At 65.7% G+C, this 57,671-nt stretch carries 40 protein-coding genes (2 of these 40 only partly in view); 15 read left to right on the top strand and 25 right to left on the bottom strand.

The genetic code is table 11. The annotated features are described in order from the left end of the window. The 6 genes from repA to ACED18_RS17795 all read left to right on the top strand — a co-directional run. Positions 1–32, top strand: partial view of a plasmid partitioning protein RepA gene (gene repA / locus ACED18_RS17820; RefSeq protein WP_377294759.1) — the end only. Its footprint begins 1,177 nt before the window's first position; only the last 32 of its 1,209 coding nucleotides appear in the window; the start codon falls outside the window, past its left edge; its stop codon occupies positions 30–32. A 94-nt stretch (positions 33–126) separates the two neighbouring features. Continuing rightward, on the top strand, positions 127–1,134 hold the full coding sequence (gene repB, locus ACED18_RS17815; protein ID WP_377294756.1) for a plasmid partitioning protein RepB: 1,008 nt from the start codon (positions 127–129) through the stop codon (positions 1,132–1,134). Positions 1,135–1,301: 167 nt separating this feature from the next. Continuing rightward, complete coding sequence (repC, locus tag ACED18_RS17810; RefSeq protein ID WP_377294754.1) at positions 1,302–2,519, top strand: plasmid replication protein RepC; 1,218 nt, start codon at positions 1,302–1,304, stop codon at positions 2,517–2,519. Positions 2,520–2,856: 337 nt separating this feature from the next. Further along, positions 2,857–3,684, top strand: coding sequence for a phosphogluconate dehydrogenase C-terminal domain-containing protein (locus ACED18_RS17805; protein WP_377294752.1), 828 nt, complete (start codon positions 2,857–2,859; stop codon positions 3,682–3,684). A gap of 77 nt (positions 3,685–3,761) precedes the next feature. Next, the gene (locus tag ACED18_RS17800; protein WP_377294750.1) at positions 3,762–4,811 is read left to right on the top strand and encodes a Gfo/Idh/MocA family protein; all 1,050 of its coding nucleotides are present in this window, start codon (positions 3,762–3,764) and stop codon (positions 4,809–4,811) included. Further along, positions 4,808–6,676 carry a hypothetical protein gene (locus ACED18_RS17795; protein WP_377294747.1) on the top strand — a complete coding sequence of 623 codons (1,869 nt, stop codon included), beginning with the start codon at positions 4,808–4,810 and terminating at the stop codon, positions 6,674–6,676. Before ACED18_RS17800 ends, ACED18_RS17795 begins: the two co-directional genes overlap by 4 nt. A 5-nt stretch (positions 6,677–6,681) precedes the next feature. Here ACED18_RS17795 and ACED18_RS17790 read toward each other — a convergent pair whose 3' ends face one another. Beyond that, a complete protein-coding gene (locus tag ACED18_RS17790) occupies positions 6,682–7,398 on the bottom strand; it encodes a transcriptional regulator NanR (protein WP_377294745.1) in 717 nt (238 codons plus the stop codon). A gap of 134 nt (positions 7,399–7,532) precedes the next feature. Here ACED18_RS17790 and oiaX point away from each other — a divergent pair, with 134 nt between their 5' ends. From oiaX to ACED18_RS17775, 3 genes are all read left to right on the top strand, one after another. Further along, on the top strand, positions 7,533–8,789 hold the full coding sequence (gene oiaX, locus ACED18_RS17785) for a 3-oxo-isoapionate-4-phosphate decarboxylase OiaX (protein WP_377294879.1): 1,257 nt from the start codon (positions 7,533–7,535) through the stop codon (positions 8,787–8,789). A gap of 3 nt (positions 8,790–8,792) precedes the next feature. Then, entirely contained in the window at positions 8,793–10,109 is a 1,317-nt protein-coding gene (locus ACED18_RS17780; protein ID WP_377294743.1) for a four-carbon acid sugar kinase family protein, read from the top strand. Between the two features lie 265 nt (positions 10,110–10,374). Beyond that, complete coding sequence (locus tag ACED18_RS17775) at positions 10,375–12,159, top strand: methyl-accepting chemotaxis protein (RefSeq protein ID WP_377294741.1); 1,785 nt, start codon at positions 10,375–10,377, stop codon at positions 12,157–12,159. A 105-nt stretch (positions 12,160–12,264) separates the two neighbouring features. Here the strand turns inward: ACED18_RS17775 and ACED18_RS17770 are convergent, their stop codons facing one another. Then, positions 12,265–13,164, bottom strand: coding sequence for a LysR family transcriptional regulator ArgP (locus tag ACED18_RS17770; RefSeq protein WP_377294738.1), 900 nt, complete (start codon positions 13,162–13,164; stop codon positions 12,265–12,267). 90 nt (positions 13,165–13,254) lie between these two features. Here ACED18_RS17770 and ACED18_RS17765 point away from each other — a divergent pair, with 90 nt between their 5' ends. Continuing rightward, positions 13,255–13,863, top strand: a complete 609-nt coding sequence (locus tag ACED18_RS17765) for a LysE/ArgO family amino acid transporter (RefSeq protein WP_377294736.1) — start codon at positions 13,255–13,257, stop codon at positions 13,861–13,863. Positions 13,864–14,066: 203 nt separating this feature from the next. Here ACED18_RS17765 and ACED18_RS17760 read toward each other — a convergent pair whose 3' ends face one another. From ACED18_RS17760 to ACED18_RS17695, 14 genes are all read right to left on the bottom strand, one after another. Further along, entirely contained in the window at positions 14,067–14,312 is a 246-nt protein-coding gene (locus ACED18_RS17760) for a hypothetical protein (RefSeq protein ID WP_377294733.1), read from the bottom strand. 183 nt (positions 14,313–14,495) lie between these two features. Next, positions 14,496–15,215 carry a TfuA-like protein gene (locus ACED18_RS17755; RefSeq protein ID WP_377294731.1) on the bottom strand — a complete coding sequence of 240 codons (720 nt, stop codon included), beginning with the start codon at positions 15,213–15,215 and terminating at the stop codon, positions 14,496–14,498. Next, positions 15,212–16,378: a YcaO-like family protein gene (locus ACED18_RS17750; RefSeq protein ID WP_377294729.1), complete on the bottom strand. Its 1,167-nt coding sequence runs from the start codon at positions 16,376–16,378 to the stop codon at positions 15,212–15,214. Before ACED18_RS17750 ends, ACED18_RS17755 begins: the two co-directional genes overlap by 4 nt. A 4-nt stretch (positions 16,379–16,382) precedes the next feature. Next, complete coding sequence (locus ACED18_RS17745; RefSeq protein WP_377294727.1) at positions 16,383–16,601, bottom strand: hypothetical protein; 219 nt, start codon at positions 16,599–16,601, stop codon at positions 16,383–16,385. Positions 16,602–16,627: 26 nt separating this feature from the next. Then, positions 16,628–18,451, bottom strand: a complete 1,824-nt coding sequence (locus tag ACED18_RS17740; protein ID WP_377294725.1) for a hypothetical protein — start codon at positions 18,449–18,451, stop codon at positions 16,628–16,630. Further along, the gene (locus ACED18_RS17735; protein WP_377294723.1) at positions 18,448–18,900 is read right to left on the bottom strand and encodes a helix-turn-helix domain-containing protein; all 453 of its coding nucleotides are present in this window, start codon (positions 18,898–18,900) and stop codon (positions 18,448–18,450) included. Before ACED18_RS17735 ends, ACED18_RS17740 begins: the two co-directional genes overlap by 4 nt. Positions 18,901–19,150: 250 nt before the next feature. Beyond that, complete coding sequence (locus ACED18_RS17730) at positions 19,151–20,155, bottom strand: ABC transporter ATP-binding protein (protein WP_377294721.1); 1,005 nt, start codon at positions 20,153–20,155, stop codon at positions 19,151–19,153. Then, positions 20,152–21,171 (bottom strand): ABC transporter ATP-binding protein, encoded by a 1,020-nt coding sequence (locus ACED18_RS17725; protein WP_377294719.1) that lies wholly within the window; start codon positions 21,169–21,171, stop codon positions 20,152–20,154. The genes ACED18_RS17730 and ACED18_RS17725 overlap by 4 nt, the downstream gene beginning before the upstream one ends. A gap of 1 nt (position 21,172) precedes the next feature. Continuing rightward, entirely contained in the window at positions 21,173–22,144 is a 972-nt protein-coding gene (locus ACED18_RS17720; RefSeq protein WP_377294717.1) for an ABC transporter permease, read from the bottom strand. Positions 22,145–22,156: 12 nt separating this feature from the next. After that, positions 22,157–23,206, bottom strand: coding sequence for an ABC transporter permease (locus ACED18_RS17715; protein WP_377294715.1), 1,050 nt, complete (start codon positions 23,204–23,206; stop codon positions 22,157–22,159). A gap of 212 nt (positions 23,207–23,418) precedes the next feature. After that, positions 23,419–25,119, bottom strand: coding sequence for an ABC transporter substrate-binding protein (locus ACED18_RS17710; RefSeq protein ID WP_377294713.1), 1,701 nt, complete (start codon positions 25,117–25,119; stop codon positions 23,419–23,421). Between the two features lie 67 nt (positions 25,120–25,186). Then, positions 25,187–26,110: a proline iminopeptidase-family hydrolase gene (locus ACED18_RS17705; RefSeq protein WP_377294711.1), complete on the bottom strand. Its 924-nt coding sequence runs from the start codon at positions 26,108–26,110 to the stop codon at positions 25,187–25,189. Beyond that, entirely contained in the window at positions 26,097–26,696 is a 600-nt protein-coding gene (locus ACED18_RS17700) for an ANTAR domain-containing response regulator (RefSeq protein WP_377294709.1), read from the bottom strand. Before ACED18_RS17700 ends, ACED18_RS17705 begins: the two co-directional genes overlap by 14 nt. Continuing rightward, positions 26,693–27,844, bottom strand: coding sequence for a transporter substrate-binding protein (locus ACED18_RS17695; protein WP_377294707.1), 1,152 nt, complete (start codon positions 27,842–27,844; stop codon positions 26,693–26,695). Before ACED18_RS17695 ends, ACED18_RS17700 begins: the two co-directional genes overlap by 4 nt. A gap of 410 nt (positions 27,845–28,254) precedes the next feature. Here ACED18_RS17695 and ACED18_RS17690 point away from each other — a divergent pair, with 410 nt between their 5' ends. Genes ACED18_RS17690 through ACED18_RS17680 form a run of 3 tightly spaced genes read left to right on the top strand, consistent with a single transcriptional unit; the run spans position 28,255 to position 31,423 of the window. Further along, on the top strand, positions 28,255–29,379 hold the full coding sequence (locus ACED18_RS17690) for an ABC transporter permease (RefSeq protein ID WP_377294705.1): 1,125 nt from the start codon (positions 28,255–28,257) through the stop codon (positions 29,377–29,379). After that, complete coding sequence (locus ACED18_RS17685; protein WP_377294703.1) at positions 29,376–30,110, top strand: ABC transporter ATP-binding protein; 735 nt, start codon at positions 29,376–29,378, stop codon at positions 30,108–30,110. The genes ACED18_RS17690 and ACED18_RS17685 overlap by 4 nt, the downstream gene beginning before the upstream one ends. Further along, entirely contained in the window at positions 30,110–31,423 is a 1,314-nt protein-coding gene (locus ACED18_RS17680; protein WP_377294701.1) for an HlyD family secretion protein, read from the top strand. Before ACED18_RS17685 ends, ACED18_RS17680 begins: the two co-directional genes overlap by 1 nt. Positions 31,424–32,122: 699 nt before the next feature. Here ACED18_RS17680 and ACED18_RS17675 read toward each other — a convergent pair. The 7 genes from ACED18_RS17675 to ACED18_RS17645 form a co-directional block, all read right to left on the bottom strand. Then, positions 32,123–39,190 (bottom strand): amino acid adenylation domain-containing protein, encoded by a 7,068-nt coding sequence (locus tag ACED18_RS17675; protein ID WP_377294699.1) that lies wholly within the window; start codon positions 39,188–39,190, stop codon positions 32,123–32,125. Between the two features lie 5 nt (positions 39,191–39,195). After that, entirely contained in the window at positions 39,196–40,524 is a 1,329-nt protein-coding gene (locus tag ACED18_RS17670) for an MATE family efflux transporter (protein ID WP_377294697.1), read from the bottom strand. Between the two features lie 162 nt (positions 40,525–40,686). Next, the gene (locus tag ACED18_RS17665; protein ID WP_377294695.1) at positions 40,687–48,234 is read right to left on the bottom strand and encodes a type I polyketide synthase; all 7,548 of its coding nucleotides are present in this window, start codon (positions 48,232–48,234) and stop codon (positions 40,687–40,689) included. Between the two features lie 204 nt (positions 48,235–48,438). Beyond that, entirely contained in the window at positions 48,439–49,107 is a 669-nt protein-coding gene (locus ACED18_RS17660) for a protocatechuate 3,4-dioxygenase (protein WP_377294693.1), read from the bottom strand. 57 nt (positions 49,108–49,164) lie between these two features. Beyond that, the gene (locus tag ACED18_RS17655; protein WP_377294691.1) at positions 49,165–50,655 is read right to left on the bottom strand and encodes an efflux transporter outer membrane subunit; all 1,491 of its coding nucleotides are present in this window, start codon (positions 50,653–50,655) and stop codon (positions 49,165–49,167) included. A gap of 124 nt (positions 50,656–50,779) precedes the next feature. Next, entirely contained in the window at positions 50,780–51,463 is a 684-nt protein-coding gene (locus ACED18_RS17650) for a 4'-phosphopantetheinyl transferase family protein (protein ID WP_377294689.1), read from the bottom strand. After that, positions 51,460–52,641, bottom strand: a complete 1,182-nt coding sequence (locus ACED18_RS17645; protein ID WP_377294687.1) for a hypothetical protein — start codon at positions 52,639–52,641, stop codon at positions 51,460–51,462. Before ACED18_RS17645 ends, ACED18_RS17650 begins: the two co-directional genes overlap by 4 nt. Positions 52,642–53,064: 423 nt before the next feature. Here ACED18_RS17645 and ACED18_RS17640 point away from each other — a divergent pair, with 423 nt between their 5' ends. Then, positions 53,065–54,498: a sensor histidine kinase gene (locus ACED18_RS17640; protein WP_377294685.1), complete on the top strand. Its 1,434-nt coding sequence runs from the start codon at positions 53,065–53,067 to the stop codon at positions 54,496–54,498. A gap of 23 nt (positions 54,499–54,521) precedes the next feature. Next, positions 54,522–56,408, top strand: a complete 1,887-nt coding sequence (locus tag ACED18_RS17635; protein ID WP_377294683.1) for a putative bifunctional diguanylate cyclase/phosphodiesterase — start codon at positions 54,522–54,524, stop codon at positions 56,406–56,408. A gap of 110 nt (positions 56,409–56,518) precedes the next feature. On the opposite strand, the gene ACED18_RS17630 is transcribed toward ACED18_RS17635, so the two are convergent. Together ACED18_RS17630 and ACED18_RS17625 are read right to left on the bottom strand one after the other, a co-directional pair. Next, positions 56,519–57,172 carry an OmpW family protein gene (locus ACED18_RS17630; protein ID WP_377294681.1) on the bottom strand — a complete coding sequence of 218 codons (654 nt, stop codon included), beginning with the start codon at positions 57,170–57,172 and terminating at the stop codon, positions 56,519–56,521. 207 nt (positions 57,173–57,379) lie between these two features. Further along, positions 57,380–57,671 carry the 3' portion of an aminotransferase class I/II-fold pyridoxal phosphate-dependent enzyme gene (locus tag ACED18_RS17625; RefSeq protein WP_377294679.1) on the bottom strand. 1,049 nt of this gene lie beyond the right edge of the window, so only the last 292 of its 1,341 coding nucleotides appear in the window; the start codon falls outside the window, past its right edge; the stop codon is at positions 57,380–57,382.

Genomic DNA, 57,671 nt, shown 5'->3' with positions numbered 1-57,671 from the left:
TCGACCTCATGAACAAGGTTTGGGGGCGATGATAGCCAGTTGGTTCTCGATAAAACAAAGACTTAGCATGTTGTCAGCTGACGACGGCTCTGCTGCGGCCTGCCGGGATTGCCGCGAGGTGGCCCCATGAGCAAGCGCACGCAGTCGATCCGCTCCCTCTTTGCCGGCGGAGGCGAACAGCCGCCGACGGACGAGGCGCGCCAGCCGGTGCAACGGGTGGCATCTGGCGCCGTGCGTTCGCTGAAGGACACCTTCTCGGAGGTCGAGCGCGATTATGAGGAGCTGAAGCGGCAGGTTGCGAAGGGCGCCGTTCCCGTGGAGATCGATCCGGAGCTGATCGATCCCTCCCCCTTTGCTGACCGATTTGCCGATCAGGATGTCGAAGCCGTCGAGGCGCTGAAGACCTCCATGCGCGAGCACGGACAGGAAATTCCTGTGCTCCTGCGTCCGCATCCGTCTGCGCCCGCCCGGTACCAGATCGCCTATGGCCACCGTCGTGTCCGCGCTGCCGGCGCATTGGGCCTCAAGGTCAAGGCCTATATTCGCGACCTCGATGATGATCGGCTGGTCGTTGCTCAGGGTATCGAAAATTCGGCCCGCGAGGATCTGACCTTTATCGAGCGCGCGGTTTTTGCCTTGAGGCTCGAGGATGGCGGCTTTCAGCGCAGCCTGATCCAGACCGCGCTTTCAGTCGATCGGCAGGAGGCGCACAGGCTGGTCAGCGTGGCGCGTGCCGTACCTGCCTGGCTGGTCAACGCCATCGGTCGCGCACCGAAGGTCGGTCGGCCACGCTGGCAGGAACTGACCGACCTCTTGAAGACGGCCGGTGCCGAGCGACGGGCGCGGAAGATAACAGAGGATGTGGTGTTCGCGCACAAGGCGACGGATGACCGCTTCCTCGCTGTGCTGAAGGCACTGAAGGCGGGTGAGGATCGCCCCTCGGCAAAGCCGGCGGAGAAGCTGATTGCGCGCTCTCCGGCGGGCGAGGCCATCGCCACGATGTCTGTTGCCGGCCGGAACTGCAAGATCGAGATCAACCGGGACCGCGATGCCGATTTCGCGCGGTTCCTCATGGAGCGCCTGCCGTCGCTCTACGAAAGCTACAGGGCGGAAACGCCCCCGTCAGATCAATAGCGAGGATAGGAAGACAGCAAAAGAAAAAGGCCCCCCGACGTTGCCGTCATGGAAGCCTCTCTCATAGGTCTAGCAGCCCGAGAATCGCATTTCCATGAATCCCAGTCAAGCGTTTTTGGCGCCGTTTTGGTGAGCGGATTTCTTTTGCCCGTGAAAAGGTGAAAGAGATGCAGAATGGACATGTGACGACGCCTTTCGGGCGGCGGCCGGTGACACTTGCGCTGGTCGCATCGCAAATCCGGACAGCCGACATCCGTGAGGGCAAGACGGCTGACAAGTGGAAAGTCTATCGCGATGCCTGCGACGCCCGCACGTTGCTGGGGCTTCGCGATCGTGCGCTGGCGGTGCTGAATGCGCTGCTGACATTCTATCCGGACAACGAGCTTCGCGAGGGCGCCAATCTCATCGTCTTCCCTTCGAATGCCCAGTTGACGACGCGAGCCAACGGGATCGCGGGCACGACGCTGCGTGAAAACCTGGCACATCTGGTCGAGGCCGGCCTTATCCACCGTCATGACAGCCCGAATGGCAAACGCTACGCGCGCAAGGACAAGAGTGGCGCAATCGAGACGGCCTACGGCTTCAGCCTGGCCCCGCTTCTCGCGCGTGCCGAGGAGCTTGCGGCAATGGCCCAGGAGGTGGCACGGGAACAGCGCGCTCTGAAACTCGTCAAGGAGCGGATCACGCTTGCGCGGCGTGACGTGCGCAAACTGATCTCTGCTGCCATGGAAGAGGGACTTGCCGGCAACTGGACGACGATTGAGGCGCATTACATCGCGGCAGTCGCGCGCTTGCGGACAGCGCGGGATGCCGAGCTTCTGGGAAGCATTCTCGAAGACCTTGAACTTCTCCGCGATGAATGCGTGAACACCATGGAAATGCAGTTGAATTCCCAAAAATCCGGCGCCAATGATGTCGAAAGTCGTCAGCACAAACAGAATTCAAATACCGAATCCATCGATGAATTTGAACCTAGCTCTAGAAAAGAGCAGGGCGAGGGATCGAGTGGGATGAGCGCACGGCAGCGCGAACCGATGAAGGCATTTCCGCTGGCCTTGGTCTTGAGAGCCTGCCCGGAGGTAATGATCTACGGACCGGGTGGGCGGATCGATAACTGGCGCGATCTGATGAGTGCCGCGGTGACGGTTCGCTCGATGCTGGGTATCAGCCCGTCGGCCTATGAGGCGGCGTGCGCAGCACTCGGGCCTGAGAATGCGGCAACGACAGTGGCCGCGATCCTGGAGAGGGCAGGGCACATTTCCTCGCCCGGCGGCTATCTGCGCGATCTCACCCGCCGGGCCGAGCGCGGTGAGTTCTCCCTCGGCCCGATGTTGATGGCCTTGCTTCGCAGCCATGGCGCGGCTGTGGCGGAGGCCGCAGGATGAGCAAGGCAACGGCTTCTATCGGCTGCGCGGCGCGATGATCGTTTGGCCGCAACAGCTGGATCGATATCGCCCGTCGTCAGCTGGCAACGGACTAAGGCATTGATTCAGCGACCATTCGCTTAGGCTCTGGCGTCATGTGAGAGATGCAGGGCCTGACTTTGCCTGGAAGTTGGCGGCGAAAGGTGAGGGCAGAGGCGAAAAAGACGTCTCGACCAAAGGAGGTCCGATACGCACGGATATCATCTTGTTGACTTGTCATACCAGGTGAAGGATAAGGTGAGCCGGAACGGAGTTGCGATCACGCGCCTCCTTGATAGACGTGTCTGGAGGATGTCTGATGGTTTCGATCGCGCTTTTCGGCGCCGGCGGCAAGATGGGCTGCCGTCTGTCGAAGAACCTGCTTGGCTCACGCTTTGCCGTTCGCCATGTGGAGGTGAGTGATGCCGGCAAGGCGCGTCTGAAAGACGAGCTCGGCCTTTCCACGATGTCGGCGGATGAAGCGCTTGATGGTGCGGACGTCGTCATTCTCGCTGTCCCGGATACCGCGATCGGCAAGGTCGCAGCCACGCTTGAGCCGAAGCTGAAGGCCGGGACGATGGTGATCGTCCTGGATGCTGCCGCTCCCTTTGCCGGTCATCTGCCGGCACGGCCGGACCTGACCTATTTCGTCACACACCCGTGCCATCCGCCGATTTTCAACGACGAAACGGATCCGGCTGCAAAGCGTGATTTCTTTGGCGGTATTGCTGCCAAGCAGCATATCGTCTCCGCGCTGATGCAGGGGCCGGAGGAGGCCTACGCTCTCGGTGAGGAGATCGCCAAAGTCATCTGGGCGCCGGTGATGCGCTCGCACCGGGTCACCGTGGAGCAGATGGCGCTTCTGGAGCCCGGCCTTTCGGAAACCGTCTGTGCGTCGTTGCTGTCGGTCATGCGCGAGGCGATGGACGAATGCGTGCGCCGTGGCGTACCAAAAGAGGCGGCCCGCGACTTCCTGCTCGGTCACATGAACGTGCTGGGCGCCGTGATCTTCGAGGAAACGCCGGGTGTCTTTTCGGATGCCTGCAACAAGGCGATCGAATTCGGAAAGCCGGTACTGATGCGCGATGACTGGAAGCGCGTCTTCGAGCCGCAGGAAATTGCGGACAGTATCCGCCGCATTACGTAAGGCGGGACAGCCCGGCCTCGACGCTTGACGTCTTTGCGTCGGAGTGGATTTCCAACGGGGAGGGGAGGCCCTGTCGCATGGCACGGTTCACGGGTGCGCTGATCGGCTGCGGTTTCTTTGCCGTCAACCAGATGCATGGCTGGCGGGATATGGACGATGTCGAGATCGTCGCGATCTGCGACCGCGATCCGCAGCGCCTGCAGATCGTAGGCGACCAGTTCGGGGTGGTGCGGCGCTATGCGTCCGCCGATGAGATGTTCGCGGCCGGCGGCTTCGATTTCGTGGATATCGCCACGACCGTTGGAAGCCACCGCGCGCTGGTGGAACTGGCCGCGCGACACCGCGTGCCGGCCATCTGCCAGAAGCCGTTCGCGCCGACGCTGTCGGATGCCAAGGCCATGGTCGCGGCGGCAGATGACACCGGTATCTCGTTGATGGTTCACGAGAATTTCCGCTGGCAGACACCCATTCTCGCGGTTAAGTCCGTGCTGGACAGCGGCACGATCGGTGATCCGTTCTGGGGCCGCGTCTCCTTTCGCTCCGGCTTCGATGTCTTTTCCGGCCAGCCCTATCTTGCCGAGGGCACGCGTTTCATCATCGAGGATCTTGGCATCCACGCGCTGGATATTGCCCGCTTTCTCTTCGGTGATGCCACTCGCATGACGGCCCGTACACGACGCATCAATCCGGCGATCAAGGGCGAGGATGTCGCGACAATGTTGCTTGATCACATCGGTGGCCTGACCTCCATCATTGATGTCAGCTATGCGACGAAGCTGCCGGTCGAACCCTTTCCCGAGACGCTGGTGGAAATCGATGCGACGCGCGGCACGCTGCGCCTGTCGAAGGATTATCGGCTGACGGTGCATGGCCCCGGCGGCACCGCGGAGCGTGTGGTTGCGCCCAACCTTCTGCCCTGGGCCTCGCGGCCCTGGCATAATATCCAGGAAAGCGTGGCGTTGATCCAGAAGCACTGGATCGCCTGCCTTGTGAGCGGGCAGGAGCCCGCAACATCCGGGCGAGACAATCTGAAAACCTTCGCGCTGGTGGAGGCCGCCTATCTCAGCGCCGAGCGGGGTGAGACCGTTGCGCTCGCGGATCTCCTTGGCGCGGGTGTGGAGCGATGAGCAGTGCGGCCTTCCGCCTTTTCGGGACGCGGCAGACGGAGCCCGAGGGCCGGCTGCTGCGGGCCGGAGATCTGTCCGTTGTGCTGCGCAATGGCAATCTGGAGGGGGTCTGCTTTCGCGGCCACGAGGTGCTGCGCGGCATTGCCTTTCTGGTCCGCGATCGGGATTGGGGCACCTGCACGCCGCGCATCGGCCCCGTCGAGATCGAAGCGGATGATCAGCGCTTCAGCCTGCGTTACCGGGCCTGCTTCGAGGCGCCCGATGGTGCGGGCCTGACCTGCGACGTCACGATATCGGGGGAGCGCAACCGACTGGCCTTCGCTGCGACATTCGAGAGTTCGGCAGACTTCGAGACGGCGCGTGCCGGCTTTGTCGTGCTGCATCCGATCGTCGGGCTTGCGGGTCAGGCCGTGCGGGTGCGCCATGGTGATGGCAGCGTGGAGGAGGCGGTCTGGCCTGACCAGATCGAGCCCTGGCAACCCTTCATGGACATTGCGGCCATCACCCATCGGGTGGCATCCGGCATTGTCGCCACGACGGATTTTGAGGGCGATGTCTTCGAGATGGAAGACCAGCGCAACTGGACGGATGCGTCCTACAAGACCTACGTGCGGCCCTTGGCGCGGCCCTGGCCCTACAGGCTGCCGGCCGGCGAGATCTTCCGCCAGTCGGTGACCCTGACGATCGCGGCCGAGGATGGCGCGACTGCCCAGACGCGCGGCGAGGGGGTGATTGCGATCACGCTGCATCCGACGGCGATCGCCCTGCCGGAGATCGGCATCGGACTTCGCCCGGACTGTGGGGCGGCCGAGGCGGCGGCAATCGACCATCTCGTCACGATCGGCGCGCCGCACCTCATCTGCCATTTCGATCCGCTTGCCGGCGACGGCCTTGCAGCGCTCCGGGGCTTTGCGGGGATTGCCGCGTCGTCGGGTCTGAAGGTGACGCTGGAACTCGCCGTTCCCTGCCGCCAGCCCCTGTCGGAAGAGTTTGCAGGGGTCGCAGCGCTCGTGCGCGAGGCCGGCCTGTGCCTTGATACGCTCTTCGTCAGCCCCGCGGTCGATCGGCAATCGACGCCGCCCGGCAGCGCCTGGCCGGCCTGTCCGCCGCTCGAAGCGGTCTATGCCGCGGCGCGGGCAGCTTTCCCGGGCGTTCGGCTCGGCGGCGGGATGATGAGCTATTTTACGGAGCTCAATCGCAAACGCGTGCCGGCCGATGCCGTCGATTATATCGGGCACTGTACCAATCCGATCGTGCATGCCGCGGATGATCTTTCGGTGATGCAGAGCTTCGAGGCGCTGGCCTTCGTGGTCGCGTCCACGCGCGCGATCTATGGTGACAAGCCCTATCGCATCGGTCCATCGACCATCGCCATGCGGCAGAACCCCTATGGGAGCGTGACAAAGGACAATCCGGGGCTTGCCCGTATTCCCATGGCCAATGTCGATCCACGCCACAATGGCGCCTTCGGTGCGGCCTGGACGCTCGCCTATGCCGCGACCGTCGCGCCGGCGGGGCTCGAGGTGCTGACGCTGTCAACGCTCGCCGGCGCCTTCGGCCTCGTGGCAGGCGAGGGGGAGCCCCAGCCGGCCGGGGCCCTGCGGCCGCTCGCCCACGTCATCGCGCGCCTTGCGCGGTTCGGCGGCAAGCCGTGGCTGCGGGTTGAAAGTGCTGCTCCCCAGGCGGTCGTTGGCCTTGGCGCGGAGGGCGTGCTGCTTCTTGCCAACATCACTGGGCAGCCACAAATGGTCCGCCTGCCGCAGACGCCCCGCTCGGTGACTGGGATCGGTTTCGAAGACCACGCCGTGTCCGCAACGCAGACGCTCGCTCTGGAGCCCTATGCGTGCCTTGAGGTCGTGCTGTGACGCCGTCAGCTCCGGGCCTGGAGCGCGTAGAGCGCGCGCGAGCGTTCCAGATGCGCGATCATCGCACGTTCGGCGCCCTCGGCATCCCGCGCCGCAATGGCCTGAAGGATGCCCTCGTGCTCGGCGAGCGTCGTCGTCTCGCGGCCGGTCCAGATCAGCAGCTCGGTGTGATAGGACTTCAGCCACCCCAGCATGGCGCAGCTGACAGCGCCAAAGATCGGGTTGCCGGACATCAGCGCGATCTCGTGGTGAAACTCCATGTCGATGTGGATGAAGCTCTCGGCATCGCCAAGGCTGGCGCGCTGTCTGTCGAGAACGTCGCGAAGTGTCGCGACCGTCTCTTCCGTGGCGTGCGTGGCGGCCTCGCGCACCATGGCACGCTCGAAGAAGATCCGCGCGCTCTTCAGATGCTCCAGCATGTCGGAAGAGCCGGAGAGCATCAGCTTTGCCGGAAGGTCCATCTGGCGGATGAGGGATTCTGCGGTGATGCGCAGCACCCGGGCCCGTTCCCCTTGCGAAATCTCCACCAGACCCTTGCCGGCCAGCGCCTGCATGGCCTCGCGGATCGCCGGTCGGCCGACGCCGTAGCGCGCCATCAGCTCGCGCTCCGACGGCATTTCGTCGCCGGCCTTCAGTTCGCCGGAAACGATCATGTGTTTCAGCCGGGCAAAGACCTCGTCGGAGAGCTTTTTGCGAATGATCGGCTCGGCGGGAAGGATCATCACGTCTCTCGTTCTTCAAGGCCGGGATATTTCGACGTCATGATGCAAGCCCGACAACGTCGTGATGAAGTGATGATTAGACCAGTTCGACGGTACCGGCAAGCAAGAGCCACGGGAGCACATCCAGCATGGACATGATCCGCATCACCTACAGGATCGAGACACCCGGCTCTGTCGAGGCCATGGCGGCGAAGATTGCCAGCGATCAGTCTACCGGCACCTTTGTGGCGCTGCCGGGCGAGACGGAGGAGCTGAAGGCACGCGTGGCGGCGCGGGTTTGCGAAATCCGCCCGCTGCCTCCCGCCGATCGGCCTTCTTTCCCGGAGGAGGGGGGAGGGGCGAGCCTTTTTCACCGCGCCGATGTCGATATCGCCTTCCCGCTGGATGCCGTCGGCACGGACCTTTCGGCTCTGATGACGATCGCGATCGGCGGGGTCTTTTCCATCAAGGGCATGACGGGCATCCGTATCGTCGGCCTGCACTTGCCGGATGCCTATGCCGCCGCTCACCCCGGCCCGCAGTTCGGGGTCGCCGGCAGCTTCGCGCTGACAGGCGTCCAGGGTCGGCCAATCATCGGCACGATCGTCAAGCCGGCGCTCGGTCTCCTGCCGCATGAGACGGCGGAGATGGTGGGCGAACTCGTCGCCGCCGGTGTCGATTTCATCAAGGACGACGAGAAGCTGATGAGCCCCGCCTATTCCTCGCTCGAGGCGCGCATCACGGCCATCATGCCGAAGATCCTTGATCACGAGCAGAAGACGGGCAAGAAGGTCATGTATGCCTTCGGCATCAGCCATGCCGACCCGGACGAGATGATGCGCAACCATGATCGGGTGCTGGCCGCCGGCGGCAATTGCGCGGTGGTCAACATCAATTCCATCGGCTTTGGCGGCATGGCGTTCCTGCGCAAGCGCTCCGGGCTGGTGCTGCATGCCCACCGCAACGGCTGGGACATTCTCACGCGCCATGCCGGTCTCGGTTTCGACTTTTCCGTCTGGCAGCAGTTCTGGCGGTTGCTCGGCGTCGATCAGTTCCAGATCAACGGCATCCGCGTGAAATACTGGGAGCCGGACGAGAGCTTCGTCCGCTCGTACCAGGCCGTGACCACGCCGCTGTTTTCGGCCGCAGATGTGGCGCTGCCCGTCATCGGTTCCGGCCAGTGGGGCGGACAGGCGCCGGATACGATCGCCGCCACCGGCGGTTCGACCGACCTTCTCTATCTCTGCGGCGGCGGCATTGTCAGCCATCCCGGCGGCCCCGGGGCAGGGGTGAAGGCCGTCCAGCAGGCCTGGGCGGCGGCTGCGGCGGGCATTCCGCTCGATACCTATGCGAAGGACCATCCCGAACTCGCCCAGTCCATCGCCAAATTTGCCGATGGCAAGGGAGCCTGACCCATGACGGATACCCGGCAGCGTCCGCTGATCAGCTATTACGGCGACGATTTCACGGGCTCGACGGATGTGATGGAGGCGCTTGCGTCCAACGGCGTCGAGACCGTGCTGTTTCTCAAAATCCCCGATGACGCGCTCATCGCGCGTTTTGGGGATGCCCGCGCCGTCGGTCTTGCCGGCACCAGCCGCAGCCAGACGCCTGAATGGATGGAGGTGCATCTGAGCGCGGCTCTTGCCTGGCTGAAGGATCGGCATGCCGAACTCTGCCACTACAAGGTCTGCTCTACCTTCGATTCCGCTCCGCATGTCGGCAGTATCGGCCGGGCGATCGAGATCGGGCGCGCAGTCTTCGGCCCTGCGACGATCCCGCTCATCGTCGGCGCGCCGCAGATCCGCCGCTACACCGCCTTCGGCGAGCTTTTCGCCGCCTATCAGGGGCGCAACTACCGCATCGACCGCCACCCGGTGATGGCGCGCCATCCGGTGACGCCCATGGACGAGGCGAATGTGCTGACCCATCTCGCCCGACAGACAGCCTTGTCCTCTACGCTTCTCGATCTCGTTGCACTCGCTTCCGGCGCGGAGCCGGAGACAGCCGACATTCTGCTCGTCGATGTGCTGGATGCCGCGACGCAGGAGGCCGCCGGTGCCCTTCTGTGGGACAGGCTGAGGGGCAGGAGCCGCTTCGTTTGCGGCTCTTCCGGCGTCGAATATGCGCTGATCCCGACCTGGCGGCGCCTGGGTCTCATCGGGGAAAAGCCGCTCTTCGAGGCGGCGGGGCCGGCTGACCGGATCGCCGTCGTCTCGGGCAGTGTCTCGCCCACCACCGAACGGCAGATCCGCCACGCGCTCAACCACGGCTTCGGCGGGGTGGCCCTTGATGCCTTGGCGCTGGCAGGGGAGGGGGCCGAGACGGAAATTGCCGCAGCCGTGGAAAATGGCCTCGATCATCTCGGCCAGGGGCGGAGTGTCGTGCTCTATTCGGCGCTCGGACCCTCCGCCGATCGTGGTGGCGATCTCGATGCTGCAGCGGGCGCGCGCCACCGGCTCGGGCAGTCTCTTGGCCGTATCCAGGCTGCGCTCGTCGCGCGGGCCGGTCTTACCCGCGCCGTCATTGCGGGCGGGGACACATCGAGCCATGCGCTCGGCGAAATGGGTATTGCCGCCCTGACTTTGAAGATGCCCCTACCGCAGACACCCGGCTCGCCTCTCTGTGTGGCCCATGGCGGCGACTGTGACGGTTTGGAGATCGCGCTGAAAGGTGGTCAGGTCGGCGGAGATGATTATTTCTCTATGATCCAATCCGGCCGAATGACGTAAAAGCACCCCGATTTGCAAGGGTGAACAGTATTTCGCGCTAAACGCGAATCTTGCGTCTGTATTAGACGAAAGTTTTCTGATTTCTCGCGATAAGCAGCATCTCACCATTTTTGTGTCGTCTAAAATTAACTTTTCGCTATCGTTCCGGCGTTAACTTTCTCGTGAGCGACGACCCGATGCCGACACGTGGCGACCCGTCTTCGTGCATGTCCCATGCCGGGGGGCGGCGTCGGATAGTGTGTTCTTTCGGAGAAGGTTTCTACGCATGTTCGGTCAGTGGAAAGCAGACAAGGCGCAGTTGGCATCGCTTGAAATCATCACGGCAAACGTCATGATCGCGGACAAGGATCTTCAGATCCGCTACATGAATACGGCGGTGAAGGGACTGTTGCAGGAAGTGGAGGCCGACCTGCGCAAGGAACTGCCGCGCTTCGACATGCAGAAGCTGATCGGCAGCAACATCGACATCTTCCACAAGAACCCCGCCCATCAGCGCGGCATGCTGGCGGCTCTGCGCACCCAGCATCGTGCGACGATCCGCGTCGGCAAACACACCTTCGATCTCATCGTTACGCCGATCCGCGACGGCGAAAAGGTCACCGGCTACGTGGTCGAATGGGCCAATTCCCGTGACCGTCTTGCCAACCTCGATTTCCGCAACCAGATGGAAGCGATCTCGCGCGTTCAGGCCATCATCGAGTTCACGCCTGAAGGCCAGGTGGTGAGCGCCAATCAGAATTTCCTCGACGCGCTCGGCTACCGCATGGACGAGATCGCCGGCAAGAACCACAGCCTGTTCGTCGATCCGGCCTATGCGAGCACGCCCGACTACCGCACCTTCTGGGACGAACTGCGCGCCGGACGCTTCCAGGCTGCCGAGTTCATCCGCATCGGCAAGGGCGGCAAGCGCGTTGTCATCAACGCCTCCTACAATCCGATCCTCGACGAAAAGGGCAAGGTCGCCAAGGTCGTGAAGTTCGCGACAAATGTCACGGAGCGCGTTCACGCCGTCGAGACGATCGGGGACGGCCTGTCGAAGCTCGCCGGCGGCAATCTGACCCTGCGCATCGACCGTCCCTTCGTTGCGGAATTCGAACCGCTGCGCAACAATTTCAACGAAGCGGTGGCGCAACTTGGCGGCACGCTCTCGGCCGTCGCGCGCGCGATCGGGCAGATTGACTCCGGCACGCAGGAAATCAGCCACGGGGCCCAGGATCTTTCCAAGCGCACCGAGCAGCAGGCTGCCTCTCTGGAGGAAACAGCGGCGGCTCTCGACGAGATCACCGCCAACGTCAACAACGCCTCGCGCCGCGCCGAGGATGCCCGCGGCGCAACGGAAACCGCCAACAACGGTGCGATCCATTCCGGTCGGATCGTTGCCGATGCCGTCGGCGCCATGGCCCGCATCGAGCAGTCCTCCAACCAGATTTCCAACATCATCGGCGTCATCGACGAGATCGCCTTCCAGACGAACCTTCTGGCGCTGAACGCGGGTGTCGAGGCAGCGCGCGCCGGCGAGGCGGGCAAGGGCTTTGCGGTCGTCGCCCAGGAAGTTCGCGAACTTGCGCAGCGCTCCGCCCAGGCCGCCAAGGAGATCAAGGAACTGATCCGCAACTCGTCGGAAGAAGTGAAGACGGGTGTCAAGCTCGTTAGCGAGACGGGCGACGCGCTGAAGACGATCCAGACGAATATTTCTGCGGTGAATGAGCATATGCAGGCAATCGCCAGCTCCGCCCGCGAACAGTCTGTCGGACTGTCCGAGGTCAACAGTGCCGTCAACCAGATGGACCAGGTGACGCAGCAGAACGCAGCGATGGTCGAGGAGACCAATGCCGCTTCGGCAACCCTTGCCCAGGAGACCGAGACCCTGCGCCAGCTCATCGCGCGCTTCGAGCTGTCGGGCACCGTTGCATCGGCCGCGCCGCGCACCGCGCCAGCACCTGCCCGCAGCCACACGGAAGCCCGGCCTGCCGCCGCGCCGCGCCGCGCCAGCATTCCCGCTACACGCGGCAATACGGCACTGAAGTCCGATGACTGGCAGGAATTCTGAGCCGGCCTGAATGCCGCGTGCCGCACGGCTGACGTCGGTATCGATATAGAACGGCGCTTTTCGTGACCGCACAGTCACGAGAAGCGCCGTTTCGATTCCGGGCCTTCAGGTCAGGAGCGCCTCACGCGCGACGGACAGGACAGCGCGCGTCAGCGTCTCCAGCCGGTCTGCGGTCAGCCGGTTGATCTGCCAGAAGAGCGGAATATCGAGTGGCATTTGCGGATGAAGCTCCACCAGCCGTCCATCGGCGAGGTGCGCGGCAACCAGCATTTCGGGGTTCATCCCCCAGCCCATCCCGGCGAGGCAGGCATCCACGAATCCCTGCGTTGATGGCAGGCAGTGGGTTGGTCCGGGGATGTCCTCGCCCACCGCCAACTGCATCCAGCGCGTCTGCAGCCGATCCTTCTGGCTGAAGACCAGGGAAGGGGTCCGGGCCAGTGCCTCGCGCGTCACCCCTTCGGGAAAATGGCGCTCCACGAAGGCGGGGCTTGCGGTGGCGCGATAGCGCAGCTTGCCGAGCGCCAGCCGGCGGCATCCAATGACGGGCTGTTCGAGGCTCGTCACGGCGGCCAGCACCGCGCCGCGCTGCAGCCACTCGGCCGTGTGCTCCTCATCATCGACGGCGAGATGGACGAGATGACCGGTTGCCTGTGTGAAGTCGGCAATTGCGGTCAGGAACCATGTGGCGAGACTGTCGGCATTGGCTGCGATCGATACGGTTGCCCGCGCGCCTTCCGGCCCCGCCTGTGCAAGCGCGGGCAGGCGCTCGAAAAGATCGGCTTCCAGCAAGCCCACCGTTTCCATATGCCGGCAGAGCCTGTCCCCGGCCTCCGTTGCCTGACAGGGGGAGCCGCGTACCACGAGCGCAGTCCCAAGCCGCTCTTCGATCTGGCGGACCCGCTGCGACACCGCCGAAGGCGTCACGTTCAGGCGCCGTGCCGCCTTTTCGAAACTGCCGGTCTCAACGACTGCGGCCACGGCCCGCAAGGCCGCATAATCCAGCATTGATTAGTTTTCCTTCATCACTCTTAGAAAAGTTAACTATCTTAATGGTGACGGAGGCGCTAGGGAGGCGGCGCAACGGAGTGGATGGGGATGACGGCTGCAGTTTTCGGAACGGGTCTGACGATGGGGCTCAGCCTGATCGTGGCGATCGGTGCGCAGAATGCCTTCGTCTTGCGGCAGGGGCTGCGCAACCACCACGTCCTTGCGGTCTGTCTGACCTGTGCGCTGTCGGACGCTGCGTTGATCCTCGTGGGCGTCACGGCTTTCCGCCAGATTGCGGCCGTTCTTCCCTGGCTCGATCCGGTGATGCGGTATGGTGGCGCCGTCTTCCTTCTGGTCTACGGCTTTCGCAGCGCGCGTGCGGCCATAGCGGGTTCAGGCGCTCTTGCGGCGGGGGAGGGGGAGGATGCGGGCCTGGCGAGGACGCTTGCGACGTGCCTTGCCTTCACCTTTCTCAATCCGCATGTCTATCTCGACACGGTCGTGCTGCTCGGCACGATCTCGACCCGGTTTCCCGGTCAGGAGGCGTCGTTCGCCGCCGGCGCGATGACAGCCTCTTGCCTGTTCTTCTTCGCTCTCGGCTTTGGGGCACGCCGGTTGCGTCACGTCTTCGCCAACCCGGTCGCCTGGCGGGTTCTGGACGGCGTGATTGCCGTCGTGATGGTGCTAATTGCCATGAAGCTTCTCGTCGGCTCGTGAGAAGCAGTGGTCGTGGCGAGAAGCGCACGCCAGCGAAGCATCCGGCTGCCGAAACTGTCATGCATGTTGCAGCACCCTGCAGCGTTCCGGCCGGGTTTCAGCCCGGCCTTCGTGGCGCCGAGAAGCATCGATATGCGACTGGTCACGGCCAGCCTGTGCAGCAAGGGCCATGCCGCACCGCGCTGGACGGCTGACTCCAGATGTTATTGATGCACGACGGGCGTATCGATGAAGTGCGCCATCTCCGGCCAGTGGGTCGTGCGCTCGCGAATGTCCTTTGCCAGATGCTGCAAGGCGAGATCGAGGCAGTAGACCACTTCCTCTGACTGGATGGCTGCTGCGCTGGCACGCGCGAAGAACACAAGCCGCGTGATGGCCTGGAGTTCTTCAGTCTCTGTATCACCTGAATCAAGTTCGCCCATGAGAATGGGGTCGGGCGGCTGCTGCATGCTGGGTCTCCGTCTACCGTCGGTACCCATTCTAGGGGGAGACAACCTTCCTGTGGCGTGACATCGGCGTGACACGCCTTTAAGTGGAAATGCATATACGCTTGGGGACCGGCTGGACGGAAGCCTGGCAGAGAGAAAATCCTTCCGTGAAAACGGTGGGTTGCATTTCACGTGACGGCGAGGTCAATCGCGCCGCTGGGCAAGCATCTCGTCCCAGAGGACCGTGCGGACGAACTGCCATCCGCGCGCCGTGTCCCTGCGACTGTCAGGCATGCTCGCCATGGCGTCCAAAAGCTGCAACGCGTCGGTTCGCTTGCGATCAACCCGCCGTGCGGCAAGAAGAGGGCCGAGCCGGGCCCGTGTTTCATCGTCAAGTCCTGCGGCGGCGGCCAGGATGGCCGGCCATGTTCGCTCCTTGAAGAACAGCCTGTCTGCTGCCCTTTGCAGCGCATCGGCAAGTGTCGGGTCGAGCGTTTCGTCGGCGACAAGTGCCTCAAGCGTGGCCGTGACGTTGACGAGGGGTTCCGTGAGGGCGAGCCAGCCGAGCGCGGCCGGTCCGTGCAACTGTGCCACATCCCCGTCATCGACGCGGCGGCCGCTGCGATAATCCTCGAAGATCTGGCCGATGCCCTCCATGCCGAAGGCTTCGCACTCCGCCGCCCGCAAGGCGCCCATGCTGGCGGCGCCGATGACCCTGACGCCCGCTTCCAGCGCAAACAGGATTTCCTTGTGCCAGACCGGAGCGGTGAATTCGAAGCCGCCGTCGATGATGCCGATCGCGTTCGCCCCGTCCTGAACAGCGCGATAGACATCCCCCTGGACGACCGGGCCGTGACAGAGGATTGCCGGCGGCGCGATGCGGGACGCGTCTGGAAGGGTTGGTCCGACGAAGAGGATTTTCATGCGCTGAGCGCCTTTGCGAGCGCGCGGACACCGAAGCGCGTGGCGCGCCGGCCCTCCGGATTTTCCAGGGCCGGTACGAGCACCTTTGCCACGGCAAAGGGAAGGTGGCGCGCGCCAAGCTCGATCGCAACCACCGGGCCAAGACCGAGGGCGTCCAGACGGGCAAGCAACGCGCCCAGTCCGCCCAGAAAGATGGCGCGCCGCGCGTTCCCCTGCGGCGCATCGTCCATCATCAGGCGGCGTGTCCACTCGGGCAGCGGGCGGCGATAGACAGCGGGGAAAGCGTCGTCCCGCGCCCCTCCGATGAAGGTGATGCGCGATTGCACCGCCTCCGTGAGCGCACGCAGCACGGCGCGTTCGGGCGCAGGATGGCAGCCCGCCCCATAGGTGACATCGACGAAGCGTGCCGTGCCCGTGGTCAGAAGATCATCCTCGGCGAGGAAGGCCGTGAAGCAGGGAACGCCGATATCGCTCGTCATGTCGAAAAGGCGCAGGCGCATGCCTGCGGCATCCAGTTGCCCGAGAAGCGCGGCAATGTCGGGATGGTGGGCATAGGTCTCACGGGCAACCCCTGTCTTGGCCCGGCCGGCATGGTCGCCGATCTGCCAGAGGACTTGGGCATCCCGCTCGATGCGCTCGTAGAGGGCGTGTACAATGGCTTCGTCGGCCGTGTTACCCGAGGCAAGCCCGTCCGAAGACTGCCAGTAGCGGGCCGACAGGCGGCTGCGATCAAGCACGACGGCATCTTCCGGGACAAAGACCCGCCCGCCCGTCAGCAGATCACGGCCCGAAAACCAGGCGATCCGTTCATCCTGGCGGGGCAATTCCGCGTGCAGAGCGAGATGGGATTGCAGCAGAAGGAAAGGCTGGCCGCGCGCTGCCAGATCGTCGCTCGTCGCATAATGGACGGGCGTGGCCGGGGCGCCCGCGACGGCCCGTTCGAGGGCCTCCATGACGGCGGAGGTGCGGGCGTCCGCATCCGTGAGGCCCTTGCCTTGCGCGACCACGATGGAGCGCGCGTTGGGTGTCAGGGCGAGCCAGACGGGAATGCCGATCCGGTCGAGCCCGGTCTGGCGGGCGACGCGGGTAATGCCAAAGGCGGGAAGAAGGCCTTCCACCCGCGAGAATGTTTCCTCCGGGCGTAAGGCTCTCTCCCCGTGCATGGTGTCAGTGCGCGTCGAACAGGCCTGCGGCGGCCGAATCGGCGGCATTGACGGCGACGGCGAAATCGACGCCCTTCACGACGATGCCGTCATGGCTGCCGGCACGGTTGGCGGCGGCAAGGGCACTGCTGGCGCTGTCGGCCGGCTTGACGGTTCCTGCCTCGAGGTCGGCGACGTAAAGCGTGTTGTTGCCCGGTACGCCGATCATGATCACGTTTGCCATGGGAAAGTCTCCTGTCACGGGTTGGGTCAATCTTCATATCCGGCCTTGAGAAGGCCTTCACGGTAGAGTTCCCTTTGCCAATGCTCCCGGATAGGAAGCACAGCGAGCCACTGCTTCAAGGAAAACTGCGGATTCTCCTTGAGATCCTTTCGGCGGTAGTGCTGCGCCTTTTTGCGATCTCCAGCCATCGCAAGAGAAGCCGCAAGAAGACGATAGGCAACGGCGGGATTTGCCATGCGATTGAGGTAGTCGATGGATTTCAGATACTCTCCGACAAAATAACTCGCGCCGGCTGCACTCCAGAAATACTCATCAGGCCCAAGCGGATTGAGCGAAATCGCCTGCTCGATCTTCTCAAGCCCTTCCCGCGGGCGCGATGCATGCACCAGCGAGTCAGCATAAGTATAGATTGCATCAGCATAATGTGGGCTCAACTTCTCGGCGTTGTCAAGAGCTTCCAGGCTTTCATCCAGCTGCCCGAGATACAGCCGCGCACGTCCGAGCTCCTTGTACCCCGAGGCGACCGCGGGACCGCTCTCTATGGCGGAGCGGGCGGCCTCCTCGGCTTTCAGCAAGAGGTCGTTGTCACCGCGTGCCGTCAGCACCCACTCGCCCGTGAAGGTCCGCGCCAGCCCCCCGAAGGCATAGGCGAAATCGGCCCTTTCCTTCAGGGTGCCGCGAAAGGTGCGCCGCGCTGCGCGAATGGAGGGTAGCGTCAGCCGGTTCAGGTGCCGCAGACCCGTCAGATAGCCGCGATAGGCTTTGGGGTTGAGTTCATAATCGAGATGGGCGGTTTCATTGCGTGCGAGGATCGACAGGATCGTGCCGCTGATCGCCTCGGCGATTGCCAGCCGCGACTCGGCGAGACTGGCTTCGTTGAGCGGATAGCGATCCGCGAAGATGATGTTGTCGGCGGGAACGAAGATGATCTGGACCATCAGACTGTCCCGCGACAGTCGCGTGTCGATGACATAGGAGATGTCATGCTTCTCGAGCAGTCCCGCCTTGTCCTGACTCGCCCGGATGCGCTCGGCAGTGTAAGGCGCGACCATCGCAAAGGCGCGGACGGCACACAAGCAGATCGAGACGTCGTCGATCAGCGCCGCCGCAAGCAGCGCATCCTCATTGTCGGCCGCGACGCCCGCTGGCGGCAGCAGAGCCACGCGCGGGCCGCTCAGTCCTCTCGGCGGTGGCGCCGCGACAGGATCGGGGACGGTGACCGCGACGACCGGCGGATGACCTGACGCCAGCGGCGGCCGCGCCGCGTGATCGGCTCCGGTCACGAGGTGGCGCACTTCATGATCATCGGGGAAATGGTCGAGCAGCAGGAATGCTGCCTTGCGCAAGGTCAGGAAATCGACCGGCTGCGTCCCGGAAGGCGAGGGCTCGGTCAGGCGGCGACGAATGATGCCGAGAAGATTGAGGCGTTGCGCATGCGCCCAGGCTTCGACGCCGCTTTGGGCGTCTCCGGTCGTGCGCAGAAAGCCGCGCTCGACATGCTCCACCAGCGTTGCGATGCTGGCCGTCGGGTCGTCGAAGATGTCGAGATCGCTGTCGATGGCCTGCGGGGCAAGCTTCAGCCGGCGACCATCTGCGACGACCAGTTCCGTTCCCAACTCGGCCTGCGCGACCTGGAGGCGCGAGAGCATCTTGCGCAGGTTTGCCAGCGCAAGCGTATGGTCATCGACCGTCCAGAGGAAGGCTGCTGCGGCGTCCCGGCTGAGCTCTCCGCCCTCGGCAAGCCGAAGGCGGACGAGAAGCAGGAGCGCCTTCTGTGGCATCCGCACATCACGGCATGCTGCATCCACAAGACGCAGATCGCCGAATGTGAGAAGCCGGAAGCGGCTCACGACAGGCGCTGAGCCTCGTCGTGACGGCTATCGCCAGCCGACGGAACGTCGTCGGCAGAACCCGAAAGGCTCTTCAGCAGGCCGAGCAGCTTGGTGCGCACGCGCTGGTCATGGATGCCGAGGATCGCCCGGTTGATGGCAAGACCTTCGCGGGTTGCAATGAACTCCAGAACGTCGTCGCCGGCATAGAAGCCCGAGTTGGTTTCCTGCACCTGCGGCTGGCTGGTGCCCTCGAAGAAGTAGGAGACGGGAACACCGAGCACCTCGGATGCCATCTGCAGCTTGCTCGCGCTGATACGATTGGTACCCTTCTCGTATTTCTGAACCTGCTGGAAAGTGATCCCCAGGTGATCGCCCAGCTTCTCCTGGCTCATACCCAGCATTGCACGTCGCAAGCGAAGCCGGTTGCCAACGTGGATGTCAATGGCATGGGGGGATTTCTTCGTCATCGGCACACCGTCTCTTGTATGAATTGTTTGCGACGAGTTTTGCGCGAAAAACAGGCAATTCGCAACGAAAAATCGCGTCAATTAGCAGAACTAATAAAGTCTACCTTGCATTAGTGAGGTCTTTAGCCAAAAAAATTGATTTATCTCAAATTTTTCAGGTCCAATACGTGAAACCATTGATTTCGCGCTGCACGGGAATCAAACGCTGTGAGCATTTCCTAGGCAACATCACGGAATTTGATCTATGGATTTACTGTTCAGGGAAGTGGCAGGCGACCTGACGACCCGGTTCATGCGCGGCCAGCACTGGTTTTGATTCGCGGCAGAGCGCGGTCGCCTTGGGGCAGCGTGTCGAGAAGGCGCAGCCCGGCGGCGGGTTGAGCGGGCTCGGGATCTCGCCTGTCAGCAGGATGCGCTCGCGCCGGCCGCGATTGTGCGGCTGCGGGATCGCCGACAGCAGGGCGCGCGTATAGGGGTGGCGGGGCGATGCGTAGAGCGCTTCGGTTTCTCCCGTCTCGACAATGCTGCCGAGATACATCACCGCCACCCGCGTGGAGACATGCCGGACGACGGCAAGGTCGTGGGCGATGAAGACATAGGTGAGGTTCAGCTTCTCGCGCAGTTCGTCGAAGAGATTGACGACCTGGGCCTGCACGGAGACATCGAGCGCCGAAACCGGCTCGTCCGCCACGATCAGCTGCGGCTCGACGGCGAGTGCGCGTGCAATCCCGATGCGCTGACGCTGGCCGCCGGAGAATTCGTGCGGATAGCGGTCGAGATATTCCCGCCGGAGACCCACGAGCTCCATCAGCTCCTCCAGCCGCTCGTCGATGGCCGCGCCCTCGCGGATCTTGTGGACGCGAAGCACTTCGGCGAGCATGTCGCGGATGCGGCGGCGCGGGTTGAGCGAGGCGGACGGATCCTGGAAGATCATCTGCATGCGCCGGCGCACCGGCTTCAGGTCGCGCGGACCGGCCTGGGTGATGTCCTGCCCCTCGAAGGTCAGCGTTCCCCCGGAAATGTCGTAGAGCCGCGTCAGGCAGCGGCCCAGCGTGGATTTGCCGCTGCCGGATTCCCCGACGAGGCCGAGCGTTTCGCCGGGGCGCACGTCGAGATCGATGCCGTTGACGGCGTGCAGCAGCCGGCCGGAGCCGGGGCGCAGGGTCTTGCCGACCACGAAGGTCTTCGTCAGGTTGCGCGCCGTGAGGAGAGGTGTGGCCGCGGCGGTCGCGGGCGTCGTGTCGGTCAGGGTCATGCCAGTTCCTCCTGCGGCAGGGCGCGGCGGCGCAGCGCGGGGCGTTCGTCATCGTCAATCACGCAGAGCGCGGCCTGTTCGCCGGCCTTGCGCAGCGGCGGGCGCTGCGCGCAGGCGGGACGGGCAAAGGCGCAGCGCGGCGCAAAACCACAGCCGGCCGGGATGCTCTCTGGCGTCGGCGGCATGCCGGGGATCGAATTCAGGCGATGAAGCCGCTGGCCCGTCAGCGGCGGAATGGAGGCCATCAGGCCCCAGGTGTAAGGGTGGAGCGGCGCGCCGAAGACCGCGTCGGTCGGTCCGCGTTCGACAATGCGGCCGGCATACATGACGGCCACCTGTTCGGCGACTTCCGCCACCACGCCCATGTCGTGGGTGATGAGGATGATGGCGGAGCCGAAATCCTTGCGCAGCCGCAAAAGCAGGTCGAGGACCTGTGCCTGGACGGTCACGTCGAGCGCCGTCGTCGGCTCGTCCGCAACCAAGAGCGAGGGATTGCATGACAGCGCCATGGCGATGACGGCGCGCTGGCGCATGCCGCCCGACAGCTGGTGCGGATAGCGGTCCACCGCTTCGCCGGGATTGGAAAGGCCGACTTCGCCGAGAAGCTCGATGGCACGCCGACGTGCAGCGCGCGCCGAGATCGCTTCATGCGCGCGGATCTGCTCGGCAATCTGCCAGCCGATCGTATAGACCGGCGTCAGCGCCGTCATCGGATCCTGGGAGATGAGCCCGATCTCCTTGCCGCGGATGGCCCGCATCTTCGAGGCAGGCAGGTCGAGGATCGGCTGGCCCTTGAAGGAGACGGCGCCCTCGACACGTGTCGTCTTGCGGTCATGCAGGCCGAGCAGCGAGAGCAGCGTCACGGATTTGCCCGAGCCGCTTTCGCCCACGATGGAGAGGATTTCGCCCTCATGGACACGGAAGGAGACGTCGCGGACCGCCTGGACGGGGCCGTTGTCGGTGGCAAACGAGACGGAAAGGCCGTTGACGTCGAGAAGGATGGGTTTGTCGCTCATGTCAGGCTCCCCGCACGCGTGGATCGATGACGACATAGACGAGATCGACCACCGCATTGGCGATCACCACGAAGAAGGAGGCGTACATGACGGTTCCCAGGATCATCGGCAGGTCGAGGTTGAGGAGCGCCTGATAGGTCAGGCGTCCGACGCCGTTCAGGCCGAAGACGACCTCCGTCAGCAGCGCGGAGCCGCCGACCAGCACGCCGAAATCCAGGCCGAACATGGTCACGAAGGGGATCAGCGAGGTGCGCAGCGCGTGGCGCAGCATGACGCGGGCCGGCGAGAGCCCCTTGGCGCGGGCTGTGCGGATGAAATCTTCCTGATAGGCCTCGACGAGATTGGCGCGCAGCACGCGGCCGTAGATGCCGATATAGAGGGCGGCCAGCGTGAACCACGGAATGATGAGCGTCTTGAACCAGCCGACGGGGTCTTCGCTCAGTGGCTTGTAGCCGAGCGCCGGCACCCAGGAGAAGAAGATCGTGTCGTGAAACCGGCTCTGGGTGATGAGGTTCATCACTTCTCCCAGCCAATAGACGGGCATGGAGACGCCGATCAGCGCCAGCACCATCAGGCCCCGGTCGATCAGCGTGTCGCGCGTGAGTGCTGCGAGAACGCCGACAAAGATGCCGCCGATGACCCAGAGAACCGCCGCGCCAGCGACCAGCGAGAGCGTCACGGGCGCCGCATCCATCACGGCCGGCACGACCCGCAGGCCGCGATTGACGAAGGAGGCGAGGTCCTGGGTGACGAAGAGCCGCTTCATCATCACGCCGTACTGGATCGGCAGGGGCTGGTCGAAGCCGAACTCCTTGCGGACGGCCTCTACCGTTTCCTGCGAGGCATTGCGCCCGGCGATGCGGGCTGCGGGATCGGAGCCTGGCGTGGCGAAGAAGATCAGGAAGACGAGCGCGGAGATGCCGAACATCACGAAAAGCATCTGTCCGAGGCGCTGGAGGATCGCAAAGAACATCAAGGTGCCTCCTCAGACGAGCTTGGTGCGCGGGTCGAGCGCATCGCGCAGGCTGTCGCCGAGCACGTTGAGCGCGAGAACTGTCAGCACGATGGCGATACCGGGCGCGAGCGCCACGGCGGGACGGGAATAGAGCAGCGTCTGGCCGTCCTGGATGATCGTGCCCCAGCTCGCATCCGGCGCCTGCACGCCGATCGAGAGGAAGGACAGGGACGATTCGATGATGATGTTGAGACCCATCATCAGCGGCACGAAGACTATCAGCATGGTCGAGACGTTGGGCAGGATGTCATGCAAGAGGATGCGCCAGGCGGGAATGCCGAGGCCGCGGGCGGCCAGAACGAACTCGCTCTCCTTCAGCGCCAGAACACGGCCGCGCACCGGGCGCGCCACATAGGGCACGTAGATGATGCCGATGATGAAGATCGGCAGGAGAAGGCTGTCGGCGTGGATCTCGATCGGGCCGATGACGATGCCCTGCGAGATGAAGACGATCGATAGGGAAATGGCGAGCAGGTAGACCGGGAAGGCCCAGAGGATGTCGAGGATGCGCGACAGCACCTTGTCGACCCAGCCGCCGAAGAAGCCGGCGGAAATGCCGACGATGGCGGCAAGGAACAGACAGATGGCTGTGGAGGCGGCGGCGATCAGCAGCGAGTTGCGGCCGCCATAGAGCAGGCGCGCGGCGACATCGCGTCCCTGCGTGTCGGCGCCGAGCAGATATTGCGGCCCCCAGGTCGGGCCGATCGGCGTGACGCCGAGGCCCAGGCCTTCCGTGGAGGCCTGCATGACCTTTACCCGCTGGCCGTCGATCACGATGCGGGCACTGAGCGAGGAGCGGAACGGATCGGTGCCGGAGACGTAGGTCGCATAAAGCGGGGCCGCGAGGCTCGACAGCACGATCAGAAAGAGCACGGCCGCAGCCAGAAGCGTCGGCCGATCGCGCTTCAGGATGCGCCAGGCGCGCGCGGCCGGGCTGGAGGCGGCGCGTCGGCCGGAGCCGGCGGATGGGGGCGCCTGGATTTCCGCAGGCTGGATCGAAGAGGTGGAGGCGTCGGTCATCGCAATCCCGAGAGGCTTTGTCGGCCGGCGGCTTGCCGGCGGATCGGGTCAGATCCCGCAATCCGTCACGGATAGGGGCCGTGGACTGTTTGGAAAGGTCGGGAGGCGGCCGGTGGTCCGCAGGCCGTCCGCCTCCCGCAATGGCCCTTTCAGGGCGTCCCTCGTCCCCGGCCGGTCAGGCCGGGGGATGCCCTTTCAGGCGATTGGCAGGCTCACTTCACCCAGGACTGGGAGATGATCCAGCGGTTCTGCTTGTTGAACACGTAGTTGCCGAGGCGGGCGGAGGTGAAGTTGACGCTCTTTGGCGTGAAGAGCGGTGCCAACGGCGCCTGTTCCATGAAGCCCTTGTCGATTTCCGCCCACTTGGCGTTGGCGCCGTCCGGATCGGTCAGGGCCAGCGTCATGGCCTCCTTCATCTTGGCGTCCAGATCCTTGTTGCAGTAGCCGGAGATGTTGATGGAGGAATCGCTGCCCGGCGTGAACGAGGCGCAGGAGAGCAGCACGTTCAGGAAGTTGGAAGCCGCCGGATAATCCATGTACCACTGCGAGATGCTCATCTGCACCTTGTTGTTGGTGTTCTGGATGTAGGTGAACTGGATGTTCGGCGAGATTGCCTTCATCGAGGCGTCATAGCCGAGCTCCGTCAGAAGGCTCTGCAGATAGGTGCCGATGCCGCGCGAGGTGGCATTGTCCTCGGCAATGACAGTGACCTTCTGGCCCTTGGTGCCGCTTTCCTCGACGAGCGCCTTGGCCTTCTCCATGTCGGGACCTGCCCATGCCGGGCCGGGCTCGGCGGTGTAGATGCAGTCGTCCACATGGCCGGGGAAATCCGGCGGCAGGATCTGGCAGGTCGGCTGTGCCAGCGCCTCGCCGCCGAAGAGGCCGACGAGGGCGTCCCGGTCGAGCGCGTAGTTGACGGCCTGGCGCACCTTCACATTGTCGAAGGGTGGCAGGTTGGTGTTCATCGGCGCGTACCAGAAGGCGGCCAGCGGGTCGATCTTGATCTGCGAGGCGTATTTCGAGCCGATCTCGGCCAGACGGTCGGAGGGCGGCGTGTCGAACATCCAGTCGATCTGGCCGTTGATGATGGCGTTGATGGTCGCTTCTTCCGTCAGGCCGAACTTGTAGACGATCTCGTCCGCATAGCCGTCCGGCTGGGCATCCACGCTCCACTCCTTGAAGTGCGGGTTGCGCTTCATCACCATCTGTTCGTTGGGATTGTAGCTGTCGATGTAATAGGCGCCCGTGCCGGGGATCGGCGTGGTGCCGGCATCGGCGAGCGGCGCGTCGGCCGGCAGGATCGAGGCGTGCGGCACGGCGAGCTTGGAGAAGATTTCCGAATCCGGGGCCGTCAGGTTGATCGTCACGGTGCCGGCTGCCTCGTCGGCGACGACGCCGCCGTCGAGCGTGCAGGTCGCGGCATCCGCGATGCATTTGTCGGCGCCGACGATGCCGTTGTAGAAGCTGCCGGTCGTCGGTCCCTTGACCTTGAAGATGCGCTGGAAGGAGGCCACGACGTCGGCCGGCGTCACGTCCTTGCCGTTCGAGAACTTGATGCCCTTGCGGATCTTGAAGACGTAGGTCTTGCCGTCATTGGTCGGCTTCGGGATCTCTTCGGCGATGGAGGGAACGATGTCGAAGCCTTCCGTTCCGGCCGCCTGCTTGAACTTGACGAGGCCGTCATAGGTCAGCTGGAAGATCTGCCAGAACTGGCCCGTGTAGTTGATCATCGGATCGACGGTGCCGGCGGCCGAGACGGCCGACAGCGTGATGGTGCCGCCGCGATGCTTGGCCATGAGATCGGCACGTTCGTCGGCAAGGGCGCCGCCCGAAAGGGCCGTCTGGGCCAGCAGCATGCCGGCGGTGATGAGGCCTGCCCGGCGGGCGAGGCGTTTCAGGCTGATGGTGGTCATCTCTACGTTTCCCTCTTTTCGGTTGGTTGTCTCGCGCCCTTTCCAGGCGGCTTCTGGTTATCGGTAATCACGCGGCCTTGTCGTCGAGGAAGGCGCCGACCACGGCCATGCAGGCCTCGCGCTCTTCCACATGCGGCATGTGGCTCGACTGTTCGAAGATCGTCCAGCGCACGTCCGGGATCTCGTCGGCAAAGGGCTGCACGCAGGCTTCGGTCGCCTCGTCGAACCGGCCGGAAATCAGGAGAACCGGAACGTTGATCGTGGACAGCCGGCCCTCGATGGTCCAGTCCTTCATGGTGCCGATGACGTGGAATTCGTTCGGGCCGTTCATGGTGTGGTAGACGGTCGGGTCGCTGGCGATCGCGTCAAAGGTGCGCTTGACCTCCGGCGGCATCGGCACGATGCGGCAGACATGGCGTTCGTTGAAGACGTCGGTCGCGGCCATGTATTCGGCGCTGTCGGTGGTACCGGCGGCCTCGTGCTTGAGAAGCGTGGCCTGCACATCTTCCGGCAGCTCGGCGCGCAGGCGGTTGGCTTCGGCGACCCAGGTGCGCAGCGAGGCCGGCGAATTGGCAATCACAAGTGCCTTCAGGCCGGCCGGTTGATCCACGGCGAATTCCGAACCCAGCATGCCGCCCCAGGACTGGCCGAGCACGCAATAGGCGTCGCGGATGCCGAGATGGTCGATGAGATTGTGCATCTCCGCCTTGAAGAAATCGACGGTCCAGAAGTCGCCGCCCTTTTCCGGCAGATGCGTGGACTTGCCGTTGCCGACCTGGTCGTAGTGAACGACGGCGCGGCCGGTGGCGGCGATGTCCTTGAAGCTGTCGACATAGTCATGGGTGCAGCCCGGTCCGCCATGGGCGACGAGAAGCGGCGGCTTGCCGGACTTGAGGTCGCCCGTCACCCGGTACCAGGTTTTGTACTCGCCATAGGGTGCAAAACCCTCTGTGATCGTGGTCACGTCACTGTCTCCTTCAGTGTTTTTCATTTCCGCCTTTCAGGCGGCGTTCGTCCCGGCAGATGGCTTCCGCCGTCTCCTCGATGGTCATGCCCCAGTCCATGGCGATGCGCCGCATGCGCTTCCAGGCGCCGGCCTCGTCGAGCCCTTCGCCCTGGATGAGCTTCAGCACGGCGCGCACCACCACGGGGCGCTGCCGCAGCCTGTCTTCCAGCGTTCGAATGTCGTTGGCCTGGTTGCGGGCCATTTCCCAGGCGTGCTGGGCGATCAGCAGCGCGCTGTAGGCGCCGGTGGAGCCGATCGGCTTCAGAAGATGGGCGTTCGATCCCTGCGCCAGCGCCCATTGCACGCGGCCGGGGGCTTCGGTGCCGATCAGCGCGATCATCGGCATGGGCGCATAGCCGGCCGGCCAGGGAAACTGCCCGTCATGGCCCATGTCGGCGTCGAAGAAGACGACGTCGGCCGTTGCATGCGCTTCGTCGAGCTGCGGCCAGACAGTCACCACGTCGATGTGGAGGAGTTCCAGCTGGCGACGCAGCGCGTCAATGGAGGGATGCTCCCGATGCAGGATGACGGCGCGCCATGAGGCCAGCGGAAGATGACCGGAGCGGCTCATTTGACCACCTTGAGATCGGGCGTCGTCGTGGCTTTCGGCCAGGGCCGGGGCAGGGAGCGGACCAGATAGGGATCCGCCTCGATAGGCGCCGCCGCACTGTCGAAGATGTCGAACTCGCCATCCGCGTCCGAGAGTGCCAGATGCGGCGTCAGCCTTGCATGCTGATGGCGCGGGTCGATGGTCAGCGCCCCCATCGGCGTTTCGAAGATCCGCGCGGTAGCGGCCTTTCGGATGGCAGCCGGCTCGTCCGTTCCGGCATCGACCATGGCGCGGGCCAGGACCGACACGGCGGTGTAGCCCGCCACGAAAGCCGCCGACAGGCGCCGGTCGCCGCCCTGCCGGGCCTGCATGCGGGCCTTGAAGGCACGGTTTTCCGGCGTATCGAGGCGATGGAAATAGCTGGAGGTGGAGATATGGCCGCCGCGTGCCGCCGGGGCCAGCGTTTCGAGGTCGATCTCCGTCAGATTGCATGCGACCAGCGGCGGGGCGTCCGGCTGGCTGGCGCGGAAGAGACCATAGGCCGCGATGAAGGCGGTGGCCGAGGCGCCGACAAGATTGGTCAGTACGAAATCCGGCTTCAGCGTCGCGATTTCGCGGATGAGATGATCGACCTCGACGGAACCGAGGGGCACGAAACGGTCGGAAAGAACGCGCCCGCCGGCCGTTTCCGTCAGCTCGCGCGCAATGCGGCTGATCTCCCAGCCCCAGATATAGTTGGAGCCGACGAAGAAGGCACGATTGCCGAAGCGCGGCTGCACATGGTCGAACAGCGGCAGAAGGTGCTGGTTCGGGCAGGCGCCAAGATAGATCACGCGTTCATTCGCCTCATATCCCTCGTAGGGGAAGGCATACCACAGGAGTGCATCATGCCGCTCAACGATCGGCAGCACATCCTTGCGGCTCCAGGAGGTGATGCAGCCGATGATGTGGCGGCAGCCGTCCATGGTCGCGCTCTTGGCCATTTGAGCGTGGCGCTCCGCGTGGCCCCCGGGATCACTGACATGGGCCTTGAGCAGGAAAGGCAGGGAGGCGTCCGCGTTGATTTCGGAAATGGCTGCCATGGCTCCGGCCGACGCATCCCGCCCATAGGCGGCATAAGCGCCCGTGGTGGAATAGAGAACCGACACCGGTACCGTGTCACGCGCCATTCGAAATCCGTTTCATGTGTCGTCGCCGAGCGTCTCGGTCGCCTGGAAAAACAAAAAGCCCCGACCCGCAGTCTTGCGGGTTCGGGGCTCGATTGCCGTCGGCCATCCGGCCTTATGTCGATGCTTAGGCTAGGGGATGTATACTTCCGCGTCAATCATCAGCACTGCCTAATTTGAGGGCAATGGGCATGAAAATTCGCTGATAAAAACGCCGCCTGCCCAAGCCGTCGGCGATCTTCGCCGACTGATTGCAGGCGACTTCGACCGCGTCCGCAGGCGGTATCCACCCTGCAATTATGCGTTTGTTTACTATACTCTCATATTTCTGGAGGCCGGATACTGGCCGCAGCAGGCGTTGCGTTTGCGCCGCAGGTCAATCCTGCCCGAAGAATCGCGGAGCGCGTAACCGCATGACCACCCTGATTGCCTGGCGCAATCTCGTCCATGAGCCGGTTCGCTTCATCGCGACCCTGATCGGCGTTGTCTTCGCCGTGGTGCTCATGGCAATCCAGATGGGCATGCTCATCGGCTTTTCCGTGACCACGGCGGGGCTGGTGGAAAATGCGCGCGCCGACATCTGGATGGTGCCGCGCGGCACGACGAATGTGGACCAGTCCTCCCTACAGCCGCAGCGCAGCGTGTTTCGCGCCATGAAGGTCGAGGGCGTCGAGACCGTCAGCCGCCACATTGTTCGCTTCGTGTCCTGGCGGCGCCCGCAGGGCGGGTCGCAGCTCATCATCATCGTCGGCTTCGATCCCCAGACGGATCTTGCCGGCCCGTGGAACGTGGTGGAGGGCAGTGTCGCCGATCTGGCCGCGCCGGGCGCCGTGATGATCGATCGTCTCTATGCGGGCAAGCTCGGCGTGTCGAAGATCGGCGACCGCGTCGAGATCAACGGCCGCCGCGCGATCGTCGCGGGCTTCACCGAGGGAGCGCGCACCTTCACCCAGGCTCCCTACGTCTTCACCACCTACAACAATGCGCTGCGCTACACCGACGTGCAGGATGGCGATGCCAGCTATGTGCTCGTCAAGGCCGCGCCCGGCGTGGCGATCGATGATCTCGTCGCCCGCCTGCAGGCCGTCGCACCGGATACGGACGTGATGACGGCACAGGCCTTCGCCGACAAGTCCCGCAATTACTGGATCTTCACGACGGGCGCGGGCACCGCCCTGTTGCTCGGCGCCTCCCTCGGCGCCGTCGTCGGTGTGGTGATCCTTGCCCAGACGTTGTACGCCGCGACGCTGGAGCGGATCGGCGAATATGCGACACTCTCGGCCATCGGCGCCGGCCACGGCTATCTCAACGCCATCGTGCTCAAGCAGGCCCTGATCTGCGGCGGCGTCGGCTATGCCATCGCCGCAGTGATCGCGAGCGTCGTCGCCTTTCTCGCCCGCAATTCGCCGGCCGCCATCCTCCTGTCGCCGACAGCCCTTCTCGGCCTTGGCCTTGCGGCCATCGTCATGTGCTGCCTCTCCGCGCTTGTCGCCATCCGCAAGCTGATGACGATCGATCCCACGAGCGTTTTCCGATGATGCTCTCCGATCGCTCCATCCGCGTGGAAAACGCCCATCTCTGGTACGGCAAGGGCGAAACCGGCACGCATGCCCTGCGCGGCGTGTCGCTTGTCGCCGCGCCCGGAGAGGTTCTGATGGTGCGCGGCCCCTCGGGCAGCGGCAAGACAACGCTCCTGCAACTGATGGGCGCGCTGAAGGTGCCGGACAAGGGGGCCGTGACCATCTGCGGAGAGACGACGGATGGCGCGTCTGCCGCCGATCTGCGCCGCCTGCGTCTCAAGCGCATCGGCTTCGTCTTCCAGTTCTTCAACCTGTTCCCGACGCTGACGGCCTGGGAGAACGTGGCGATCCCGCTCGACATCCGCGGGGTCGATCGCCGCACGGCCGAACGGCGCGCCCGCGATCTTCTCGCCGAAGTCGGGCTTGAGGACCGCGCCCACCACAAGCCGGGCCAGCTGTCCGGCGGCCAGCGCCAGCGCGTGGCCGTGGCGCGTGCGCTGATGAACGAGCCCGATGTCATCCTCGCCGACGAGCCGACCGCCGCCCTCGATGGCGTGACGGGCGCGCTCGTGGTGGAGGCCTTCCGGCGTCTGGCGCGCGACAAGGATCGCGTCGTCGTGCTCGTTTCCCATGACCAGCGTGTCGAAAATCTCGTGGATCGCTCGATCACCATCGAGGACGGTCTCGTCGTCGCCGAAGCCGGGCCGGTGCGGGATGCGCCATCGGGCTTGAGCAGGAGTGTGCGTTGATGGTTGTTGCGTCCAGAACCTCGGCGAGCTTCGCCGTCCTCTTCGTTGCCACAGCGACCGCGATCGCCCTTTTGCAGGATGTGCCGAAGCCCATGGCCATCACCATCGATCCGGTGGTCACGGGCACGACGACGCCCGCCAATCCGCTGGTAGCGCAGGCGACCGACGCCGATGCGCCGCGCGTGGTGGCGGGGCTGGGCGTAGTGGAACCAATGGGCGGCGCGACGGATGTCGCGCCCGGCATGGTCGGTGTGCTCGCCACCGTGCTTGCGGACGAGGGCGACCGCGTCACGCGCGGCCAGGTGCTGGCCCAGCTTTTCAACGAGGATCTCAAGGCCAAGGTCGCCCAGGCCGAGGCGACGGTTCAGATCAAGCGCGCCCAGCTGGCGCTCATCGAAAAGGGACCGCGCCAGCAGGAAATCCTGCAGGCCGAAGCGCAACTGCGTGCCGAGGAGAGCAATCTCAAGCTTCTGGAGGTGCAGTTCCAGCGCCGCCGTTCGCTTGCCGCGCAGGGCGCCGTCTCGCGCGAGGACATGAACCAGGCCGCAAGCGCGCTGGCGTCCAGCCGCGAACGCCGCGCCTCTGCCGCAGAAGCCCTGAAGATCCTGCAGGACGGCTCCCGCCCCGAAGAGGTGGAAGCCGCGCGCGGCGAGGTGGCCCTTGCCGAAAACCAGCTGGCCGAGGCCCGTGCGGCGCTTGAGAAATCCTATGTCCGGGCGCCCATCGACGGGATCGTGTTGCGCCGCTACCGCGAGCCCGGCGAAGCCATCACCTCGCAGGCCGCTGCCCCGGTCATGCAGATCGCCGACACCTCGCGTCTCATTGTCCGCACGCAGATCGATGAAGCCGACATCGCCGCCCTGGCGGTCGGCCAGACCGCGACCATATCCGCCGCCGCCTTCGGCGAACGCAAGCTGACGGGCAAGGTGGAGCGCATCAGCCCGCGCCTCGGGGCCAAGACGGTCACCGCCGAGGGGCCGACGGAAAAACGCGACACCCGCGTGCTCGATGTCATGGTGGCTCTGCCGGAAAACCTGGTCGTGCCGATCAACCTGCGCGTCGATGTGCTGATCGACGTCACCTCCGTCGTCCCGGTCGTCAAGCCGGAGCTGCGCGGGGCGATCTCCGCCTCGCCCGAAACACTCGCCCTTCTGCAGGATCTCGACCCCGTGCACCTGATGCAGCCGGATGCCTGCACGCCGGGCCTCGACGCCGAAAACGCCGCCCGTACCTGCCCCTCCGCCTCCGCGCCCGCCCTCGTTGACGAGACCAGAACCGGCGCGATCCGGCACCCGTCACGGCGAGATGAATAGACGGCGGCAGCCTTCCCGAATCCGATGACGCCGACCCGCGCCTGTGCTACCAGATAGCAATCGGGAGTAGAAGCAGAATGCGCCGTGCCAGCCGGCGCGTCGGGGAGGATGAGCCGCCCCGACCTTGGCAAAGGCTTTGCTCTCGAACAGGAGTGACGGTCATGGGATTCATCCCGATCACCATCACGCTTGAGATAAGGAAAACCCGCACGGGCTGGCTGGCTCGCGTGCGGGTCCAACTCTTTATCTAGGCGAAACGCTTCCGGCAGTTGACGCTGTCGGAAGCACTCCTGCAAGCTATCGCTGATTGCTCCGAAATTCAAGGCTGCGCCGAGACGTTCTCGGAGGCAGCGGCTGACACGCGCGATCCACCATGCTACCCAATGACAATCGGGAGTAGAAGCAGCATACGCCGTGCCAGCCGGCGCGTCGGGGAGGATGAGCCGCCCCGACTTTGGCAAAGGCTTTGCTCTCTAACAGGAGTGACGGTCATGGGATTCATCCCGATCACCATCACGCTTGAGATGCTTGAGATAAGGAAAACCCGCACGGGCTGGCTGGCTCGCGTGCGGGTCAAATTCCTAGTCTGAGCGAAGGGCCGTCGGTCGTTAGCGCGACCGGCAGCACTCCTGCAACGTAATCCCGAATGGCTTCGACTTCAAGTCTTGCGCTTATGGGCTCCTCGCAGCATGTGGCGGATCAAAAGAAGCGCGCCAGGCTCGCTGCATTGTCTCTGTTGAGGACGGCGAAGTGATCGACGTCCCAGAATGGCTGGAGATCGGGCCGGGCGGAGCGGCTTGTCCAGTAGATTTCGCGCGAGGGATCCGGAGGCAGGTCGCCGCGGCGCACGCGGAGATAGATAAGCGGGGTTTCGATCGGGGCCGGCTGGTAGGACTGGGAGAGGCGCATGTTGTTGGCCACGACATCCGTCACGCGTTGTTCCTGTTCGGGGTCGATCGGCGCATCGGAGCCGGCGCGGTCCCGCTCCAGGCGCACGATGCGGGCGGCCGTCTGCCGGGCCATCTCCATGGTCCAGAATTCGCCGGCCGGCGATGTGTCGATCATGACGAGGCGTTCGACCGTTTCGCCTGCGGCCTCCAGCCGGCGGGTGATCTCGAAGGCCACGAGGCCGCCGAAGGAATGGCCGATCAGCGCATAGGGACCGGAGGGCTGTACGGAGCGTATCGCCGCCATATAGCTATCGATCATCGCATCCAGCGTTTCGGCCACCGCCTCTCCGGCATCGAGGCCCGTGGCCTGCACGCCGTAGACCGGACGCTTGCCCGAAAGCGCGTCGGCAAGACCGAGATAGCCGAAGGGTGCGCCGCCGACCGGGTGAAAGCAGAAGACGGGACGCCCGGGGCCGTCGCCGAGCTTGATCAGCGGGCCGCCGGTCTTCAGGGCCTTTCCGGAGCGGATGTCGTCCGCAAGGGCGCGCACCGTCTGGGCGCGGTAGAGCGCCGCCACGGGAAGATCGAGTCCGAGCATGCGCTTGACGCCGGCGCACAGGCGCAGTGCCTGCAGGGAATGGCCGCCGGCAGCGAAGAAATTGTGGTCGATGCCAAGTGTTTCCATGCCGAGCAGGTCGCGCCACAGGTCGAGCAGGGTGGCATCGAGTGCATCGCGCGGCGGCGTCGAAGTCTCGGCCTGAGCGGCGAAGTCCGGCGCGGGCAGTGCCTTCACGTCGAGCTTTCCGTTGACCGTCATCGGCAGCGCGTCGACGCAGACCAGCGCGTGGGGCAGCATATAGGCGGGGAGGCGGCCTGCGAGATGGCTACGCCAGCTCGATACCGCCTCGTCATCACCGTCCGCAACCGCGTAGGCGACGAGTACGGTTTCGCCCTGTCGCTGCGCCGTGACGACCGCAGCGACACGCACGCCCGGATGGGCCCGAAGGGCTGCCGAGATGTCGTCGAGCTCGATGCGGTGGCCGCGGATTTTCACCTGGGCGTCGGCGCGGCCGATAAACTCGATCTCGCCATCGGCCGTCCAGCGGGCGAGGTCGCCCGTGCGGTAGAGGCGGTCGCCGGGCCCGCCGAAGGGATCGGGCAGGAAGCGGCTTGCGGTCTCCTCGGGACGGCCGAGATAGCCATCGGCCACGCTCGCGCCGCCGATATGGATCTCGCCGGTGATACCGGGGGAAACGGGCTGCATGGCCGCATCCAGGATCAGCACCCTGTAGTTGGGCAGCGGCCGGCCGATCGGAAGCGTCGGTGCGGTTTCCGTGCCCCGGAAGCGATAGGCGGTGGCGTCGATGACGGTTTCGGAGGGGCCGTACATGTTGAAAAGCTCGACGCCCGGCAGGGCGGCGGCGATCCGGCGCGCCACGGCCGTCTGGAAGGCTTCGCCACCCAGCATCAGCCGCCGCAGTGCAAGCCCGGCCGGCACGGGCGCCTCGATCGCGGCATCCAGGAAGGCGGGGCTGAAATTCATGTGGGTGACGCCCTGGCGTGCCAGCTCCGCCCAGAATTCCGCGCCCGAATGTTTCGCGGGATCGTCCAGCACCACGACGGTGGCGCCCGACAGCAGTGGCGTGACGATCTGGCCGATCGACACGTCGAAGCCGATGGAAAGTGTTGCGGCGACCCGGTCGCCGGGGCCGATCGGATCGTGGTCGAGGCGGGCGGCGGCGAGATTGGCGAGGGCGGCATGGCTGACCACCACGCCCTTGGGGCGGCCGGTCGAGCCGGAGGTGTGGATGATATAGGCGGGGTCCGCCGGCCCGAAAGGCACCAGCCCGTCGCGGTCCGAGGGATCGTGGTCGGGACCGGCGGACCAGTCGAAGGCGTCGAGATCGAGATGGACCACGCCCTGCCCGACAGGCAGATTGTGACGGCTTGCCGCATCGGTGACGATCACGGCGGGAGCGGCTGTCTCGAAGACGCCGGCCATGCGCTCAGCCGGGTTTGCCGGGTCGATCGGCATGTAGACAGCACCGGATTTCATCACGGCAAGCGCCACGACCGGCAGGTACGCATTGCGCCCGACGACCACGGCGACCGGCCTTCCCCCGGTAGCGCCAAGCGCCATGAGGTGAAGCGCCAGCCGGTTCGCCAGCCGGTTCAGCCTGTCGAAACTGAGGGTCGTTTCGCCGTGGATGACGGCGGTCGCATCCGGCCGTGCGGCAATCTGGCGGGCAAACAGCGCCGGGACCGGCAGGGCCTCGATTGCGCGATGCGCGCCCGTGCCGAGCGAGAGCAGGGCGGTGTGCTCCGTCGGCGAAACCATCGGCAGGCGCCGGAACGGCATGTCCGGTGTCTTCAGGGCTTGCATGAGCAGCGTGACGTAATGGGCAGCCAGCCTTGCGATGGTGGCGCGGTCGAAAATGTCCGTTGCATAGGTGATGGCACCGGCATAACCCACCTCCGCCTCGGTCAGCACCAGTGTCAGGTCAAACTTGGCGGCCGCCTCCGGCAGGGGAACGGCATGGGCCGTGAGTCCGCCGAAGGGGAAGGAGGCGGGCAGGGCCGGTTGCAGGGCCACCATGGTCTGGAAGATGGGATGAAGCCCCGGCTGGCGGGGCGGGTTCAACGCATCCACCAGCTTCTCGAAGGGCAGCGCTGCATGGGCGAAGGCTTCGCCAGCGCGTGCCGTCAGCCGGTCGGTGACGGTCCGGAAGCCCGCATCGCCGCCAAGCTCGGCGCGCAGCACCAGCGTGTTGACGAGAAAGCCGACCATGCCTTCCAGCTCGGGGTGATCGCGATTGGCGGCCGGCGCGCCGAAGACGATGTCATCCTGCCCCGACCAGCGCGCAAGCAGCACGCTCCAGGCGGCCGACAGAACGATGAAGGGCGTGGTGCCCGCCGCGCGGGCGAAGGCGCTGACGGCGGCGGCCGTTTCGGCCGGCAGATGAAGCGGCAGGCTGGCGCCAGCGCTGCGGCGCACGGCCGGGCGCGGCCGGTCGAGCGGCAGCGCGACGGCATCGGGCGCGCCTGAAAGCACGCCGCGCCAGTGGGCGACTTCCTCGTCCACCACGGCATCCGTCAGCGACTGGCGCTGCCACAGCGCATAATCGGCATACTGGACCGGCAGCGGCGCGAGATCGGCGCTCGTGCCGGCGACCGCGGCCTGATAGGCGGCGGACAGCTCGCGCATCAGGATGCCGGCCGAAAGCCCGTCCGAGACGATGTGGTGCGTGACGACGACGAGCAGATGGCTTTCGGGACCGGCCGCCAGCAGACGGGCGCGGATCAGGCCGTCGCGTTCGAGATCGAAGGGGCGCAGCGCTTCCGCCTCGATGGCTGCGTGGATCAGGCCTGCGTCCAGACCCTCCTCGACGGCAAGCACCATGCGCCGCCCGGCATGGATGACCTGCACCGGCATGCCGTCCTGCTCGGCAAAGCCGGTGCGCAGGCTCTCGTGCCGCGCGACGATCGTATCGAAGGCGTCGGCAAGAGCGGTGCGGTCAAGCGCGCCGTCCAGCCGCAGCACCACGGGGATGTTGTAGGCCGCGCTCATCGGCTCCAGGCGATCGAGGAACCAGAGGCGTTCCTGCTCGAAGGAGAGCGGCAGGGTGGCGGGGCGGGGCGTTGCGCCGATCGCGCCGGCTGCGGCCGCCGCGGGAACGCCGAGCAGCGCGTCGATCCGGGCGGCGAGATCGCCGAGCCGGGGCGTTTCGAAGAGCATGCGCAGCGAAAGATCGACGTGAAGTGTCTCGCGCAGCTTCGAGGCCAGCTGCGTTGCCATCAGCGAGTGACCGCCGAGCGCGAAGAAATGGCTGGCCGTGGTGATCTCGGCGGCTCCCAGCAGTCCGGCGAACAGGCCGGCGACGGCGATTTCCGTCGCTGTGGAGGGGGGCTGGCCTGCCTCGGAGGCAAGGGTCGGGTCGGGCAGCGCCTTGAGGTCGAGCTTGCCATTGGCCGTCAGCGGCAGGGCGTCGAGGCGCATCACGGCCGCCGGCACCATATGGGCCGGAAGGCTGGCGAGCAGCGCCGATTTCAGGGCATCGACATCCGGGTCCGTGCCGGGAGCCGGAACGACATAGGCAAGCAGGCGCGGATCGCCGCCGCCGGTGCCGCGGGCGATGACAGCGGCCTGGGCGACGGATGGCTGCCGGCGCAGCACGGCCTCGATTTCGCCGAGCTCGATGCGGAAGCCGCGGATCTTCACCTGCGCATCGTTGCGGCCGAGGAAGCCGAGCGTGCCGTCACTGTTCCAGATGGCCCGGTCGCCGGTGCGGTAGAGGCGGCCGAGCGCGGGATGGTCGATGAAGCGTTCGGCCGTCAGGTCCGGACGGCCGAGATAGCCTTCCGCCAGACCCGCCCCGCCGAGGAACAGTTCCCCTTCGATCCCGACACCGACCGGCTGAAGGGCGCCGTCCAGAACATGGGCCGTATAGTTTGGCAGCGGGCGGCCGATGGGCAGGGGGCGGCCGGCCATGGCATCGCGTGCCGGGCCGGCATCGGGAAAGCGCCAGGCTGTCGCGTCGATGCAGGTTTCCGTCGGGCCATACATGTTCCAGACGGGAATGCCGAGACGGTCGGAAAGCCGCGCCGCCAGCGCCGCCGACAGCGGTTCGCCACCCAGCATCAGTTGTTTCAGGGCGGTCTCTTCCGGGGCATCGGGCAGCATGGCCTCGAAGAGCGAGGGGACGGAGTTGACGTGGGTGACGCCGTGGCGCGTCAGGAAGTTCCAGAAGCGCGTCGCCGCAATGCCCCTGATATCCCCGGCCACCACCACGGCGGCCCCGAAGAGCAGCGGCGTCAGGAGCTGGCCGAGCGAGACGTCGAAGCCGATGGAGATCGCGGCAAGCACCCGGTCGCCCGGGCCGATCGGGTCGTGGTCGAGACGGGCGAAGGCGAGGTTGGCAAGTGCGGCATGGCTGACGGCAACGCCCTTCGGCGTGCCGGTGGAGCCGGAGGTGTAGATGAGATAGGCGCGCGACCCCGGCGTGAGGCCGGGCCTTTCCGGAGCGGCTGTGGCCGGGCCCGCCAGCGGCCAGCCGTCCGCGACACGGATACGCGCCAGGTCCGGCGGCAGCGCGGCTTCGCTTGCGGCGTCCGTGATGATCGCGGATGCGCCCGCATCGGCAATCATGCCGGCAAGCCGCTCGGCGGGGTAGGCGGGGTCGAGCGGCAGATAGACAGCGCCGGCCTTCAGGATGCCGATGAGGGCGGCGATGCCCTCGAGGGAGCGTTCGAGACAGACGCCGACCGTTTCGCCATGCCGGATGCCGGCCGCGGCGAGGCGGGCGGCGACCCGGTTGGCGGCCTGATCGAGGCCGGCATAGTCGAGGCACGCGCTGTCGGAGAGGGCGGCAAGGGCGTCGGGCGTGGCGGCGGCCTGCCGCTCGAACAGATCGGGAAGGGTCAATGCGGGGACGTGGATCGTGCGGCCGGCCGACCAGCCGGCAATCGCCGCGCGCTCTTCCGGCGCCAGCCCGTCGATATCCTGTAGGCGGCGGTCGGGCTGGCTGAGGAAGGCCTGCACGACATCGGCAAGCACGGTCTTCAGATGCGCGACATCGGCGGCGGATAGAACGGCCGGATCATGGCCGAAGCCGATCGCAAAGCCTGAGCTTCCGGGTTCCTCATCCACATAGAGGCCGAGGCCGGAGCGCTCGCGCTCGCGGATCGGCATGGAGGTCACGGTTCGCCCGCCAATGCTGACGGCCGGGCGGTGCATGGCCGGCATGATGGTGACCGCGACATCGAAGAGGTTGCGCTCCGGCCTGTCGTCGAAGGCGCCGGATGTGGCAAGCGCCCGGCCGATCGTATCGACCGGCAGGCGCTGGTGGCGCAGGTCCGCATCCGCATCGGCGGCCAGCGCCAGCACGGCACGCTTCAGGGTCGCGCTCCTGTCAATGCGGCAGCGCAGCGGCAGGATGCCGGCCAGCATGCCGATCGTGTAGCGCGTCGTCGCCTCGCGCCGGTGCAGCGCCATGCCGAGGGTGAAGTCGTCGCGGCGGAACCGGCGGGCAAGGCCGATTGCAACGAGCGCCAGAAGGGCGCGCGGAATGGTGGTGCCCAGCGCCTTGGCCTGCTGATCGAGCAGGGCATGCTCCGCCGGCCCGAAACGCAGCGGCGTCACCGGCGCTTCGGCCTGCCGCGATGCGCCCTGGCCGCTGACGACGCCGTCGAGCACGAGGCTGGGGAGGGGCGAAAGCCGGGTGGTCCAGTAGGCGAGGTCTTCGGCATGGCGGGGGGAGGCGGCATAGGCCTCGTCTTCGGACACGACATTGCGATAGGTGGAGCGCGGCATGACGGCCTCCGTGCCGCTGCCGTCATCGTCGCCTTCGCCGGAAAGCGTGCGATAGGCGTTCAGCCAGTGGGCCTGCGCGATGCTGAGCGCCACGCCGTCGGCGATCAGATGGTGCGCGAGCAGCACGAGGTGCCATCGGCTGTCGGCAAGCTTCAGCAGATCGACGCGAAAGAGCGGCGCGTCGCCGAGCGAAAAGCCTTCCGCATGTGCGGCCTCGACATGGGCACGCGCAGTGGCCTCCGGATTGGTCTCCTCCGTCAGGTCGATGACGCGGAAGGGCGGCTTGCCCGCGGGCTCGATGCGCTGGCGCGGCTCGTCGCGGTCGATGCGCAGCCTGAGCGCCTCGTGTCGGCCCACCATCATGCGCACCGCCTGCCGGGCGAGGTCCGGATCGATGGCGCTTTCGAAGGTCACTACGCAGCCGACCTGATAGGCGGCCTTGTCCTCGATCAGCCGCATATCGAGCCAGACGGCACGCTGCGCGTGGCTGAGCCCGAACCACTCGACCGTGTCGTTGGCGGTCCCCTGGGGTGTCGTGCGGGCGGCGGCGTTGGGCTGTACGGTCATGGCGGTCACGCGGGCTGGGGTTCTGAAACGGACTGTGGGCGGAAAACGACGGCGAGACGGGCAGAAAGCAGGCCAAGCCGGAGCAGGCTGGTGGTGATGATCGCATGGACCAGGCCGAGGACGCCCTGATCGAGGCGGAAGGCGATGAGGGCGGCGAGAAGGACCGTCAGAACCATGCAGCCGACCTGGATGAGGGTCGGAACGGCCACATCCTTTCGGGCGCGGAGCGCGGCGAAGATCCCGTAGCTCATGCCGTCCAGGAAGAGCACGAGGCCGGTCACCGGCAGCAGCATGGCGAGGAGGGCGGAAAGCCCGACATCCGGCGTATAGTGCGTGGCGATGGGTCCGGCGAGCAGAACGATGACGGCGCTGATCGGGCCCAGCACGAGGGCGAGGCGGGCAAGGTCGCGCCAGAGCCTCGCCGTGCTGGCCGGCGTGCCTGGCGTGGCGGCGCGCATGGAGATGGCATCGCCGATGCCCGCGGCAAGCAGCAGGCCGGGCAGGTTCAGCACCCAGCAGGAGGCAAAGGCGGCAAGCGGCGCAGCCCCCAGCCAGCCGGCGAAGACGGTAAGCCAGACGCCGAGCGCATGCATGCCGCAGGACGTGCTGACCGCGCCAAAGGAGAGCTTGACATGGTCGCGCCTGCTGGCGGCGGCCTGTTTCAGATCGGCGACTGCGGCGCGCCTGAAGGCCGCGGGGCCTTCGATCCGGCGCACGGTGGCGACGAGCGCCACGGCGAGCGCGATGCGCACCAGCGTCGTGGCCGTCGCGGAGCCGGCCGCACCGAGCGCGGGGATCGGGTCGATGCCGCCGATGAGAAGGGCGTTGAGGCCGGCATTGGCGAGATTGGCGGCAATCATCCAGCGCGCCACGAGGCCGGCCCTGCCGATGCCCTCCAGATGCACCGCGGCGGCCAGCGCGATCAGCCCGGCCGGAAGCCCGGCGGCAAGGATGAGGATGACGGTTCCGGCACGCGCCGAAAGGGCGGCCTCCTGCCCGCTCAGGGCCAACAACGTGCCGGCAAGGGGCGAAAGGGCAAAGACGAGCAGGCCGGCGAGAAGCCCCGCCAGACTGGCGCGGTGCCACACGGCCAGACGTTCCGGCGCCATCCCCGGCAGGCGGGCAGCGGCCGTCAGCACGAGGGCGGCGTGCAGGCCGGAAATGCCGATATCGACAATCCGGCCGAAGGTGCCGTCCGAAAGCGTGGTGGCGGCCAGTTCGCCGGCGCCGAGCCGTGCCACCATCAGCGCATCGACGATCGCCATGCCGGCAATGCCGGCCCGCGAGATGATCATCGGAGCCGCCTGGCGGAAGAGGCCGGGTGTGGAGACCATGTCCGTGGCGTCCTGCGAGCCTCTGGCGGCGAGCGCGGCGGATGGCGCGGATGCGGCCGGACCGGTTTCGTCCGCAAGGCGGCTGCGCACCTGCGCCGTCGATGCCGGCACAGCACCGGCATCACGTCTCTCCGTCCCTTCGCCCCCGCTCTGCCGCATGCCTCAGGCGGCCTTGGCAGTGTCGGCGGGCGCGGCGGCCGGGGTCGCCGTCTCTGTGGTGCGCACGCCGGCAAAGGCGCGCATCACCACCTCCACCACGCCGGCCACGGAGCCGGCCTGGATCATCTGCATGACCGAGACCGGCCGGCCCACCGTCTGCTCCAGCGCTTCGGCGAGTTCCACGGCCATGAGGCTGTCAAGGCCGAGTTCGGAGAGCGGCTTTGCCGATTCCACCTGCGAGGCCGGCAGGCCGACGACGCGGGCGACGTTTTCGCCGACGATGCTCAGCAGGGCTGCACGCCGGTCGTCCTCGGCCATGGCGGTGAGCGCCTCGGCCATGGAGTTGCCGCCCTCGGCCATCATCTGCATGCCCTCGGGGATGAGCATGGAGAAGCGGCGCGTGCGCGCACCGGGCAGGCTCTGGCCGAGACGCAGCAGGTTGAACTGGGCGGCAGACACGGTCGTCGCGCCTGCGGCCATCAGGCGGCCGAGTTCGGCGAGAATGACGCGGGTCGGCGTCGCCTCCATGCCGGCGCGCTGCTCCAGCATCTCCTCCACCTGCTGGTTGCGGGTGAGGAAGCCGGCATCCTTGATGGCGCCCCAGCCGGTGGCGAGCGCCGGCAGGCCCTCGGCGCGGCGCAGCTCCGCCAGCGCATTCAGGAAGGCGTTCGCCGCCACATAGGTGCCCTGGCCGGGATTGCCGACCATGACGGAGGAGGAGGAGTAGAGCACGAAGGCTGTCAGCGGATCCTCCTTCGTCAGCTCATGCAGATGCCAGGCGCCGAGCATCTTGGCGGACATGACCCTGTGCATCAGGTCACGGTCCACCTTGATCAGCGGCGCATCCTCGATGAGGGCGGCCGAATGCACGATGCCGGTCAGCGGCGCCATGCTGGCCCGGATGTCGGCCAGCACGCGCGCCAGCCCGGCGCGATCGGCGACATCGACCGCGAAGGCGCGGACCGTGGCGCCGGATGCGCGGATGCGGGCAAGGCCGGCCTGGGCCTCTTCCGTCTGGTCACCGCGCCGGCTGAGGAGGGCGAGCGAACGGGCACCGTTCGCCACCAGCCATTCGGCCGTGGAAAGCCCGAAACCGCCAAGGCCGCCGGTCACCAGCCAGGTGCCGTCACCGGTCGCGACCGCCGTGCCTGCCGCGACGATCGGCAGGCTTTCATGCGGTTCGGCATCCAGCCCGATCACGAGCTTGCCCACATGCCGGGCCTGCTGCATGGCGCGGAAGGCTTCCTCGGCGCGCGAGATGGGCGTGACGAGATGGGGCAGCGGGCGCAGCGCGCCCGTTTCGAGGGCCGCGACGACCTCGCCGAAGACGCGGGCGGCGAGCTTCGGGCGCTCCACCAGCAGCGTATCGGCATCAATGCCGAAATAGCTGAGGTTCTGGCGGAAGGGGCGCAGGCCGATGCGGCTGTTGGCGTAAAGGTCGCGCTTGCCGATCTCCAGGAAGCGGCCGAAGGGCTTGAGCACCTGCAGCCCCTTGGTGATGGCTTCGCCGGCCAGCGAGTTCAGCACCACGTCCACGCCCTTGCCGCCCGTCAGACGCATCACGTCGTCGGCAAATTTCAGCGAGCGGGAGGAGAAGACGTGATCGGCGCCCATGGCGGCGACGAGCTTCTGCTTGTCGGCCGCACCTGCCGTGGCGATCACGGTTGCGCCCTTCAGCTTGGCGATCTGGAGTGCGGCAAGGCCGACACCGCCGGCAGCGCCATGGATCAGCACGGTTTCGCCCGGCTCAAGCCGTGCCAGATGGTCGAGCGCGTACCAGGCGGTCACGAAGGCCGTCGGGATTGTGGCGGCCTCGGCGAAGGAGAGCGAGGCGGGGATCAGCGCCGCACTGCCGGCATCGGTCGTCACATGGGTGGCAAAGCACGAGGAGGCAAAGGCGATGACCCGGTCGCCCGGCTTCAGATGCGTGACGCCATCCCCGACCGCGACCACCTCGCCGGCACATTCCATGCCGATCGTCGGGCCGGAGAAGCCCTTTTCGACAGCCTCTTCCGGCAGCATGCCCATGGCCCAGAGTACGTCGCGGAAATTGAGGCCCGCGGCGCGGACGCGGATTTCCACTTCGCCTTTCTCGGGCGCCCGGCGGGTGATCTCGCGCAGATGCAGCGAGTCCAGGCCGCCTGACGGCAGGAAATCGAGGCGGAAGGGCCGGGCGACGGGCTTTTCCGCGAAGCTCGCGATGCGGGTCTGCTCGGCAATGGAGGAGGCGCGCACGCGATGAACATAGCGGCGGCCATCGACCAGCAGCGTTTCGGTCTCCTCGTCGCGGGACAGCAGCGCTTCGGCGAGAACCGTTGCAGCCACGGTATCATCCGGCGTTGCATGCACGTCGATGAGCCGCACGCCGACGGCGACCTGCTCATTGGCGATGACGCGCGCCGTGCCGGCGATCGTCGCCTGGAACGGATCAAGCGGGGCGGCCCCGCCGGGCGTGGCAAAGGCGCCGCGCGTGACGATGGTCAGCGTCGGGGCGGGTGCGTCTGCGGTATCCTCCAGCGGGCGGAGCTCGATGGCGCGCGACAGCGCGATGGCCGAAAGGCAGCGCATGTCCTGGCGGTCGAGGATGGTGGAGAGGCCATCGGCCGTCTCCGCAAAGCCGGCGAGATGAATGAATTCGGCTGCACCCGTCTCAGCCTTCACCAGCGCGGCGAAGGCATCGTCGGAGAGGTCGGCGGGGTCGAGGGCGTGGACGCTGACCGTCTGGCCCGCCGCTTCGAGATCGGCCGTGAGAGCCGCGACGAAGGGGCTGCCGGCCTCGGATGGCCCGGTGACCAGCACGCGGCTGGCCGGGGCGACGGCTGTGACGGGAGCGAGTTGCGCCGGCGCATCGACAGGCTTTCGGGCGATGAGCAGGGCAAAGGGTGTCTCCGCGCCACCGGCCAGTTTTGTATCGCTGACCTCGGGCGCGACCTCGAAGCCGGCAGCAGCCATCTCTGCCGCGACGACATCGACCGGCCGGTGGGGGCCGGCAGGGTCGAGCAGGCGGGCAACGCGGCCGGGGCGGGCGATGAGACGCAGAACGATGCCGCCGGCCGTCAGGGCGGCAAAGAGCGAGGATGCCGGCACGTCGGCGGCAGACAGCGCAATGTCGAAGCCGGTTTCGGTCAAAGCTTCCGGAGCAACGGCTTCGGTCCGCAGGATGTGATGGGCCCCGAAGCGGTTGCCGGCGCGTGTGGTGGCCTGTTCGGAGTGATCCACAAACAGATAGTCGCTCTTCGTCGGTGGCAGCACCGGCAGGACAGAGGCGGAGAGGCCGCCCGTCGCGCCTGAAAGTTCCACCACGCGGATGCCGCGACCGGCCGGCCAGCCGGCGACAAGGCTGCGCAGCGTTTCGGCTGCCATGCGGTTGTAGACGAGGCGGAAGGGCGCGGTATCCTCCATCGCCTCGGGCATGGCGATGGCCGGGAAGGTCTCGATCTCGCCCGTGAGCCAGCCGGCCAACGCGCCGCCGGCGCGGCCGAGCGCCACGATTTCGGCGCTGTAGCCGGGATAGGCGAGCATGAGATCGCGGCGCAGCGCTTCGGGATCGCCTTCGCCTCCGTCGCTCTCGCCCCTGTCGCCGGTCCACGCATAGAGCGGTGCTTCCGCCGTCGCGCTCTTCAGGAGATGCCCGTCGGCGGCGACCATCTCGACGAAGGCCTCGAGAGCCTCGATCCTGTCGGCGGGAATGCCAGCCTCGCGGGCAAGCGCTGCAAGCGTGAAGGGCTTGTCGCAGGTCGGCAGGCTGCGCAGGGCTTTTGCGGCATAGGCGCCGGCCAGCCGGTCGAGACCCGCGGCCGGGCCGTCATAATGGGCCGCGCGGGCCGTCGCGTCCATGACGGCGGCGAGAGCCGGGGCAGCGCCTGCGGCGATCTCGGCCGGAGCCGGGAGCACGAGCGGGGAGGCGTGACGCACGACCCAGGCCGGGTCTGGGCGCCAGTCCTCGGCCGTGATGGGCAGGGTGCCGGGGCGGAATTCCACCTTCTGGAAGCGTCCCTCCGTCATGGTCATCAGCACGCGGCCATCCGTGTCGGTGACGACCATGTCGGCGACACCGGTGCGGCTGTTCTCGTGGGTCACGGTCACCTGGCAGAAGACATGGGCCGGCAGCGGCGCGAGGCTGCGGATGCGGCCGACCTGCACAGGAATCGTCGCGCAGTCGCGCGGATCGGTCTGGGCGATCATCGAGATCAGCAGTTGCAGGCAGTTGTCGAAGACGGCTGGGTGGGAACGGTAGCCCTCGAGCTTGCCGTCGAGGTCGGGCAGGCGGATCTCGCCGAGCCCGGTCCGGTTGCCGCTTTCGGGGTCCGACATCTTCAGCGACACGACGCCCTGGAAGGCAGGGCCATAGGCCATGCCGCGCCTGACGCAGCCGGCATAATGGCCGGTGGCGTCGATCTCGAAAGGCAGGGCGGCCGCGAGCGCGGCGAGATCAAGCCGCTCGCTTGCCTCCTCCGGTCTGTCGGGGCGGCTGATGCGGCCGCGCGCATGGTCGGTCCAGGCGGTGGCGGCCGTATCGGGACGCGAGCGGATGGCGATGGTGCCGTCGGCGCTGTCCAGGGAAAGCTGCACGATCGGCTCTACGCCTTCGCCGAGCACCATCGGCTTGAGGATTTCGAAATTCTCGAAATCGATCGGGCCTTCGCCCTGAGAGAGGGCGGCGGCGAAGGTCAGCTCCATATAGCCGGCCGCAGGGAAGATCGCCGAACCCTGCACGACGTGGTCGAGCAGATAGCCCGTGTGCACGGCCTGCAGCGTGTTGGTCCACAACCCTTCCGCCGACGGGGTGCGGTGGCCGAGCAGCACGTGATCGCGCTCGGTGGCGGTGTGCGCGTCCGGCAGGTCCCAGCCGCCGCGCCAGTGCACGATGCGGTTCCAGGGGTATGCGGGCAGGCGCATCGGGCGGGCCGGGCGGGTGTAGAGCCGTTCCGGGGTCCCGCCGCCGGCTGCATGGATGGCGCAGACGGCGTTGGTGAGGGTTTCGATCTCGGGTGCCGGCGTCGTGTCGCTCGGGCGGCGCAGCGTCTGGAGGGCGACGATGCCGGTGCGGTCGGTGGTCTTGGCGGTCTGCAGAACGTAGTCGCGCAGCACCGGATGCGGGCCAAGCTCCACGAAGACATCGATCTCATGCGCGGTGATCGCCTGGCGCACGGCCGGCTCGAAGGCGACGGGGGCGCGGATGTTGCGCCACCAGTAGTCGGCATCGAGCGTTTCTCCGGGCAGCACATCGCCCGTCACCGTCGAGACGAAGGGGATGGCGCTTTCCTGCGGCGCGAGATCGGCAAGGGCGGCGCGCAGCGGTGCCTCGATGTCGTCCATGGCCGAGGTGTGGAAGGCGTAGTTCAGCGGCAGCATGCGGGCAAAACGGCCCTCGTCGGTCAGCTGGTCGCAGAGATCCTGCAGCGCCTCGGGATCGCCGGCAAGCGTGACGGCCTTCGGCGCATTGATGGCGGCAAGCTCGATCCAGCCGGAGGTGCCGGCAATCGCCGCGCGGGCCTCGTCCGGGCTCATGGCGACGGCGGCCATGCGGCCACGGCCGGCGGTCTTCGCCTGCATCTGGCTGCGGTGATAGATGACCTTGACGGCCTCAGCGCGCGACAGCGCGCCGGACACGTGGGCCGCCGCGGCCTCGCCGACACTGTGGCCGAAGGCAAGCTGCGGCACGATGCCGGCCGCCTTCAGGGCAGCGGCGAGCGCGACCTGCTGGGCAAACAGCAGCGGCTGGGCGATCTCGGTCCTGGCGATCTTCACCTCATCCTGCGGCCGGCCCATCATCTCGATCAGCGACCAGCCGGCGAGCGGGGCGAAAAGCGCGTCGATGGCCTCCATTTCGGCGCGGAACACGGCGTTGCCGGCCAGCAGTTCGCGGCCCATGCCCCACCATTGCGGGCCATTGCCGGAAAAGACGAAGCCGAGCCGGCCTGCGCCCGTGGCGCGCTGCACGGACAGGCCGGAGACGGCTTCACCGGCAAGATGGCGGCGCAGCTTGCCGGCCGCCTCGGCGGGCGTGCCGGCGTCGAGCACCAGACGATGTTGCTGGCGCGCGCGGCTGCGCGCGGCGGTGGCCCGCCAGCCGTGCCAGTCAGCCTGCGGCAGCTGATCCAGCGCCTCGGCATGGCGTTCGGCGAGAAGGGCGAGGCTCTCGGTGGATTGCGCCGACAGCATGAGCAGCCTTGTCCAGCCGTCGTCCGGCGCTTGCGCCGGCTGCGCTGCGGCTCCCGGCGCGCGGTATTCGGTCAGGATGCAGTGCGCATTCGTGCCGCCGAAGCCGAAGGAGTTGATGCCGAAGACCAGCGGCCTATCGCTGGCCGGGAAGGTCAGGGGCGTCGCGACGACGCTGAGACGGCCGCCCTCGAAGTCGATCTTCGGGTTCGGCGTGTTGAAATGCAGGTTGGCGGGGATCTGCCGGTTGCGGATCGACAGCAGCACCTTGGTCAGGCCCGCCATGCCGGCGCCGGATTCAAGATGGCCGATATTGGACTTGATGGAGCCGATATGGCAGACGGAGCCGTCCTGGCGCGGCGCGCCGAGCACGCGCGCGATGGCGCCGCACTCGATCGGGTCGCCCGCTGCCGTGCCGGTGCCATGGGCCTCCACGTAGAAGACCTCTTCGGCCGTCACGCCGCAGTCGGTATAGATCTGGCGCAGCAGCGCTTCCTGCGCCTCGCCGCTCGGCAGCGCCATGCCCATGGTCTTGCCATCGGAATTGACGCTGGTGCCCTTGATGACGGCGAGGATGTTGTCGCCGTCCCGCTCGGCATCGGCGAGCGGCTTCAGGATCACGATGCCGCCGCCCTCGGCGCGGACATAGCCCTTGCCGTCGGCGTCGAAGCTCTTGCATCGGCCGTCCGGCGACAGCATGGATGCCTGCGCGAAGCCGGCGAAGGGGCGCATGCCGGCGAGGATGTTGACGCCGCCGACCAGCGCCATGCCGCAGTCGCCCGAGGCAATCGAGCGGCAGGCCTGATGCAGCGCAACGAGGCTCGACGAGCAGGCCGTGTCGATCGACATGCTGGGACCGTGCAGGTCGAAGATGTAGGAGATGCGGTTGGAGGCGATCGACAGCGCGCTGCCAATATTGGTGTAGGCATCCACGTGGTTGCCGATCAGCGTCGCGTAGTCATTGCCGGAAATGCCGACGAAGACACCGGTGCGGCTGCCGGCGATGTCGGCCGGCACGATGCCGGAGGCTTCCAGCGCTTCCCAGGTCAGTTCCAGAAGCAGCCGGTGCTGCGGATCCACCTGTCGCGCCTCGCGCGGGGACATTCCGAAGAATTCCGCGTCGAACAGGTCGATCCGGTCGAGGAAGCCGCCTGCGCGGGTGTAGATGCGGGAGGGCGAATGGCTGTCCTTCACGTGGAAGCCGAGATCCCAGCGCGTGCCGTCCGCCTCGCCGACGCAATCGACGCCGCCGGTGAGGTTCTGCCAGAGCGTGTCGAGGTCCGGCGATTTCGGATAACGGCCACTGACGCCGATGATGGCGATGGGCATGGGGGCTGACGTGGCGGCGACTGCGGATGTAGACGGCGACTTCGCCTTGTTGCTGGCCATGCGACGGAACTCCCTCTCGACACGCATCCGGCGCGCAGACGCGCTCATGCCGGTTTGGGAGGGAACTTGCGCCGCCTTTCTCTCGAAATGGTTCACGCAGGCGTGAGACCGGGCCGATTCGGGGCCGGCACATAAGCTATTTGGAATTTATCGTGAACCGAATGTTACCCGCACTTTACTTGCGGATGACAGTCCTTCCGGCTGTCAGAGGCGAATGTCCACGGCCGTTTCCAGGCTTCGCCGTCCCTTGCGCAGCGTCATGCTGACGGCCTTCTGCTCGGCGGGATTCAGGCGGCGAAAGATCCGGTCCCGGCCATTTTCGGGATGGCCGGCGACGTAGAATTGCGTCGTCAGCATCTGCTCCCCATGGATGACGCGCACATGGATATGCGGTGTGCGGCCGGGATAGGCGACAGGCTCGATGGTGCGGAACGTGTAGAGGCCACGCTCATCGCTGATGTCGAAGCCGAAGCCTTGGAAACCGTGGTCGCGGCGCTTGAAGCTGAAATCGCCAGTATGGATGTAGCGACCGCGCGCGTCGCATTGCCAGATCTCTACGCGGGCGCCGGAGACGGGTCTTCCGTTCTGGTCGAGGACACGGCCGGTCAGCAGCAGGATGTTGCCTTCCGCCGTATGGTTGCGGCCCTGAATGCGCACGAGATCGTTGTCCACGTCCTTGAAGCGCATGGAGGGGATCGGGTAGTACGGCCCCTCGATGGCCTCCGGCGTTCGCACGGCTGCGAGCGCCGGCCGGTTGAGAAGCGCCACGGCAGGAACGAGGCCCACGGCGACGAGAAACCGACGGCGGGGCAGGGCAACGGGCTCGGCGTCCAACGCTCGGGCGGCATCGTCCTTCATGGTGCCACGCGGCATGGCTCGTGTCTCCGGGGTTGGCCGTTCTTTGGCCGGAACCCGAAGATGGCGGTCGCCTCAGCCTTTGACAAGGGGGGCTTTCGCATCGCTCTTCACAGAGCCGGTTGCCTGCGCGTCGATGCTTTCTCCGGAATCAGCTTCAACATGGAGGCGGCCCGGACCGGGGAGGCCGCGGCCGGCGGCCACATTCAGCGCGACATACTGCAGCGCGAGGTTGCGCCGGGCATTTGCCAGATCCGCCTCGGCCTGCTTGAGCTTGCGGTCGGCGTCCAGCGTTTCAAACAGGGAGGACAGCCCCTCGCGTTCCGTGGCCCGCGCCAGCGCAAGGGATTTCTGCGCCCGCGCCACCCGTGCGGTGCCGGAGGCAAGTGCTTCCTTCTGCCTGTTATAGGAGACGAGCGCATTCTCGACATCCTCAACCGCTTTCAGCACCGCCGCCCGCCAGGCAGCTTCCTTCTCCTCTGCCTTCGCCTGGGCAATCTTCACATTGGCGCGCAGTCGCCCGCCATCGAAGATCGGAAGGCGCAGCTGCGGCCCGAACGACCAGGTGGTGAGGCTGCCGTTCTTGGCATTGGTGTTGACATAGGTCGGTGTCACCGAGCCTGAGAGCGTAATGGACGGGAAGAGCTGCGACCACGCATAGCCGATATCCGCGACAGCGGCTTCGAAGTCCATTTCGGCGCGGCGAATGTCCGGCCGGTTGCGCAAGAGGTCCGCGGGCACGCCGGCGTCCGCCGCATAGGCAGGTGCCGGCTGGCCGGACGCCGCCTCCAATTGCGGCACGAGATCGGCGGCCGGCCGGCCCATCAGGGTGGCGATGCGGTGGGCGGACCGGCGGAAGCTTGCCTCGTAGAGCGGAATATCCCCGGCAGCCGCCTCGCTCGCCTCCTCGGCACGCGACAGGTCGAGCTCGGAGGCAAGGCCCTCGCGCATGCGGGCGCGCGTCAGGTCTTCGGTCCGCTTCGTGGAGGCGAGCCGCGCCTCCGAGAGCCGTTTCAGCGACTGGTAGTAGCGCGCGTCCACATAGGCGCTGGCAATGTCGGAAACGAGTGCGAGGCGCGCCACGGCCGCCCCGGCGATGGCTGCATCGCGGCTGGCTGTCGCCGACCCCACCTGCGAGCGGACTTCGCCGAAGAGATCCAGCAACCAGGCTGCGGAGAGGCTGCCGCCGGTGGTGTTCACCGTGCCATCGACGGTGCGCATCGAGCCATTCTGGCGTTGCGTCGTGTGCGAGGCCCCGAGTGTCAGCGAAGGCAGGCCGCCGGCGCCGGCAGCCGTAATACCGGCGTCGGACGCCCGGATTCGCGCCTCCGCCTGGGCAATGTCAAGATTGCCAAGCGCTGCCTCGGCGATCAGACGGTCCAGCAGCGGATCGCGGAACGCGCGCCACCAGTCGTCACCGGCCTGCGGCGTCCGTGCCGGGATCGCACCGGTCGTCTCGGAATAGGCCGGGGGCAGGGGAGCCGCCTGCCGCTCCGGCACGCGCGGCCCCAGCGAACAGCCGGAGAGCAGCGCAGCAGTCAGAAGGCAGAGAGCAGTCTTCATCATCACGGATTATCCGGGCTGGCGGTCGCCAGAAGCGCCTGTCGATCGTCTGTCCGGAAGTATTAGGGCCAAGAGAAAAACAATTCGTTAACCATAATTCTCCCGCCGCCACGGGAGCGGTCGGCCTTCAGGCGGAGCCGAGGCGCGGCCGGAAGGCAAGCGCGCCTGCATGGTCGTCTCCGCAGTCGAGAAGCCGCAGCGTCCAGCCGCTGCCGAGATCGTCGGGCCCCTCGCCGACGAAGACGGGCGTGAAGACGCCTCCCGTTTCATGGCGGATCTCGATCCGGCGCGGATCGTCAAGGAAACCGCGGCCGAGCGCCTTCACCAGCGCTTCCTTGAGCGTCCACTGCCGGAAAAAGGCTGCGACGCTGCCACTGCCGGCGGCAAGAATGTGTGCCCGTTCATGGGGCGTGAACACCTGCCGTCCGATGGCTGCGATGTCGATGCCGGAACGGTGCAGCTCGACATCGATGCCAACAGACAGGCCGCGCCCGACGACGGCAGCGACGCAATCGCCGGAATGGGAGAGGTTGATGTCGATCTCGGGAACATCCGGCGTAAAGGGCCGGCCGTTCCCGTCACGTGCAAGGGTGAAGTCTGCGGCGGCCCGACTGGTCGCCGAGGCGATCGTCTCGCGCAGCAGCAACCGTCCGAGAAGAAAGCGGTCGCGATCGTCGCGGCGGATATACCGGGCGGCCTCCGCCTGTTCGGCGTCCGGCAGGCCTGAGGCTCGGTCGTCGAGACGGGAGCGCTCCCGCGAGAGATGACGGATTGCAACGATCAGGTCGCTCGACCCGGATGTCCCGCTCACGCCTCGTCGTCCCGGGATGGCGTGTCGCCTGATGTCGTCTGCCAGGCGCGCAGGCGCATCTTTCGGAACCGGTCGATCTGTTCCGTCGCCGGTCGTTCGGCGGTCGCGGCCATCAGCAGGCTTGCGGCGTCCGGCTCCACGAAGCGGGCGCAGACATGCTTGTGGCTGGCATAGACGGCCGATAGGGCGACGCCGATCCGGGCGTGAAGCCCGGGGTCGCGCCGCTCGAAGGCTTCGATCGCCGGTCGCATCATCTTCATGCGTCCGACCAGCTGGCGGTGATCGCGCGACAGCACGCCGGAAAAGCCGGCCGGAAAATAGGGCGTGTCCATGCTGATGCGGATGCTGGCATTGTAGCGCGCCGCTGGAAAATCCCCTGTGAGTTCAAGCGCGGTGGCACTGGCGTGGAGCAGTTCGATCACAAGACCGGCGGTGAGCGAAACCGTGCCGGCGTCATCGTCGCGCTCTGCCTGCTCCAGAGCAGCAAGGGTAAAGATCAGACCCTGGCTGAGGGCGGCAAAGATCTGGTGGCCACGCACCCAGCGCGAAATCGACCCGTCCGCTTCGGATGTCGGTGCCGTGCCGGTGATGGCCAGTGCGGCGCCTGCCGGTGCTTCGATGCCAACTGCAAAGGCAATCGTGCCGCGGATCGCATCGGCCATCGCCACCAGCCGTGCCGGATCGAGAGTGGTCGGCGTGCTCTTCAGCTCGGTCTGGAGGACATGCAGTGTCCGGATCTGGCTGGCGAGGAAGGCAACCGGCGCTGACCCTGCGCTGCGGCGGATCCGGAAGAAGTGGTCATGGCTGTCGATGTCGCAGGCCTGGGCGGTATCAATCATGAAGGCGATGCGGGCCGCGTCCACGCCGGAGGCACGCGGCAAGAGATCTTTCAGGGCCGTGATCGTGTCGCGGAACCGGATGTCGGGAGACGAAAGTTCGGCAGCGCAGACGGCGCGAAGGCCGGCCGGCACACCGGCGGCAAAGCCCAGGCGATCGGGAAGATCCTCGGGCATCGGCATATCGGCATAGGCGACCGCCCGGCGCGCCCGATCGAGCGGCGAAGGATTGCGCGAACCGCGAAGCGGAGACCCACTCTGCGCGGAGCCGGATGGAACGGAGTCCTCCTCCTCGCAGAACGCCGTCTCCGGCGCGGTGTCGATCTTTGCTGTCACGCTCATGCCCCCGAATGCCGGGCATATATGACGGGATTTGCATTAAGGTTGTCTGAAGTTCGCACGTTGCGCCCATGCCAGCGGGCGGAAATGGTATCGCATGGAGGGTGGGCGGGCTTTCCTGTCAGAGCCGTCGATTTCCGCTTCAGTCCTGCGATCCGGCCATGAAGGTTCCGGGGTGCGGACCCAAAATCTGTTTATCGTTACCGAATTGCGAAATCGGCCAGAATGCCCGTCCTGAGGGGCTTAATAGCTGAAAATACAACGTTTCAGGACGTTCTTACGTGTGCGTTCCTGCATTTAAGAGACGTCTGTCAGAGGTTGTAAGCCTGCACAGGGTCGTCTGCATGCATTGCGATTTACGTAATTTCAATCCGGTGGTTCCTAGTGTCGCCGTGCACCCGGTGCAAGAAGAAGGGCCTATCCGAGATGTTGAAGCAGATCCTCCGGATCATTGACTGGTTCATTCCAAACGCACCCTTGCTGGAGCGCTCTGAACTGAGCGTGGCGCGCAACTTCGTCTTCACGCATCTCATCGGCCCGCTTCTGTCGCAGGGCATCAGCATCTATCTCTATCGCGCGGTCGCCCATCCCGGCATTCCGTTCTGGGTCATCTTCATCAGCGTCTGCAGCTTCTGGGCGCTGCCCTTCGTCTATCGTTCCACGAACAATCTTCGCGTGTCGGCCCTCTGCTCGGTCCAGCTTCTGACCTTCACGTCGCTGTTCGGCACCTTCTTCTACGGCGGTGTCAGCTCGCCCTTCCTGCCCTGGCTTCTGGTGGCGCTGCTTCTCGGCTTCTTCTACCTGTCCGACCGGCCGCTCTTCGTCGTCTGCCTCTTCGGTTCCAACTTCCTGTCGATGGTCGCGGCCTATACGGCCTTCGGCTTTCCGGAGACGGTGCCGATCGAGCAACTGGCATCGGTTGGCTGGATCTCGATCTTTTCCGCGACGGTCTACATGTCATGGATGGCCGTCTATTACGCGAACGTCCTGTCGATGCGCTCCGTTGTCGAGCGCGAGACGGAGCTGCACGGGCAGATGACCGAGAAGCTGCAGGAAGCCATGAAGCTGGCCGAGGCGGCGAACCACGCCAAGTCGATCTTTCTTGCCAAGATGAGCCATGAATTCCGCACGCCGCTCAACGCCGTGATCGGCTACAGCGAACTGCTGCTCGAGATGATCGAGCCCGAAGATCGCGGCAAGACGAACTGGCAGGATCTCAACCGCATCAATTCTGCCGGCAAACATCTCCTCTCGCTCGTCAATGACGTGCTGGATCTCTCGAAGATCGAAGCCGACAACATCGAGATCGTCGAGGGGCCTTTCGATGTGGACGGCTTCTGCGACCAGGTCGTCGCAACCGCCGAGCCGCTGGTGAAGGCGAACGGCAACAACTTCGTCGTCCAGCGTCCGGTGCGTCTCGGAACCATCGTCGGCGACGAGACGAAGCTGCGCCAGGTCATCTTCAACCTCCTCAGCAATGCAGCCAAGTTCACGCGCGGCGGCACGGTTTCCTTCGTCGCGCGCCATCGCAGCATCGGCATCAGCGACTGGATCGAGATGCAGGTCATCGACACCGGCATCGGCATCTCGAAGGATGACCTGCCGAAGCTGTTCCAGAATTTCCAGCAGGCCTCCGCGATGACGTCCGCGAAATATGGCGGCACCGGTCTTGGCCTGGCCATCAGTCAGAAGCTCTGCGCCCTCATGGGGGCCAACATCACAGTCGACAGCGAGCTGGGTCGCGGCACGTCCTTCACCGTTCGCATCCCCGTGAACACGGCCCGCGTGACACCCTTGTCTTCCGCCGACACCGAAACGGCCACCAAGATGGCACCGGCAATCATTGCGGCGGTGGCTTGAAACCGATGAGAAACGAAAGCACCATGTCTCAGGCCTTGCACACAGCCTCTCCCAATCATGATCCTGTGCAGACGCCCGACCAGAAGCCACGTCTTCTGATCGTCGATGATGTCGCCGACAACCGGACAATCCTCGTGCGCCGCTTCGAGCGGCGTGGCTTCGAGGTCCACGAGGCGGATGGCGGCGCGGCCGCCCTCCAGCTGATCGACACGCATGTCTTCGACATGGTGCTGCTCGACGTGATGATGCCGGAGATCGATGGTCTGGAAGTGCTCCGGCGCCTGCGCACCCGGTTCTCGCCTGTCGAGCTGCCGGTGATCATGTGCACCGCCAAGAGCCAGAGCGAGGATATTGTCGGCGCTCTCGAGCTGCAGGCCAACGACTACGTGACCAAGCCGGTCGATTTTGCGATCGCACTGGCCCGCGTCAACATCCAGCTGGACCGCAAGCGGGTCTCCGACGCCCTCAAGCTGGCCAACGAGAAGCTGGAGGAACGGGTGGAGGAGCGCACGATGGCGCTCGTCCAGATCAACCGCCAGCTGGAAGGCGAGATCATGCAGCGCCAGCGCTCGGAAGCCGAGACGCGCTACATGGCCTTGCATGATGGTCTGACCGGCCTTGCCAACCGTATCCTGTTTCGCGATCGCCTGGGCGAGGTCCTGGACCGGTCCCGATCCGACAATATGGGCATCGCCATCCTGTTCATCGACCTCGATGGCTTCAAGAGCGTCAACGACACGCTCGGCCACAGCATCGGCGACATGCTGCTGAAGAGCGTTGCGGCCGACTTCCAGAACCTGATGCGCGAACATGACCTGATCGCCCGCCTCGGCGGCGACGAGTTCGCCATCCTGCACCATTGCGACGAAACGCTTTCAAGCGTGATCCAGCTGGCCGAACAGATCATTCGCGCGGCCGGCCGGCAGCGTACGATCGAGGGCCATTCGGTGACCGTTGGCGCCAGCGTCGGCATCGTCACGAGCTTCGAACGTGTCGACGATGCAGAACAGCTGCTAAAGAATGCCGACCTCGCCATGTATCGCGCCAAGGCGGATGGACGCGGCACCTACCGCATCTTCAATCCCGAAATGGATGCCAAGGCGCAGGCCCGCCGCGTTCTCGAACTCGACATGCGCAAGGCACTTGCCAACGGCGAGTATGAGGTCTTCTACCAGCCGCTGATCTCGCTGGAACACAAGCGGGTGGCCGGCTTCGAAGCCCTGCTGCGCTGGAACCATCCCGAACGTGGCCCTGTTTCGCCTGCCGACTTCATTCCGCTTGCGGAAGAGACCGGCATGATCGTGCAGCTCGGGGACTGGGTCATGCGCGAGGCCTGCCGACAGGCGGTGCAATGGCCGGATCATGTCCGCATCGCGGTCAACGTCTCCACCGTGCAGTTCATTCGCGGCAACGTGGTCGCTACCGTCATGGGCGCGCTGGCCCAGTCCGGTCTTCCCGCACACCGGCTGGAAGTGGAAATCACCGAGTCCGTGCTTCTCGAAAAGACAGACCAGAACATCGCCATCCTTGAGCAGCTGCGCACGCTCGGCGTTCGCATCGCCATGGACGATTTCGGAACGGGCTATTCGAGCCTTGGCTATCTCCGGCGGTTCCGCTTCGACAAGATCAAGATCGACCAGTCCTTCATTCGCGATATCGCCAAGGATGTCGAAAGCAGTGCGATCGTCAATGCAATCGCCAAGCTCGGTGTCAGCTTCGGTATTGCGACGACGGCCGAGGGTGTCGAGACGCAGGAGCAGCTGCTGCGCCTGGTGGACGAAGGATGCCACGAGGTCCAGGGCTGGCTCTTCAGCAAGGCGATTTCGGCCGGAGAGGTTCTCGATATCCTTGCCCTGCCCGAAGACAACATTATGGACGAGTATCACCGCCGTCTTGCCGGCGGCTCATAAGCGGACGGAGAGCGTCATCCGATGCAAAAAGGCGGAGCCTTCGATGTGAAGGCTCCGCCTTTTGCTTGAGGTATTGCGGGGCACGACGGTCGTCGTGACCGCAAGGGATGTCAGAAGCGGAAGGTCAGGCCCGCGCCGATGACAGCCGGATCGAGACGCACATCGGCCGAAACCGGTGCGCCGCCGAGGGATCCGGTCGCCTTGGTGCGCAGGTAGCTCTTCTTGAAATCGACGTAGATGCCCCACTTCTCGGTGACCATGTAGTCGAAACCGACCTGGATCGCCGCGCCGAGTGCCGGCTTCACCTTCACGTCGGACATCGCGCCATCCTTGTTGTCAAAGACGAACATGAAGAGCGGACCTGCGCCGACATAGGGCTGGAACTTGCCGAAATCGGTAAACCGGTACTGGGCCGTCAGCGTTGCCGGGCCGTAGGTCATGCCGCCGAGGCGACCAAGGCCGGCCAGCACGCCGCCGCCGTAAATGTCGATTGTCGGGGGATAGCCGCCCGTGAAGGACGCGCTCAGATTGGGCGTGAAGTTATAGCCGAACTCGATCGTGCCGGTCGTGTGGTTCTTCAGCCGGATCGTGCCGCCATCGATCGGAGCGCCGCCCGCTGTGATCTTGGCCCCTTCGCTCGGCATGATCGTGCCCGACCCGAACCGCACGAAGAAATTGGAATCGTCTGCATGGGCAGGAACGGCTTCCAGGGCCGGCATGGCCACGACCGAAAGGAGGCAAGCAAACTTTGCCAGGCTCTTCATCTCATGCTCCCCGCACTCGGCACGCGCCTGGATGCGGGCGGCCGCGTTTGATGATTTCGTTCGAAGTTAAACTACTTCTTGGTTAATGAAGCGTTAAAGCTGTCGGCTACGAATGTGGGGCACGACTTTTCCACAAGAATATGTGTATAAACGAAAGAGCCGCCGGCATCACTGCCGGCGGTCCGTAGTCAGGGTTGTGTCTAAAGATCAGGCTGCAATTGAAGCAGATTTGGCCGGTGCTGCATTGATCTCGGCAAGATCTTCGCGGGCCGCGGCAACAGCTTCCCGCAGGATTCCGACAGCCTTGTGGATGTTCTGCGGCGTGTGGCCTGCCATGACCTGCATGCGGAAGCGGGCGGCACCCTTGGCGACGGCCGGGTATTCCACGAGGTTGGACAGGAGGCCGAGACCGGGAATGCGGCGGCTGACGAGGCGCGCGAGCGATTCCGAGCCCATCTTGACCGCAACGATCGCAGACGGGTCGCCATAATATTCGAAG

It is taken from the genome of Rhizobium sp. SG2393 (genome assembly GCF_042610495.1).
Lineage (GTDB): Bacteria > Pseudomonadota > Alphaproteobacteria > Rhizobiales > Rhizobiaceae > RU20A.
This window is presented reverse-complemented; position numbering and strand designations above follow the sequence as displayed.

What these genes read in the sequence shown, in the direction of transcription:
- repB (WP_377294756.1), top strand. Translation starts at nt 127, where the DNA reads ATGAGCAAGCGCACGCAGTCGATCCGCTCCCTCTTTGCCGGCGGAGGC.
- repC (WP_377294754.1), top strand. Translation starts at nt 1,302, where the DNA reads ATGCAGAATGGACATGTGACGACGCCTTTCGGGCGGCGGCCGGTGACA.
- ACED18_RS17805 (WP_377294752.1), top strand. Translation starts at nt 2,857, where the DNA reads ATGGTTTCGATCGCGCTTTTCGGCGCCGGCGGCAAGATGGGCTGCCGT.
- ACED18_RS17800 (WP_377294750.1), top strand. Translation starts at nt 3,762, where the DNA reads ATGGCACGGTTCACGGGTGCGCTGATCGGCTGCGGTTTCTTTGCCGTC.
- ACED18_RS17795 (WP_377294747.1), top strand. Translation starts at nt 4,808, where the DNA reads ATGAGCAGTGCGGCCTTCCGCCTTTTCGGGACGCGGCAGACGGAGCCC.
- ACED18_RS17790 (WP_377294745.1), bottom strand. Translation starts at nt 7,398, where the DNA reads ATGATCCTTCCCGCCGAGCCGATCATTCGCAAAAAGCTCTCCGACGAG.
- oiaX (WP_377294879.1), top strand. Translation starts at nt 7,533, where the DNA reads ATGATCCGCATCACCTACAGGATCGAGACACCCGGCTCTGTCGAGGCC.
- ACED18_RS17780 (WP_377294743.1), top strand. Translation starts at nt 8,793, where the DNA reads ATGACGGATACCCGGCAGCGTCCGCTGATCAGCTATTACGGCGACGAT.
- ACED18_RS17775 (WP_377294741.1), top strand. Translation starts at nt 10,375, where the DNA reads ATGTTCGGTCAGTGGAAAGCAGACAAGGCGCAGTTGGCATCGCTTGAA.
- ACED18_RS17770 (WP_377294738.1), bottom strand. Translation starts at nt 13,164, where the DNA reads ATGCTGGATTATGCGGCCTTGCGGGCCGTGGCCGCAGTCGTTGAGACC.
- ACED18_RS17765 (WP_377294736.1), top strand. Translation starts at nt 13,255, where the DNA reads ATGACGGCTGCAGTTTTCGGAACGGGTCTGACGATGGGGCTCAGCCTG.
- ACED18_RS17760 (WP_377294733.1), bottom strand. Translation starts at nt 14,312, where the DNA reads ATGCAGCAGCCGCCCGACCCCATTCTCATGGGCGAACTTGATTCAGGT.
- ACED18_RS17755 (WP_377294731.1), bottom strand. Translation starts at nt 15,215, where the DNA reads ATGAAAATCCTCTTCGTCGGACCAACCCTTCCAGACGCGTCCCGCATC.
- ACED18_RS17750 (WP_377294729.1), bottom strand. Translation starts at nt 16,378, where the DNA reads ATGCACGGGGAGAGAGCCTTACGCCCGGAGGAAACATTCTCGCGGGTG.
- ACED18_RS17745 (WP_377294727.1), bottom strand. Translation starts at nt 16,601, where the DNA reads ATGGCAAACGTGATCATGATCGGCGTACCGGGCAACAACACGCTTTAC.
- ACED18_RS17735 (WP_377294723.1), bottom strand. Translation starts at nt 18,900, where the DNA reads ATGACGAAGAAATCCCCCCATGCCATTGACATCCACGTTGGCAACCGG.
- ACED18_RS17730 (WP_377294721.1), bottom strand. Translation starts at nt 20,155, where the DNA reads ATGACCCTGACCGACACGACGCCCGCGACCGCCGCGGCCACACCTCTC.
- ACED18_RS17725 (WP_377294719.1), bottom strand. Translation starts at nt 21,171, where the DNA reads ATGAGCGACAAACCCATCCTTCTCGACGTCAACGGCCTTTCCGTCTCG.
- ACED18_RS17720 (WP_377294717.1), bottom strand. Translation starts at nt 22,144, where the DNA reads ATGTTCTTTGCGATCCTCCAGCGCCTCGGACAGATGCTTTTCGTGATG.
- ACED18_RS17715 (WP_377294715.1), bottom strand. Translation starts at nt 23,206, where the DNA reads ATGACCGACGCCTCCACCTCTTCGATCCAGCCTGCGGAAATCCAGGCG.
- ACED18_RS17710 (WP_377294713.1), bottom strand. Translation starts at nt 25,119, where the DNA reads ATGACCACCATCAGCCTGAAACGCCTCGCCCGCCGGGCAGGCCTCATC.
- ACED18_RS17705 (WP_377294711.1), bottom strand. Translation starts at nt 26,110, where the DNA reads ATGAAAAACACTGAAGGAGACAGTGACGTGACCACGATCACAGAGGGT.
- ACED18_RS17700 (WP_377294709.1), bottom strand. Translation starts at nt 26,696, where the DNA reads ATGAGCCGCTCCGGTCATCTTCCGCTGGCCTCATGGCGCGCCGTCATC.
- ACED18_RS17695 (WP_377294707.1), bottom strand. Translation starts at nt 27,844, where the DNA reads ATGGCGCGTGACACGGTACCGGTGTCGGTTCTCTATTCCACCACGGGC.
- ACED18_RS17690 (WP_377294705.1), top strand. Translation starts at nt 28,255, where the DNA reads ATGACCACCCTGATTGCCTGGCGCAATCTCGTCCATGAGCCGGTTCGC.
- ACED18_RS17685 (WP_377294703.1), top strand. Translation starts at nt 29,376, where the DNA reads ATGATGCTCTCCGATCGCTCCATCCGCGTGGAAAACGCCCATCTCTGG.
- ACED18_RS17680 (WP_377294701.1), top strand. Translation starts at nt 30,110, where the DNA reads ATGGTTGTTGCGTCCAGAACCTCGGCGAGCTTCGCCGTCCTCTTCGTT.
- ACED18_RS17675 (WP_377294699.1), bottom strand. Translation starts at nt 39,190, where the DNA reads ATGACCGTACAGCCCAACGCCGCCGCCCGCACGACACCCCAGGGGACC.
- ACED18_RS17670 (WP_377294697.1), bottom strand. Translation starts at nt 40,524, where the DNA reads ATGGTCTCCACACCCGGCCTCTTCCGCCAGGCGGCTCCGATGATCATC.
- ACED18_RS17665 (WP_377294695.1), bottom strand. Translation starts at nt 48,234, where the DNA reads ATGGCCAGCAACAAGGCGAAGTCGCCGTCTACATCCGCAGTCGCCGCC.
- ACED18_RS17660 (WP_377294693.1), bottom strand. Translation starts at nt 49,107, where the DNA reads ATGCCGCGTGGCACCATGAAGGACGATGCCGCCCGAGCGTTGGACGCC.
- ACED18_RS17655 (WP_377294691.1), bottom strand. Translation starts at nt 50,655, where the DNA reads ATGATGAAGACTGCTCTCTGCCTTCTGACTGCTGCGCTGCTCTCCGGC.
- ACED18_RS17645 (WP_377294687.1), bottom strand. Translation starts at nt 52,641, where the DNA reads ATGAGCGTGACAGCAAAGATCGACACCGCGCCGGAGACGGCGTTCTGC.
- ACED18_RS17640 (WP_377294685.1), top strand. Translation starts at nt 53,065, where the DNA reads ATGTTGAAGCAGATCCTCCGGATCATTGACTGGTTCATTCCAAACGCA.
- ACED18_RS17635 (WP_377294683.1), top strand. Translation starts at nt 54,522, where the DNA reads ATGTCTCAGGCCTTGCACACAGCCTCTCCCAATCATGATCCTGTGCAG.
- ACED18_RS17630 (WP_377294681.1), bottom strand. Translation starts at nt 57,172, where the DNA reads ATGAAGAGCCTGGCAAAGTTTGCTTGCCTCCTTTCGGTCGTGGCCATG.